Origin of the sequence: Stappia sp. BW2 (genome assembly GCF_008107695.1) — a bacterium.
GTDB lineage: Bacteria > Pseudomonadota > Alphaproteobacteria > Rhizobiales > Stappiaceae > Roseibium.
This window is the reverse complement of sequence record NZ_VIRG01000036.1, coordinates 460354-515327: the sequence shown is the minus strand read 5'-3', so window position 1 is coordinate 515327 and position 54974 is coordinate 460354. Positions and strand designations below refer to the sequence as shown.

General features: G+C 58.4%; 59 protein-coding genes and 2 pseudogenes. 34 read left to right on the top strand and 27 right to left on the bottom strand.

Translation table 11 applies throughout. The features are described from left to right. Nucleotides 1-606 precede the first annotated feature (606 nt). On the bottom strand, nt 607-1275 hold the full coding sequence (locus FMN63_RS02645) for an FMN-dependent NADH-azoreductase (protein ID WP_148582372.1): 669 nt from the start codon (nt 1273-1275) through the stop codon (nt 607-609). A gap of 115 nt (nt 1276-1390) precedes the next feature. On the opposite strand from FMN63_RS02645, the gene FMN63_RS02640 reads away from it, so the two are divergent. Then, a complete protein-coding gene (locus FMN63_RS02640; RefSeq protein WP_209000894.1) occupies nt 1391-2290 on the top strand; it encodes a LysR family transcriptional regulator in 900 nt (299 codons plus the stop codon). A gap of 182 nt (nt 2291-2472) precedes the next feature. On the opposite strand, the gene FMN63_RS02635 is transcribed toward FMN63_RS02640, so the two are convergent. Further along, nucleotides 2473-3672: an aminotransferase class V-fold PLP-dependent enzyme gene (locus FMN63_RS02635; RefSeq protein WP_148582371.1), complete on the bottom strand. Its 1200-nt coding sequence runs from the start codon at nt 3670-3672 to the stop codon at nt 2473-2475. 253 nt (nt 3673-3925) lie between these two features. On the opposite strand from FMN63_RS02635, the gene FMN63_RS02630 reads away from it, so the two are divergent. The 3 genes from FMN63_RS02630 to FMN63_RS02620 all read left to right on the top strand — a co-directional run bounded on the left by FMN63_RS02630 (nt 3926) and on the right by FMN63_RS02620 (nt 6686). Then, nucleotides 3926-4378: an Lrp/AsnC family transcriptional regulator gene (locus tag FMN63_RS02630; protein WP_148582370.1), complete on the top strand. Its 453-nt coding sequence runs from the start codon at nt 3926-3928 to the stop codon at nt 4376-4378. A gap of 598 nt (nt 4379-4976) precedes the next feature. Then, a complete protein-coding gene (locus FMN63_RS02625; protein WP_148582369.1) occupies nt 4977-5543 on the top strand; it encodes an OsmC family protein in 567 nt (188 codons plus the stop codon). A gap of 111 nt (nt 5544-5654) precedes the next feature. Continuing rightward, nucleotides 5655-6686: an NAD(P)H-dependent flavin oxidoreductase gene (locus tag FMN63_RS02620; RefSeq protein WP_162529965.1), complete on the top strand. Its 1032-nt coding sequence runs from the start codon at nt 5655-5657 to the stop codon at nt 6684-6686. Between the two features lie 74 nt (nt 6687-6760). Here FMN63_RS02620 and FMN63_RS02615 read toward each other — a convergent pair whose 3' ends face one another. Next, nucleotides 6761-7462 carry a winged helix-turn-helix transcriptional regulator gene (locus tag FMN63_RS02615; RefSeq protein ID WP_148582367.1) on the bottom strand — a complete coding sequence of 234 codons (702 nt, stop codon included), beginning with the start codon at nt 7460-7462 and terminating at the stop codon, nt 6761-6763. Between the two features lie 144 nt (nt 7463-7606). Between FMN63_RS02615 and FMN63_RS02610 the strand changes: the two genes are divergently transcribed. The 3 genes from FMN63_RS02610 to FMN63_RS02600 are packed head-to-tail and all read left to right on the top strand — an operon-like array spanning nt 7607 to nt 9946. Beyond that, the gene (locus FMN63_RS02610; protein WP_148582366.1) at nt 7607-8167 is read left to right on the top strand and encodes a carboxymuconolactone decarboxylase family protein; all 561 of its coding nucleotides are present in this window, start codon (nt 7607-7609) and stop codon (nt 8165-8167) included. Beyond that, nucleotides 8164-9399, top strand: a complete 1236-nt coding sequence (locus FMN63_RS02605) for an NAD(P)-binding domain-containing protein (protein WP_148582365.1) — start codon at nt 8164-8166, stop codon at nt 9397-9399. Before FMN63_RS02610 ends, FMN63_RS02605 begins: the two co-directional genes overlap by 4 nt. A gap of 16 nt (nt 9400-9415) precedes the next feature. After that, entirely contained in the window at nt 9416-9946 is a 531-nt protein-coding gene (locus FMN63_RS02600) for a GFA family protein (RefSeq protein WP_148582364.1), read from the top strand. Nucleotides 9947-10099: 153 nt separating this feature from the next. On the opposite strand, the gene FMN63_RS02590 is transcribed toward FMN63_RS02600, so the two are convergent. Continuing rightward, nucleotides 10100-10714 (bottom strand): GNAT family N-acetyltransferase, encoded by a 615-nt coding sequence (locus FMN63_RS02590; protein ID WP_353619103.1) that lies wholly within the window; start codon nt 10712-10714, stop codon nt 10100-10102. A gap of 484 nt (nt 10715-11198) precedes the next feature. On the opposite strand from FMN63_RS02590, the gene FMN63_RS02585 reads away from it, so the two are divergent. The 3 genes and pseudogenes from FMN63_RS02585 to FMN63_RS02575 all read left to right on the top strand — a co-directional run bounded on the left by FMN63_RS02585 (nt 11199) and on the right by FMN63_RS02575 (nt 16337). Continuing rightward, nucleotides 11199-12773 carry a P-loop ATPase, Sll1717 family gene (locus FMN63_RS02585; RefSeq protein ID WP_148582363.1) on the top strand — a complete coding sequence of 525 codons (1575 nt, stop codon included), beginning with the start codon at nt 11199-11201 and terminating at the stop codon, nt 12771-12773. A gap of 431 nt (nt 12774-13204) precedes the next feature. Next, nucleotides 13205-14611 (top strand): aldehyde dehydrogenase family protein, encoded by a 1407-nt coding sequence (locus FMN63_RS02580; protein ID WP_148582362.1) that lies wholly within the window; start codon nt 13205-13207, stop codon nt 14609-14611. Nucleotides 14612-14660: 49 nt separating this feature from the next. After that, a pseudogene (locus FMN63_RS02575) lies at nt 14661-16337 on the top strand (GMC family oxidoreductase). Nucleotides 16338-16542: 205 nt separating this feature from the next. On the opposite strand, the gene FMN63_RS02570 reads toward FMN63_RS02575, so the two are convergent. From FMN63_RS02570 to FMN63_RS02560, 3 genes are all read right to left on the bottom strand, one after another. Beyond that, nucleotides 16543-17499: a helix-turn-helix domain-containing protein gene (locus FMN63_RS02570; RefSeq protein WP_148582361.1), complete on the bottom strand. Its 957-nt coding sequence runs from the start codon at nt 17497-17499 to the stop codon at nt 16543-16545. Between the two features lie 248 nt (nt 17500-17747). Further along, nucleotides 17748-18059 carry an EthD family reductase gene (locus FMN63_RS02565; protein ID WP_148582360.1) on the bottom strand — a complete coding sequence of 104 codons (312 nt, stop codon included), beginning with the start codon at nt 18057-18059 and terminating at the stop codon, nt 17748-17750. 216 nt (nt 18060-18275) lie between these two features. After that, nucleotides 18276-19166 carry a LysR family transcriptional regulator gene (locus tag FMN63_RS02560; RefSeq protein ID WP_148582359.1) on the bottom strand — a complete coding sequence of 297 codons (891 nt, stop codon included), beginning with the start codon at nt 19164-19166 and terminating at the stop codon, nt 18276-18278. Nucleotides 19167-19274: 108 nt separating this feature from the next. Between FMN63_RS02560 and FMN63_RS02555 the strand changes: the two genes are divergently transcribed. The 7 genes from FMN63_RS02555 (at nt 19275) to FMN63_RS02525 (ending at nt 25455) form a co-directional block, all read left to right on the top strand. Then, nucleotides 19275-20099 (top strand): hypothetical protein, encoded by an 825-nt coding sequence (locus FMN63_RS02555; RefSeq protein WP_148582358.1) that lies wholly within the window; start codon nt 19275-19277, stop codon nt 20097-20099. 39 nt (nt 20100-20138) lie between these two features. Next, nucleotides 20139-20723 carry a YceI family protein gene (locus FMN63_RS02550; protein ID WP_148582357.1) on the top strand — a complete coding sequence of 195 codons (585 nt, stop codon included), beginning with the start codon at nt 20139-20141 and terminating at the stop codon, nt 20721-20723. Nucleotides 20724-20770: 47 nt separating this feature from the next. Next, nucleotides 20771-21376, top strand: a complete 606-nt coding sequence (locus FMN63_RS02545; RefSeq protein WP_148582356.1) for an FMN-dependent NADH-azoreductase — start codon at nt 20771-20773, stop codon at nt 21374-21376. Between the two features lie 193 nt (nt 21377-21569). After that, entirely contained in the window at nt 21570-22226 is a 657-nt protein-coding gene (locus tag FMN63_RS02540; protein ID WP_162529963.1) for a DJ-1/PfpI family protein, read from the top strand. 33 nt (nt 22227-22259) lie between these two features. Further along, nucleotides 22260-22589, top strand: a complete 330-nt coding sequence (locus tag FMN63_RS02535; protein ID WP_148582354.1) for a hypothetical protein — start codon at nt 22260-22262, stop codon at nt 22587-22589. A gap of 148 nt (nt 22590-22737) precedes the next feature. After that, on the top strand, nt 22738-23079 hold the full coding sequence (locus FMN63_RS29980; RefSeq protein ID WP_148582353.1) for a DOPA 4,5-dioxygenase family protein: 342 nt from the start codon (nt 22738-22740) through the stop codon (nt 23077-23079). Between the two features lie 741 nt (nt 23080-23820). Continuing rightward, on the top strand, nt 23821-25455 hold the full coding sequence (locus FMN63_RS02525; protein ID WP_148582352.1) for a flavin-containing monooxygenase: 1635 nt from the start codon (nt 23821-23823) through the stop codon (nt 25453-25455). 71 nt (nt 25456-25526) lie between these two features. On the opposite strand, the gene FMN63_RS02520 is transcribed toward FMN63_RS02525, so the two are convergent. From FMN63_RS02520 to FMN63_RS02510, 3 genes are all read right to left on the bottom strand, one after another. Then, nucleotides 25527-26411 (bottom strand): helix-turn-helix domain-containing protein, encoded by an 885-nt coding sequence (locus tag FMN63_RS02520; RefSeq protein ID WP_148582351.1) that lies wholly within the window; start codon nt 26409-26411, stop codon nt 25527-25529. Between the two features lie 71 nt (nt 26412-26482). Continuing rightward, on the bottom strand, nt 26483-27682 hold the full coding sequence (gene acmB / locus FMN63_RS02515; protein ID WP_148582350.1) for a methyl acetate hydrolase AcmB: 1200 nt from the start codon (nt 27680-27682) through the stop codon (nt 26483-26485). Between the two features lie 95 nt (nt 27683-27777). Continuing rightward, complete coding sequence (locus FMN63_RS02510) at nt 27778-28677, bottom strand: AraC family transcriptional regulator (protein ID WP_286192528.1); 900 nt, start codon at nt 28675-28677, stop codon at nt 27778-27780. Nucleotides 28678-29236: 559 nt separating this feature from the next. On the opposite strand from FMN63_RS02510, the gene FMN63_RS29705 reads away from it, so the two are divergent. The 7 genes and pseudogenes from FMN63_RS29705 (at nt 29237) to FMN63_RS02480 (ending at nt 34381) form a co-directional block, all read left to right on the top strand. Continuing rightward, on the top strand, nt 29237-29422 hold the full coding sequence (locus tag FMN63_RS29705; protein ID WP_209000891.1) for a hypothetical protein: 186 nt from the start codon (nt 29237-29239) through the stop codon (nt 29420-29422). A gap of 12 nt (nt 29423-29434) precedes the next feature. Continuing rightward, nucleotides 29435-30196: pseudogene (locus FMN63_RS02505) on the top strand (tripartite tricarboxylate transporter substrate binding protein); the annotation flags it as partial. After that, a complete protein-coding gene (locus tag FMN63_RS02500) occupies nt 30197-30661 on the top strand; it encodes a tripartite tricarboxylate transporter TctB family protein (RefSeq protein ID WP_148582348.1) in 465 nt (154 codons plus the stop codon). 36 nt (nt 30662-30697) lie between these two features. After that, nucleotides 30698-31498, top strand: coding sequence for a tripartite tricarboxylate transporter permease (locus FMN63_RS02495; protein WP_209000889.1), 801 nt, complete (start codon nt 30698-30700; stop codon nt 31496-31498). A 109-nt stretch (nt 31499-31607) separates the two neighbouring features. Beyond that, complete coding sequence (locus tag FMN63_RS02490; RefSeq protein WP_148582347.1) at nt 31608-32084, top strand: tripartite tricarboxylate transporter TctB family protein; 477 nt, start codon at nt 31608-31610, stop codon at nt 32082-32084. A 6-nt stretch (nt 32085-32090) separates the two neighbouring features. Further along, the gene (locus FMN63_RS02485; RefSeq protein WP_148582346.1) at nt 32091-33599 is read left to right on the top strand and encodes a tripartite tricarboxylate transporter permease; all 1509 of its coding nucleotides are present in this window, start codon (nt 32091-32093) and stop codon (nt 33597-33599) included. Beyond that, nucleotides 33596-34381: a GntR family transcriptional regulator gene (locus tag FMN63_RS02480; RefSeq protein WP_148582345.1), complete on the top strand. Its 786-nt coding sequence runs from the start codon at nt 33596-33598 to the stop codon at nt 34379-34381. Before FMN63_RS02485 ends, FMN63_RS02480 begins: the two co-directional genes overlap by 4 nt. Before the next feature lie 206 nt (nt 34382-34587). Here FMN63_RS02480 and FMN63_RS02475 read toward each other — a convergent pair whose 3' ends face one another. Beyond that, entirely contained in the window at nt 34588-35262 is a 675-nt protein-coding gene (locus tag FMN63_RS02475; RefSeq protein WP_148582344.1) for a type 1 glutamine amidotransferase domain-containing protein, read from the bottom strand. Between the two features lie 28 nt (nt 35263-35290). Next, complete coding sequence (curA, locus tag FMN63_RS02470; RefSeq protein ID WP_148582343.1) at nt 35291-36322, bottom strand: NADPH-dependent curcumin/dihydrocurcumin reductase; 1032 nt, start codon at nt 36320-36322, stop codon at nt 35291-35293. Between the two features lie 162 nt (nt 36323-36484). Here curA and FMN63_RS29340 point away from each other — a divergent pair, with 162 nt between their 5' ends. The 4 genes from FMN63_RS29340 (at nt 36485) to FMN63_RS02455 (ending at nt 39243) form a co-directional block, all read left to right on the top strand. Further along, a complete protein-coding gene (locus tag FMN63_RS29340; protein WP_153297088.1) occupies nt 36485-36661 on the top strand; it encodes a hypothetical protein in 177 nt (58 codons plus the stop codon). A 46-nt stretch (nt 36662-36707) separates the two neighbouring features. Then, nucleotides 36708-37160: a GNAT family N-acetyltransferase gene (locus FMN63_RS02465; protein WP_148582342.1), complete on the top strand. Its 453-nt coding sequence runs from the start codon at nt 36708-36710 to the stop codon at nt 37158-37160. Nucleotides 37161-37567: 407 nt separating this feature from the next. Further along, complete coding sequence (locus tag FMN63_RS02460) at nt 37568-38035, top strand: hypothetical protein (protein WP_148582341.1); 468 nt, start codon at nt 37568-37570, stop codon at nt 38033-38035. Beyond that, complete coding sequence (locus tag FMN63_RS02455; RefSeq protein WP_148582340.1) at nt 38032-39243, top strand: HlyD family secretion protein; 1212 nt, start codon at nt 38032-38034, stop codon at nt 39241-39243. The genes FMN63_RS02460 and FMN63_RS02455 overlap by 4 nt, the downstream gene beginning before the upstream one ends. Nucleotides 39244-39533: 290 nt before the next feature. Here FMN63_RS02455 and FMN63_RS02450 read toward each other — a convergent pair whose 3' ends face one another. Next, nucleotides 39534-39830 (bottom strand): AzlD domain-containing protein, encoded by a 297-nt coding sequence (locus tag FMN63_RS02450; RefSeq protein ID WP_148582339.1) that lies wholly within the window; start codon nt 39828-39830, stop codon nt 39534-39536. Beyond that, nucleotides 39827-40519, bottom strand: coding sequence for an AzlC family ABC transporter permease (locus FMN63_RS02445; protein WP_209000888.1), 693 nt, complete (start codon nt 40517-40519; stop codon nt 39827-39829). The genes FMN63_RS02450 and FMN63_RS02445 overlap by 4 nt, the downstream gene beginning before the upstream one ends. Before the next feature lie 103 nt (nt 40520-40622). Between FMN63_RS02445 and FMN63_RS02440 the strand changes: the two genes are divergently transcribed. Then, nucleotides 40623-41075: an Lrp/AsnC family transcriptional regulator gene (locus FMN63_RS02440; RefSeq protein ID WP_148582338.1), complete on the top strand. Its 453-nt coding sequence runs from the start codon at nt 40623-40625 to the stop codon at nt 41073-41075. A 29-nt stretch (nt 41076-41104) separates the two neighbouring features. On the opposite strand, the gene FMN63_RS02435 is transcribed toward FMN63_RS02440, so the two are convergent. Continuing rightward, nucleotides 41105-42067, bottom strand: a complete 963-nt coding sequence (locus FMN63_RS02435) for an NmrA/HSCARG family protein (protein WP_148582411.1) — start codon at nt 42065-42067, stop codon at nt 41105-41107. Between the two features lie 153 nt (nt 42068-42220). On the opposite strand from FMN63_RS02435, the gene FMN63_RS02430 reads away from it, so the two are divergent. Beyond that, entirely contained in the window at nt 42221-43135 is a 915-nt protein-coding gene (locus FMN63_RS02430; protein WP_148582337.1) for a LysR family transcriptional regulator, read from the top strand. Between the two features lie 119 nt (nt 43136-43254). Here FMN63_RS02430 and FMN63_RS02425 read toward each other — a convergent pair whose 3' ends face one another. The 8 genes from FMN63_RS02425 to FMN63_RS02390 form a co-directional block, all read right to left on the bottom strand. Further along, complete coding sequence (locus FMN63_RS02425; protein WP_209000887.1) at nt 43255-43680, bottom strand: hypothetical protein; 426 nt, start codon at nt 43678-43680, stop codon at nt 43255-43257. A 553-nt stretch (nt 43681-44233) separates the two neighbouring features. Further along, nucleotides 44234-45268, bottom strand: a complete 1035-nt coding sequence (hflC, locus tag FMN63_RS02420) for a protease modulator HflC (RefSeq protein WP_148582336.1) — start codon at nt 45266-45268, stop codon at nt 44234-44236. Then, nucleotides 45265-46332 (bottom strand): FtsH protease activity modulator HflK, encoded by a 1068-nt coding sequence (gene hflK / locus FMN63_RS02415; RefSeq protein ID WP_148582335.1) that lies wholly within the window; start codon nt 46330-46332, stop codon nt 45265-45267. Before hflK ends, hflC begins: the two co-directional genes overlap by 4 nt. Nucleotides 46333-46351: 19 nt before the next feature. Next, nucleotides 46352-46666 (bottom strand): hypothetical protein, encoded by a 315-nt coding sequence (locus FMN63_RS02410; protein ID WP_148582334.1) that lies wholly within the window; start codon nt 46664-46666, stop codon nt 46352-46354. A 38-nt stretch (nt 46667-46704) separates the two neighbouring features. Beyond that, nucleotides 46705-47058, bottom strand: a complete 354-nt coding sequence (locus FMN63_RS02405; RefSeq protein ID WP_148582333.1) for a hypothetical protein — start codon at nt 47056-47058, stop codon at nt 46705-46707. Continuing rightward, entirely contained in the window at nt 47055-47357 is a 303-nt protein-coding gene (locus FMN63_RS02400) for a hypothetical protein (RefSeq protein ID WP_209000886.1), read from the bottom strand. The genes FMN63_RS02405 and FMN63_RS02400 overlap by 4 nt, the downstream gene beginning before the upstream one ends. A 153-nt stretch (nt 47358-47510) precedes the next feature. Further along, the gene (locus FMN63_RS02395; RefSeq protein WP_205513797.1) at nt 47511-47657 is read right to left on the bottom strand and encodes a hypothetical protein; all 147 of its coding nucleotides are present in this window, start codon (nt 47655-47657) and stop codon (nt 47511-47513) included. A 33-nt stretch (nt 47658-47690) separates the two neighbouring features. Beyond that, a complete protein-coding gene (locus FMN63_RS02390; RefSeq protein WP_286192519.1) occupies nt 47691-48425 on the bottom strand; it encodes a Crp/Fnr family transcriptional regulator in 735 nt (244 codons plus the stop codon). Nucleotides 48426-48738: 313 nt separating this feature from the next. Here FMN63_RS02390 and FMN63_RS02385 point away from each other — a divergent pair, with 313 nt between their 5' ends. Together FMN63_RS02385 and FMN63_RS02380 are read left to right on the top strand one after the other, a co-directional pair. Next, nucleotides 48739-48987: a hypothetical protein gene (locus tag FMN63_RS02385; RefSeq protein WP_148582332.1), complete on the top strand. Its 249-nt coding sequence runs from the start codon at nt 48739-48741 to the stop codon at nt 48985-48987. 192 nt (nt 48988-49179) lie between these two features. Continuing rightward, entirely contained in the window at nt 49180-49668 is a 489-nt protein-coding gene (locus FMN63_RS02380) for a nucleoside deaminase (protein WP_148582331.1), read from the top strand. An 80-nt stretch (nt 49669-49748) separates the two neighbouring features. Here the strand turns inward: FMN63_RS02380 and FMN63_RS02375 are convergent, their stop codons facing one another. From FMN63_RS02375 to FMN63_RS02365, 3 genes are read right to left on the bottom strand one after another with little or no spacing between them, the layout of a single operon-like run. Then, the gene (locus tag FMN63_RS02375; RefSeq protein ID WP_148582330.1) at nt 49749-50720 is read right to left on the bottom strand and encodes a Bug family tripartite tricarboxylate transporter substrate binding protein; all 972 of its coding nucleotides are present in this window, start codon (nt 50718-50720) and stop codon (nt 49749-49751) included. After that, nucleotides 50710-52248: a tripartite tricarboxylate transporter permease gene (locus tag FMN63_RS02370; RefSeq protein WP_148582329.1), complete on the bottom strand. Its 1539-nt coding sequence runs from the start codon at nt 52246-52248 to the stop codon at nt 50710-50712. The genes FMN63_RS02375 and FMN63_RS02370 overlap by 11 nt, the downstream gene beginning before the upstream one ends. Before the next feature lies 1 nt (nt 52249). Then, complete coding sequence (locus tag FMN63_RS02365) at nt 52250-52756, bottom strand: tripartite tricarboxylate transporter TctB family protein (protein ID WP_148582328.1); 507 nt, start codon at nt 52754-52756, stop codon at nt 52250-52252. Between the two features lie 128 nt (nt 52757-52884). Here FMN63_RS02365 and FMN63_RS02360 point away from each other — a divergent pair, with 128 nt between their 5' ends. Further along, nucleotides 52885-53265, top strand: coding sequence for a hydroxyisourate hydrolase (locus FMN63_RS02360; RefSeq protein WP_148582327.1), 381 nt, complete (start codon nt 52885-52887; stop codon nt 53263-53265). A gap of 37 nt (nt 53266-53302) precedes the next feature. Here FMN63_RS02360 and uraD read toward each other — a convergent pair whose 3' ends face one another. Continuing rightward, nucleotides 53303-53911 carry a 2-oxo-4-hydroxy-4-carboxy-5-ureidoimidazoline decarboxylase gene (uraD, locus tag FMN63_RS02355; RefSeq protein ID WP_148582326.1) on the bottom strand — a complete coding sequence of 203 codons (609 nt, stop codon included), beginning with the start codon at nt 53909-53911 and terminating at the stop codon, nt 53303-53305. Between the two features lie 104 nt (nt 53912-54015). Here uraD and FMN63_RS02350 point away from each other — a divergent pair, with 104 nt between their 5' ends. Beyond that, on the top strand, nt 54016-54969 hold the full coding sequence (locus tag FMN63_RS02350) for a LysR family transcriptional regulator (RefSeq protein ID WP_148582325.1): 954 nt from the start codon (nt 54016-54018) through the stop codon (nt 54967-54969). Nucleotides 54970-54974 lie beyond the last annotated feature (5 nt).

Below are 54974 nucleotides of genomic sequence, written 5' to 3'. Positions count from 1 at the left end.
AGCTTTTCGGCCGACTCCTGCGGCCCGGATTTCTGTCTCATCTTCGCTCCCTTGGCGGGCTACGATGTGCCAGAAATCCTCCTTAGGCAATTTCGCCGATATGTCTCATGGTTGCTGACGGGGAACAAGCGTCCTTGTGCTCGCTGGTGCCGGGGCAAACATTGACGCACATGACAACTGGGGACGCACTTCTTTAATACTTGCAGCGTCATTAGGTCGTTATGAAGAAACTGTCTTGGCACTTCTTGATCTTGGTGTTGACGCGAACGCACGAAGCGACGATGGCGTGAATGCTATCGAAGTTGCTCGGAATTCCAGGAACTATCGCGATGACGAAGTGATGATGAGTGATGCCGTACTCAAGCGTCTCGAAAACGCTACACACCTTGATCCTTAGCTGCCCGTCAATCAGGAGCAACCAGGGATCTTCAGCAGTCATTCGTGTATCGCGCAGCGGCCGACGCATGGTCGCCCCATGCGCTACGTTACTTCCGGCCCTTTGAAGCTCGATATCAACTCCGTAATGGCGTCAAGCTGCCTGCAAAACGAATTGGTGGCGCGGATTTCAGTGCGCGCCACCTAGTGCTGTCGTCTCATAAGTCTGTTTCAAGCCGCCTGCGCAGCAGCTCCGGCCAATTCGGCGGCCAAGTCGCTGGTGCGGGCCTCTGCCATTTCAACCGAAGCCCGGTGACGATCGTCTTTAAACTCTTGGTATTCGATGGCGATAGTATCGATATGTCCCGGCGCGACGCCGAAGTAATGCGCACAAGCCGCCAGACCAAGGTCAAGCGCGTTGAGGTGAGCCCTTACACCCCCCTGAGCAAAACCAAATTCACCGCGCGCTGACAGCACCACCAGCCGTTTTCCTGACAGGATCGGCTCGATCGGCGCATCGCCGCGTGCAAGATCAAAGGAAAAGGTCTTTCCGATCCGTGCAACCTGGTCAATCCAGCCTTTTAATGCGGTAGGCATCCCGTAATTGTACATCGGCGCTCCCATGACGAGGATATCCGCCGCTTCCACTTCCTCGATCAGTTCGTCGGACAGGGCTAGGCGCTCGTTCATCCACGGCTCACGCTCGTCGGGCGGGGTAAAGGCGGCATGAATGAAATTTTGATCAATTGCGGGAATGGGGTTCAACCCGACATCCCGGGTGATCACCTGCGTTTCCGGTGCGTTGGCCAGAAATGTACTCGTGAATATCCCGGTCAGGTGTCGTGTCAGAGAGCGTTCTTCAAGCTGGGCGCTTGCATCAATTCGCAGCAGAGTAGGCATTGGCAATCTCCTGAGGTTTTGCACTACACATTTTGCCTACCAAGCGGTTTATTCTCTGGCGAAGGCGAATTTTTCAGGGCATGGATGAATGAGATTCACCTAGGCGCAACACCGAATGGAAAGGATAGAGATGCGGCGCTTGCCTCCACTTCACGCGCTACGCGCCTTTGAAGCCGCCGCCCGGCATCTGCATTTCGCCCGTGCCGCGGCAGAGCTTCACCTAACGCCGACCGCGATCAGCCACCAGATCCGCCAACTTGAAGAGATCTTGGAAGTGAAGCTCTTTCACCGCTATCCTCGACCAATCCGCCTTACGGCGGAAGGCGAGGCATTATACCCGGTGCTGTGCGAGAGTTTCGACCGTATGGCTCAGGCCATCTCAGGTCTTTCCCAGTTGGATCAAGGCCGCCCGTTGACGGTTTCCGTAACTGTGGCATTCGCCAGCTTCTGGCTCATGAGGCGCCTGCCCGCATTGCACAGTCAGACCGGGTTGAATCTGAAAATCGAGGCCGACAACCGACCGGTGGACCTGTCTGCCAGCGATGTCGACTTCGCGGTTCGCTATGCAGGTCAAGCGGGCACAGAAGATCAGTGGTTGCCGCTATTTAAAGACAGCCTGATTCCGCTCTGCGCGCCGGACGTGCTGCGTCGGCATCAGGTCAACGAAGACGCCGATATTCTTCGCCTGCCGCTGATCGAATACCGCTGGAATTGCGGCGCGGAAGCGCCACCCAACTGGCAACGCTGGTCGCACGCAGCCCGGCTTACAGGCGAAGGGCCGGAGGTCACTCAGTATTTCTCCGAAGAAATCAATGCTATCGACGCGGCGCTTGCAGGTCAGGGTGCGGTACTGGCTTCCAGCGTATTGGCCGCCTCCGCTGTCGCAGCCGGGCACCTGGTACGCCTGTCTGAAGCGAAATTGCCCGGCAGAACTTTTTGGGCTGTGAGCCTCAGCGATCATCCGCGTTTTCCTGAAGTGGAGCGCTTCGCTTCATGGGCACGGTCTTGCGAGTAAAATTTCTGCTACATCAATTTCCAATGACTAGCCAAACTGAAAAAGTGTTTCCTACGCCTTTCAGTTTGACCAAGGTAGGGGTCTGAACGGCAGCCTTACCAAACCTTTTGGACAATCACTAAAGGAGCACGCAGATCGGATTTTGCCATTGCTGCTGGCTCGTAATTCACTGCCTCAACCAATTAGTGGATAGCCCAAATTGCCTCGACAAACCGTTCGATTTCATCCTCGTTATTGAAATAGTGCACCGATGCCCTCAGGAGCGAGGGCAATCTACGTAGTTCTAAGTCGAGGCGCGCGTAGGCAAGACAGGACACCGACACGTTGATGCCCTGATCTCCCAGAATTTCTGCCATGCGCGCCGGATCGACCCCTTCTTTCCGAAAGGAGACGATGCCGCATTTCTTTGCGCCAAGATCATGAATGCTCACACCGTCAACCTGTCTGAGCGCCTCACGCAGCATTTCGGCCAGCCTCGCCACCCGCGCTTCGATGGCCGGCAACCCAATCCGTCGCGCGTAGCGCACCGCGGTCATCAGGCCGACCCGCCCTGCAATATAGCTTTCCCAGTTCTCGAACCGGCGGGCACCTTTGGCTAGCTCGTAGCTGTCAGGCCCCGTCCAATGCGCCGAATGCAGGTCGATAAACGGTGGATCAATCTGGGCGAGAACCGCGCGCCGGACATAGAGAAAACCTGTCCCGCGCGGTCCGCGTAGATATTTCCTACCCGTCCCAGCAAGGATGTCACAGCCGATCTTCTCAACGTCCACATCAATCTGACCGACTGATTGGCACGCGTCGAGCATGTAGAGAAGACCATGCTTGCGCGTAATCGCGCCCACAGCCTCGGCCGGGTTCACCAGCCCGCCTTGCGTCGGTACGTGGGTAATCGCCACCAGTCGGGTCCTCGGCCCAATTAGCTTCTCAAGGCCGGCCACATCAATCTGGCCCGTGCTATCCGACGGCGCGAGGTCGATGTGAAGGCCTTTCCGCTTTGCTTGTTGCAGAAAGGCCAGATAGTTTGAGGCGTATTCCGACCCATGGGTGATGATCCGGTCGCCCGATTTCAGATCCAGCCCGTAGAACGCCATGTCCCAAGCCCGGGTCGCGTTTTCGACATATGCTATTTCGTCAGAATGCGCATTCAGAAGCCCGGCGAATTCAGTATAGAACGCGGCGAGGTCATCGCCGGCCCGACCTTCGGCCTCGTAACCGCCGACATGATATTCGTTTTGCAGCACCGTCTGCAGCGCACGGAATACCTCGCTTGGCATCAGCGATGCACCGGCGTTGTTGAAGTGAAGGACATCTTCGCAGGACGGCACGTCAGCCCGCACCTGATCGATATCGATCCGCGTTATATGGGGTGCAGTTTCGTTCATTTTTTTCTCTCGAGACTTTCTGATATCTTCAAGTAGATCAAATTGTTTCATGCGGAGCGGCAGGAGCGCCTTAGCGCGGGTTTCTGGTTTCTGGTTTGGTCAACATCACAATCTCCCTTGTTGTGAAGGTCTTAGTGCTATTAGATTTACTAACGGCCGGGTCGTGAATTGCCCGCGCCAAACAAGAAAATCTCGCGATTTCTGGTGGGTCGTGCGAGAATCTCGCAAATCTACTCAAGGAGGTTGAATCGCATTGGAGAGCCTCGACAGCTTCGACCACCGCATTCTCGCACTGCTCAAAGTCAACAGCCGTCGAACCGGAGAACAACTTTCGGAAGAGGTTGGCCTGTCACCGGCTGCCTGTTTGCGTCGGGTGCAACGACTACGAAAGGTTGGTGCCATTGAACGCGAAGTCGCGGTCATTTCGCCCAAGCTCGAAGATCGCGGACTGGTGATCGTCGTTCTCGTGACTATTGATGGCCATAGCCCGCGTTTGATGGACGAGTTTTGTCAAAGGCTTCGTCAGGAATCCGTTGTCAATCGCCTTCTTTGGGTTACGGGCGACGACGACATCGTGCTGGTTCTGCACTGTGCATCAATGGAAGAGTTTGACGAGTTTGCGCAGACTTACATCAATCACGAGCCGGTTACAGGCTACAAGACACTGGTATCGATGCGCGAATACCAGACTTGGGACGCTGGATGAGACCGTTCTCCACGGCTCGTGGCGTGCTGAGCTAGAACATGGGAAAAGAGCACCTGAACTGAAGTCGACAACTCCCTGGTGCAACGCAAGGTCGCCATGTGCCGGGCATTGCATCGACCACGACGCTGAAGCCGATGGGCAGATTGACCGACAATCGGCTTTTGGCGACGCCTCAGCCGCCACGCTGCGTTTGAAGGTTAGCCGTACGTCATTTTGAACATCAATCCGACTTGCGGCGTCCGACAAATTGGGCTCGAAGCCGACTTGCGGCGCCACAGCATCCCGATCCTGACCTTGGCTGGTGCCTGGTCGACAAAAACGTCCCAAAGCTGCCGTTGCTCCAACTCAATGTTGCTACGGTGCGGCTCGTCGAAGGAGACGTTCGTGGCGACGGCCAAGCCAGGACACGCGGCAAAGTCGGCAGAGCGGACTATCCAGCCGTTCACTCGGGTAGGCCGCATAACCGCGTCCATTTAACTACCATTTATGTAGTGAGTTGCTTTCGAGCGTGAAGTATCTCGCGGTCCGTCAAGTCACTAGAAGTCACCTCATGGCGCGGAAATCAATCAGCGCAGGATGTGTTAATGAGGAAATTACAATGACGACACGGACTCACAACGGAACCGTATCAAACGGCGTCAATACTGAAGCTCTGATCGGGGCGCGGGGCGCTTTTGCCGAGATGCCCGAAGCCGCATCTTTTACGTTTCGGAGCATCTGCGACTGGGTTGCCGGTTCCGAAAGCCGGAACACGATCAACGGTTACTTCGGGCTGGGCCAGGACCACGCCCGCAAACAGACCTTCACCATCAGTTCGGATCATCCGGAGGTTTTCGCTGCCCCCGACACGGCCCCGACACCTCCCGAAATTGTCCTGTCGGCTCTCGCAAGCTGCCTGACCGGCGGCGTCGCTGCAGTCGCACAACACCGGGGCATTCAGTTGCGCAAGGTGCGAGCCCGCGTCGAAGGTGACATGGACATGCGCGGAATTCTGGGCATGGACCCGGAAATTCGCAATGGCTTCAGCGCGGTACGTGTCACATTTGAAATCGAGGCGGATGCCAGCGATGACGATATTCGTGCCTTGATCGCCCAATCACAAAAAAGGTCGGCGGTTTTCGATCTGATAACCAACCCGACCAACGTACATGTGACGGTGGCCTGACTCCGGGCACAAAAGGACAACGAGCGTCGCGCGCATTGCATCGACCACCTTCATTGGTGCCGGCCATGCCGGGCTCGCGGTACAATGCGTACGGCAAAATTGGAGAGTGTCATGTTGCCCAGACGGCCCGGCGAACGATTCATCACAGCCTTTACAAAGCTTGTCGGCGTGGAGCACCCAATCGCCCTGGCCCCCATGGGGGGTGTGGTTGAAAGTGATCTGGCAGCAGCCGTCGGCAATGCGGGCGGCTATCCAATCATGCCGCTATCATGGAGCGGACAGGACATCATCGAGACCGAACTGCAAAGCCTGCGCGCAAAGACGAATGCCCCCTTCGCCGTCAATCTTTGCCTTGACATGCCACAAGACGCGCGGCTGGAGCACTCCCTTTCCTACAAGCCGAATGCCGTGCACTTCTTCTGGGGTGACGCGGCCCCATACGTGACCCGGGTGCATGCACATGGCGCGCTGGTGATCCAGACCGTTTCGGATTCTGAAGAGGCAAAGCGGGCTGTCGCAGCCGGAGTGGATGTGCTGGTTGCACAAGGCTGGGAAGCTGGCGGGCATGTGCGCAGTACCATCGCGACAATGTCGCTGCTTCCTGCCGTGGCAGACGTTGCGGGGTCCGTACCCGTGTTGGCCGCAGGCGGCATATCGGACGGGCGCGGGCTGGCGGCAGCCTTGTGTCTTGGGGCAAGTGGCGCCGTGATGGGGACGCGGTTTCTGGCAACCCCGGAAAGTGCGGCTCACAAGGATTACATCGCGCGCCTCATTGCGGCCGATCACGGCGATACGCTGGTTGAAACGGACCTTTACAATGTCGGCTGGCCAAACGCACAGCACCGCGTTTTGCGCAATGCACTGGCGGCCCGTTGGCTGGCAGAGGGGCGCCCGGACAACACATCAAGACATCGCGCGGGCGAGACCGTCGCACAGCGCGGCGAGGCGAGGATCCGTACATATCAATCCACGACCCCACACCGCGAGATGACGGGAGAAATTGAGGCCATGTCCATGTGGGCAGGTCAAAGCGTGGGCTTGGTGAATACGATCGAGCCCGCCGGTGCTATCGTTGAGCGCGTGACGGACGAGGCACGAACGATCCTCAGATCAACCTCTTTGGATTCCGCATCTGGGGTGTAGCCGTTTCCATCTCCTGCGGATATCCCGGATTGGTCCTCCTCAAACCATTTCGTCTTCATTTAAGGGTCGACACCCTAGCTTCCCGCAAGGATTTCCTCGGCATTGGGCAGGCTGGCGAAAATACAATCCGACAGCCAGTGCGAGATGTTGCGCGTCAGGGCAACCGGCCCGATGATCTCCATCGCACCTGATGCTTTGGCGGCTTTGTAACTTGTACGCCCCAACCAGGCATCCGCCATCGCGCGAACCCTGGTTTTGACAAAGACATCGACATCCAACCCCGGGTCGGTCGTGCAGACATCCACGTTTTCACCGTCCGCCGTGATCCACCATTTCGGCTGCTCGGGGAAATCCGTAAACTGAAACAGCACGACAGTTTTACCGCCGGGCAGGTTTTCCGTTACAACGCTGCGCTGAAGGTAAAGCATCAGCAGTTCAACGTCGTAGTCGGCATCGCTCATGAAGGCCTTGGACCATTCCATGCCCCAGCTGCCAAGCGCCAGCAAAATCGGCTGAAGCTGTTTGCAACTGGATGTCGGTATATATTCGTGACCTCTTCCGCCCTGTATCCGGCGCTTGTAGACAAGGTCATACTGTTCCAGCGTGGCCAATCTGCGGGTCAGCAGCGTTGGCGAAATGGCTCCCAACCCCCGTTGAAGCTCCGAGAACCGGGTGCTGCCCATCAACAGTTCCCGGATGATCAGCAACGTCCATTTTTCACCGAGAATTTCGGTTGATTTGGCGATGGGGCACCACTGGCCATAGCTGTGGGACATAGAGCCAACTCCAGAATGTGTAGCGACCTACATCAATTCCTATAGTGAGTTGCTCCAACCTGTAAAGCATCCGGCAAAAGAAATGCCGGGTATCTCTGCTCGCACGATGTGGCCCATTGGCGGGCCCTGAAGCGGAGAAACCCCATGACTTTACCAATCCACACCATTGAAACAGCGGCTCCCCAAGCCCGTCCAATCTTCGATGCAATTGCCCAGGCGCGCGGCTTTGTGCCCAATGTCTACGCCGTCTACGGCGCGCAACCCGAGGCGATGACAGGCTTTGCCGGGCTCACTGGCGCTTTTGGGGCCAGCAGCCTGACGCCCGCCGAACGCGAGGTGGTCCAACTGGCGGTCAGCGTTGCCAATCAGTGTCGGTATTGCGTTGCCGGCCACACGGCCTTTGCCGCCGAGGCGGGGCTGGAAGAGGTCCATGTTCAAGCGATGCGGAATGGCCAGGACCCCGATGATGATCGGCTTGGCGCTCTGGCACGGTTCGCCCGGAAACTGGCAACGGATCGCGGACGTAACGCACTCGCAGAACATGCAGCGTTTCTTGCGGCAGGCTATGCCCCCGAACAGGCACTGGAGGTCATCATTGGCGTGGCGAACAAGACCCTCAGCAATATGACGGCCAACCTCCTGAACTTGCCGCTGGATGCCGAATTCGCTCCCTTTGCCTGGTCTCCATTGGAGGATGCGGCATGAAACATATACCCACACTTATCATTGGCGCCGGGCAGGCCGGCCTTGCCATGAGCCACTGTCTGAGCGAGCGGTCAGAGCCGCATGTCGTGCTTGAACGCGGCGAGGTTGGCAATTCTTGGGCGCAGGAGCGGTGGGATAATCTCACCATGCAATCACCCAACTGGCAAAGCCGCCTGCCGGGCTATTGCTACACCGGCCCAGATCCGCATGGGTATATGACCATGCCAGAGGTTCTGGCCTACCTGAAGTCCTACGCCGCGCATTCCGCCGCGCCGGTCGAGTCTGGGGTTACGGTCACCTCCGTCACACGGGGCAATGATCAGTTTGTCGTGACGACGGACAAGGGCGCCTGGCACGCGGCAAATGTGGTCATCGCAACCGGGGCCTGCAATCGTCCTGCTGTTCCGGTGTTTGCCAAGGAGGTCTCCCGTGACATCACGCAGATATCGCCCCTGTCCTATCGCAACCCTTCGGAGTTGCCCGCAGGCGGTGTCCTCGTCGTTGGGGCATCTGCGACAGGTGTGCAGCTTGCCGCGGAGATCCGTGCATCCGGCCGCCCGGTCATCCTTGCGACGGGCAACCACATCCGCATGCCGCGGCACTACCTTGGCCATGACATCACCTGGCTGATGGAGCAATCCGGGCTCTTCTCAACCACTCTTGACGACATTGATGACATCACGCGTGCCCGCTCACTGCCGTCGCTGCAGCTCGTTGGTGATCGCTCGCGGCGGTTCCTCGACCTCAACGCGTTGCAAGGCATGGGGGTCGAGGTCGTCGGTCGGCTGGTTGGCTGCCAAAAGGAGACACTCCAGTTTTCAGGCGCACTGGCGAATGCGATAGCGCTCTCTGACCTCAAGATGAACCGGGCATTGTCGGTGATAGACGTCTGGGCACAGCAGAGCGGTCTGACCTTTGCGGAGGCGCCATGTCGCTTTGCACCAACATTGGTGCCGGACATGCCACGCCTCACCCTGCCTCTTGCACGTGGCACGATCTCCACCATCGTCTGGGCTTCGGGCTTTCGGCCCGACATGTCGTGGTTGCACTTGCCGCACTTTGACGGAAAGGGACGGCTTCAGCACCGGGGTGGCATCGTGGCGCCCGGTCTCTACGTGCTGGGGCTGCCGTTCCTGCGCACCCGAAAATCCACCTTCCTTGGCGGTGTTGGTGACGATGCCCGCGCTCTCGCAAAGCATATTTGCGAAACCCGAGGCCAAATGGCCGCCTGATCTGATGGAGGTTTCCATGACACCACAACGCAATTCAAGGATCGATGCAGGCGCCACCCGGCAGATATCGCTGCCCTGTGAAGGCGGATGCACCTGTGGAAGCGTCCGCTATCGCCTTCTGGCCACACCGCTCATCATCCATGGGTGCCATTGCAGCTTGTGCCAGCGGCAGACAGGCAGCGCATTTGCGATCAACGCACTTGTGGAGGCCGAAAACGTGGAGGTTCTGTCAGGCGATATAGATATGCTCAAGGTCATGACGCCGAGCGGGATGGGGCAGACAATCGCCCGCTGCGCCAAATGCCATGTTGCCGTCTGGAGTTATTATCACAAGCATGAGCTGAATGAACGGATCCGATTTCTCAGGGTCGGGACCCTGGATGATCCCACGCCATTTCCGCCAGACGTCCATATTTTCACATCGACCAAACTGCCCTGGCTGTCCCTGCCCAAAGGTGTCCCGGCAGTTGCCAGGTTTTACAAGGTGAACGAAACATTCTCGCGTGACAGCCTCGCACGGAGAGCGAAGCTTTTGGAAGCTGGATGAACCATTTGCCCTGATCAATGCCAAAGCCTGTCAGGGCAATCCGTGTTCGACTCGAACCGGCCGGCGCCGTCCATGACCGGGCCCTTTTCAATATGGCAGTGGATAGGAAACTGCGCGGCTGCGATCACGCTGACGCAGCCGACTCGGGGAGGTTTAACGGTGTTTCCATTCATGCTGCAGAATGGCGTACTGCATGGTGTTTTCGTAGATGGGATTTCCGGCGCTGTCGTTTTGGAACGTCACATATTCCAGGAATAGGCCTTCCATTCGCATGCCCAGTTTTTCGCAGAGCCGGCGCGACGGGGCGTTGTGGTCCTCAACATACGCATAGATGCGCCTTGTACCTTGATGAGTGAACAACTCGGAACACAAGGCCTGTGCCGCTTCGAACGCATAACCCTTGCCGCTGAACAGTGGATTGAAATTCCAGCCCACAGAAACCGTGTCAGCTTGTTGAGGTTTTTCCGGATCATCTGGCCCAGCAGCATCTGAATGGAAGAACAGGTCGCCTATGAGCTGACCTGTTTCCTGCAGGCAGACGGCGGCACAGCCATCGTCGCCAGCGCGTCTCCGGACCTCACTTTCGGCTGCCGCCAGATCGGCGAGTTTTAGCGAGAAGAAGCAACTTGCGGTGGGCTCGCGCAGATAGGCGAACAAGGCCTCCGCATCACCTTCACGGAAAGTCCTGATAGCCAGACGCTCAGTTTGGATCGTTTTCAACTGCTCAATTTCCTGCATTCCAGACTGATCGAAAACCAGCGGCGTCATCTCACGTTTCTCTGACACGCTCGTCGCGCGACCGCTTTATGGCACATTTGCATAACCTTCAAGCGCCCCTGATGGCGTCGGAAGCGGGCGCAGCGACAGGCTCGCGCACGATAGCGCTCTTTCATCGTGGCGCCCCAAACCCAAAATGTCGGGACGCGGCCCGGTACTGCCAATCACGTCAAGTGCAGCGGATAACTGGTCGCAGCCCAAAGCGGACCTTGACGCCTTGCGCACTCATCAGACTCTCGATGCTCAAAGCCACTCGTCGGGTTATGCGCGGCGCACTCGCACAGCGAACCTCAAGCGGCAATAAGGGCAAGTTCTGTGAAATTTTTGGCGAGTACGGAGCCTTGGGACAATCGATACCTTTCGAGACAACCGGAGACCTAAGGGCATCAGCGGAGGTTGCATAATCGGAGAGCGAATATCAAAGTGCGAGCAACATATTTAGAATAGAAATCAGGATTGAACGTGGGGCAGCAAAATGCATATCGGGGACTTAAGGATAGGCATGGTCGATGGAAAAGAGGAGTTCTTTCTCGATGGTGTCGACGATCCAAATTTCCACAGTATCTTCCTAATCCCTGAGAACGTTAGGATCAAAGACTTCGTTGACAGGGCAGTTTACTTCATATCTGGCTTTCGCGGGACAGGTAAAACATCTCTGCTGAGATACACTTTGGCGGAAATTCAACCCGATAGCCGCTTTCGAGCTGTCTCCCTATTCAAGTCTGATATTCCAGAAGAGAAGAGAATAAGGCTGTCCAAGCACGCGGGCGCAATCATCGCGGAACACGACTCAATTAAAATGGGAATTGCGCAAGACTTCAAGTCAGCTTGGACATGGTTTCTCCTAGATCAGATTGGTCAGATAGTTCTAAAAGCCCCTGAGTGCTCCATCAGTGGTAAGTCGAAAGACGACTTCCTAAGGATTCTTGGTTTGAATGGAGAAGCAACATTCAAGAAGGTCTTAGGATTCTTGCCAAAGCTGAGTGGTGCCAATGTTACAATTGGCGCTGACTTAGATTTTTTCAAAGGCAAAGTTGACTTAGATTTTGAAAACGAGCGCTCCACAAAAGCGACTGCGAGCTTCTCAGAGGTAGTTGATGCAGCGATAGCGTGCCTTTCTCAAATAGAATTTAAGCAAAAGATAGCTATCGGCATTGATGAACTGGAGGTGTTCTTCATAGCTGCAGAGCAGTACAAAAGGGACCTCTGTATGGTCAGGGATCTCATATTCGCAGTGGACCGATTGAATCGTATCTTCCGCGCCACAAATCAAAATATATACGTCATCGCTTCGATCAGACGGGAGGTCGTTGACGCAATCGGGCCTCTCGGACAAGAAGTCACAAGAGTAGTGCATGATCGAGGCGTAAGTATATCTTGGCACCACGCACAGCGATCTCTGAGCCATCCACTAATTGATCTCATTCGAAAAAAGATTGGCGCAGCAATTGGGCCCGAATATAAAGGCGACGCTATTTCAGATTTCTTTGACAGCAAGATTGACGGAGAGGATCTAGATGCGTTCCTTCTGGACAGGTCCTTCTACCGCCCTAGGGATCTGATGTGGCGCCTGACATTCGCACAGAAAGCTTTCCCTTCGAAGACAAAGTTTGATACTCACGCACTTAAAGATACTGAGAACGACTACTCCAGTCAATTATGGTCGGAAATTGAGTATGAGCTGAGCGCATCCCTTTCTACGGAAGAGGTATCCGCGATAACTTCTATCTTTTCTGGAATTAAGAGGCTTTTTTTCTTGGATGATCTTGTGGCAGTCGGCAAGCAGAAGGCAACTTATTCCAAGAATGTAGAGAGTTTCCTAAACTCCCACTCTCTCGGAGATGTCTGCAACATGTTGTACACACATGGGGCGTTGGGAAACGATTTCAGAACAGGATCGACAGGGAACGTATCAAGGAATAGATGGATCTTTAGAGGTGACAACGTGCTGCTCGTCGATCAAAGAATGACCCTCAACCCCTCCATCCGAAAGGCTCTATCTGCAATTGATCAGAGGAAGAGAGGAAGTGCGGGCGGAAAGAAGCGATAATATAGACCTGATAAGAATGCGAATGCTGCAATTCAGGTAGCCTAGCGCCCAACCTTGGATCCACTAACATAGCGCTGTCCCGACCACCGAGGGGCGGCATTTGATCCGGCTGCTATCCACGCTGTCCGGTTCATCTTGGCTGCGGGTGAGCGGCCGCAAATTGTGCATCACTGCCTTTCGTCCAAGGCGCAGCGAATGATAGCTACCCGCCCTTCCCAGACCTTGGTGAGCTCCGCAACGAACGCCCATTTTCCGCCCATTTCCGTTGAAAAACTCGGGTTGCATGGAACAGAACAGCGTCCGTGCCTTCGCCTGGCGCGATTCCCCATAACAGCTGGCACAGCCTGCCAAGACGCCATCGTCAGTCTCCCGGTACTCTCGAAACGAAAAAGGACGGCGCAGATCCAAGCGCCCGGAGGGAGGAGACTGAGATGCTCGACAGGACACTTACGATCAACGGCGCGCAGGCTGCCACGGATTCAACATTCGAAGTGCGCAATCCAAGCACCGGAGAGATTGTGGGACACGCCCCGAATGCGACCGAGGCGACCCTCGACAAGGCCGTCGCCGCAGCGAAGGACGCATTTCCGGCCTGGGCCGCGACGTCTGACGAGACGCGTCAGGACATCTGCCGCCGGATTGTCCAGGTTCTTGCCGAAAACAGCGAAGAGCTGGCCGAACTGATCACACGTGAACAAGGCAAACCTTTGAACGGGGCCGGCTCCCGCTGGGAGGTTGGTGGTGCCCAGGCCTGGGCCGCCCATACGGCGGAACTTTCACTGCCGGTTGAGGTGCTGCAGGACGACGAGAACGGCTTTCTCACGCTGCACCGCCGGCCGCTTGGCGTCGTCGGCTCGATCACCCCGTGGAACTTCCCGCTGATGATCGCGGTTTGGCACGTGCTGCCGGCACTGCGGACCGGCAACACCGTTGTCATCAAGCCATCGCCCAATACCCCTCTCGCGACCCTGCGCATGGTGGAACTCGTCAGCGCGCTGCTGCCGCCGGGGGTGCTGAATATCGTCACGGGGGATGACAAGGCGGTCAACCTCGGCGCGCTGATGTCGGCCCACCCGGATATTCGCAAGATCGTCTTCACCGGCTCCTGCGCCACCGGACAGCGCGTGATGAAGAGCGCCGCGGAAACCATGAAGCGCCTCACGCTGGAATTGGGCGGCAATGATGCCGGGATCGTTCTGCCGGATGCGGACCCCGAGGCCATCGCCGAAGACCTGTTCTGGGGCGCCTTCATCAACAACGGGCAGACCTGTGCCGCGATGAAGCGCCTTTACGTGCACGAAAGCATTCATGACGCGGTCTGCGATGCGCTTGTGGCCTATGCCCGGAACATCCCGGTTGGCGACGGGATGGATGAGGCAAGCATTCTTGGACCGGTTCAGAACCAGGCGCAGTTCGACAAGCTGAAGCGCCTCGTGGACGACGCCAAGACGAAGGGGCGGGTCCTGCTGGGTGGTATGCCTGGCGAGGGGCTTTTCTTTCCGCCCACTCTTATTGCAGGGCTGTCCAACGGAGATGCACTGGTCGACGAGGAACAGTTCGGCCCTGCCCTGCCTATTATCAGCTACTCCGACGTCGAAGATGCAATCGCTGCCGCCAACGCTCTGGAAACAGGCCTCGGTGGCTCAATCTGGAGCAGCGACAAGAAAGCAGCTCGCGCGTTGGCGTCGCGGATGGAATGCGGCTCGGTGTGGATCAACAAGCACGGTGCGATCCAGCCCAATGCCCCGTTCGGCGGCGTAAAGCAATCGGGACTCGGTGTGGAGTTCGGCGAAATGGGTCTTGCCGAATACACCGACATCCAGGTCGTTTTTTCCTGATCCGACAGCACACCGGGGCCGCGCAGGGAGGCGCGGCCCCATTCAATTCATGTTCCAAGGGAGGAGCCTCATGACCGACACAAAGAACACCCATCTCACCCGTCGATCGTTTATCGGCCGTACAGCGGTCGCTTCGGGCGTCCTCAGCCTCGGCGGCGGTCTGCTGGGAGCGAGCGTGAACCCTGTCGATGCGCAGGAGCAGAGCTATGACTACGTGATCTGCGGTGCGGGCTCAGCCGGCTGTGTGCTGGCGAACCGCCTCAGCGAAGACGGGGCCCGCGTGCTGCTGATCGAGGCCGGCGGGCCGGACAGCACCGAGATGATCTCGACCCCGATGCGGCTCATCGAGCTGTGGGGCACAAAGTATGACTGGGGATACCAGACAGTCCCGCAGGAACACGCTGCCAACCGGCAGCTATTCTGGCCGCGCGGCAAGACGCTGGGGGGCTCTTCGTCTCTCAACGGCATGATCTATGTGCGCGGCAACGCGTCCGACTATGACGCCTGGGCGAGCGATTTCGGATGCGAGGGCTGGGACTACGAGTCCGTGCTTCCCTACTTCAAGAAATCCGAAGACTTCTCACGCGGCGCCAACAAATACCACGGTGAAGGCGGACCGCTCCATGTGACCGCCGACTACGAGCCGCACCCGCTTACGCGTGCCATGGTCGAGGCCGCGCAGGAGGCCGGCTATCCTTTCAACGAGGATACGAACGGCGCGCAACAGAACGGTGTGGCCTATGTCGATCTGAACACGAAGGACGGTGAACGTGCGTCAACCGCCGTGGCTTTCCTGCGCCCGGCGCTGGAGCGCGAAAACCTGACGCTGATCACTGATGCACGCGTGCTCAACGTGGAGTTTGAAGGGGACCGGGCCACCGGCGTGACATACCTTCAGGAAAACGAGACGCGGCGGGTCTCGGCCAACCGCGAAGTGATCGTCTCGGGCGGTGCGATCGAGAGCCCGCGCATTCTCATGATGTCCGGCATTGGACCTCGTGATCACCTTGAAGAGCTGGGCATCAAGGTCCGCGAGGATCTTCCGGGGGTGGGCAAGAACCTGAACGACCACACGCTGTGTCCGGTCATCTTCGAGGGCAAAAAGGAAATTCCTGCTCCTAGCGACATGGCGATCACGGTGCTGCATGCGCATGTCTTCATCCGCTCCGATGACGCCCTCCCGGGGCCTGACATGCAGCCGCTGTTTTTCCACGTTCCCTATTATACCCCAGAGATGGAACAGCCGACGGGCAATGCCTTCACGCTGAATGCCTCTGGCGTGCAGCCTGCGTCCCATGGCGAAATCCGGCTCTCGGGAAGCTCTATCGACGATCAGCTGCATATCAATCCGAAGGTGCTTTCGGATATGCACGACGTAGACATTCTGGTGAAGTCGATCCGTCAGATGCGCGAGATCGCGGCGCAGCCTGCGCTCGCCGAATGGAAGGGCCGCGAGATCTATCCGGGTGAAGAACTTCAAAGCGACGAGGAACTTGCCGAATATGCGCGCTCGGCGGTGATGTCCTATCACCACCAGAACGGAACCTGCGCCATGGGCACTTGAGAGTTGGCAGTGCTCAACCCGGACCTTCGGGTTCGCGGGATCAAAGGCCTGCGTGTTGTCGACGCCTCCGTGTTTCCAAAGGTCATGGCAGGAAATACCAACGCGCCTGTCATCATGGTGGCCGAAAAGGCCGCTGACATGATCAAGGCTTCCCACGGCTGACGCTCAAGCGTCGAACGTGGCCTCCCGGCGCCGCTCGCCCTGCCCGATGGGCGGGCGGTGTTCCAGGGTGTGAACTCATGAATGAAGATGGCTTCACCGCATGTCGTCAGAATGCTTGACCGGGCATAAAGCCCGCTCCGCGCACCCTTCCTAACGCGGTTTCGCTATTCTCATGCCATTTCGCCTTCATTTATGCGTCCGCAACCTAGGCGGTGGATCCGGCCTTCTTGCGAATGGCCCCTGGTGCGTCGCCGTAGCGCGTCCGGAAGCTTTTATGGAAATGCGAGAGGTCGTTGAAGCCCGAAGCGAAGGCGATATCGGCGACTGTCCGCTGCGGGTCGGAGGACAGCTGGCGATGCGCCCAGGCGAGCCGCACCTCCTGAATTGCCCTTGAGGGGGTTTCGTTGACCTTCGAAAAGATCCGCTGCACAGACCGGCGGGACATGCCCAGGTCGCGGCAGAGACTTTCCAGACAGTAGTTTGGGTCGCGCGCTTTCAGCTCGATCAGGTCGCGGGCCTGCCGCAGGCGCGCCATCTCCTCGGTCTCCAAGCTCGGCGTCTGCGTCTCACGGCACCTCAGATAGGTTCCGAGCAGCTCCACCAGCGTATCCGACAGACGTCCGGCCGTATCCGCCCCCGCCGAGAGCAGCTTCACCAGCACCGCCTCAAGCGCCACGTTCAGTGGATCTGATCGATCGATTGCCACCCCGCCAATGCAGGTCTGTCCCAATCGGCGCACAGTTTCCTCTCGTGGCAGATGGACCGAAATCTTGCGTGTTGTCTCATCGGCATACCGGAATTGAGAGGGGAACGCGGAATCGACCAGATGGAAAGAGCCCGGCTGCATAAGGCTCTCCGTGTCGCCTTGCCGGATGACGCTGTGCCCGCTTTGCTGATAGATGAGAAACAGGTTGCGCGCCGGATCATTGCGGATCATCCGCTCATCCCGCCAGACCGAGCTGACCCGGGTGGCCACAACCGCGGCGTTGAACTGTCCGAAAATCCGAGAGTCTATGGCGCCGGTGATATGATCGCTCTTGGCATGGGGCAAGATTTCGAAATTGCCACACACTTCCACCAGCCGATCGCGCGCGCACTCGATCGACACCGGGGTAGCGGCACTGAAGCCGCCCGGATCTGACATGACTTCCTGTTGAGACACACAAGCCTCCTCCACGGAGCACGCTAACCGATCCCCGCGGATACGCGCAATGCCATTATGCACTGAAGGCAGGGTCTCAACACGGGCCCGCCGGCCCCAAAATCAAACGGCGATCCGGCGGTCGCGCCAGGCTGACGAAGGTAAAACTTTTCGCGGCCATGCCCGCGACGATGTCATCTCAACTCGGTTCAGGTCAGAACCGTCGCCCCCGTCGTGAAGCGCGACGGGGCATGATGAACTCGGCGGGATCAGGCTTTTTCGTGAACAGTCTCCACGGGGAAATGGAAGACCTGGGCACCTTTCGGCGAATAGTTCGGGACGTCACCGGCCACCTCGTGGCCCGCGTCCGAAGTCACTGCGGCCTCGAAGGCCTGCGCATCGTCGAAATAGGCCTGAAAGATGCAGAACACCTGTGCCGGGCCCATCGCTTCGGGAAAGGCATGGTGCATGCTGCGCAGGCCCGGCAGACGTCTTACCAGAGGCAGGTGTTTGTCTTCGTAGTAACTCTTGAAAGCCTCGATGTCGTCGGGTTGCGGATAGATGACTGTCAGGCAATGCATTGATTTTTCTCCTTACTTGGCCACGATCAGTGTGTTGCGACCGATCCAATGGCGCATTCTCTCTCGGGCGAACTCAAGTGCTCCCACTGCGCCTTGAGGGCATTGAAATTCTGGGGGCCTCGTCGCAGAGCGCCCAACCAAAACAAGTTGGCGATGCCTTTCACAGGGTCACATTCTTGACCTGCAACCAGACGGCATCAATGATCGTGCGCCCACCTATTTCAGATGCTTGAACCGGTCTGCCATAAAATCGATGAAGCGTCGGACCCTTGCTGAAAGATGGCGGGTGGGTGGGTAAACCGCATTGATGGCCAGCTTGGTCGCCATGTAGTCTGGCAACAGCGGTATCAATCTCCCCGACTTGATATCATCATCCACCATATATTGCAGTGACAACAAGAGGCCCTGCCCTTTCAAAGCCAAGGTCCGCGCACCGCTTGCGCTGTTGACCTTGAGACGCCCTTCAACCTGGTAGGTCACTGGCTGCCCATCTACCAGAAATGTCCATTTGTTTTGGGATTTGAAGTTCGTATCGATGATGCAGGCGTGATTTTCAAGATCATTGGGATTATTCAGATCGGGCGCGTTCGCGATGTATTCAGGGCTGGCGCAAAGGACAACGGGAACCATCCCGATCTGCCGGGCCAGCAAAGAGGAATCCTCCAAGTTTCCGATCCGAATGGCCAGGTCAATCCCTTCATCCAGAAGATTGACATAGCGATCCGTCAAATCGAGCGTTGCCGAGATTTCCGTATGTTCGGCGGAGAAGTCTGCCAGAGCCTCCACCAGATATTTTCCGCCAAAGCAATGGGGCGCGGTCAAACGTAGCTGCCCGCGCGGCGAGCAATGCTCCTGACGCACATCGGCTTTGAGCTCCTCGAAGTCCTCCACCAGCCGCGCGCACCGGTCATAGAATGCAACCCCGGTTTCGGTCATGTTCACCCGCCTTGTGGACCGGTGAAACAGTTGCGCGCCCAATTCGCATTCAAGCGCGCGGATGTATTTGCTTGCCAGCTGAGGCGTCATGTCCAGCCGTTCGGCAGCCGCCGTGAACGAGCCGGTGTCGGCCACCTTCAGAAAGGTTTTCAGAAGATCGATACGGTCCATGATTTACACCATAATGGCGATAATCATTCAATGAAAGCCATCTTAATCAACGAAAGCGAAATCTTTAAGTCTAGCCCAGAAGGAAATTCATAGAAATCGGGCAGACTGATGGATGTAGCTGACATAATTATCGCGTTTGTCGCTCCAATCGCTCTTGGGTCTGGCCTTGGGTTCGTCGAGCAACGTGCTTTCGCTGCACCCAGGGCATCGGCAGTCACGATGGGTCTTGCCATTGCGGCCATCTACCTCCTGCACGAAGGCTTCCCGCCATTTCCTGCGATTACATCCAAACACAAGGTTGCCTATGCGCTCGCGGCAATTCCGGTGCTCGGGCTCATTGCTTTCAATCAGGTCTCATATCGCCGCGCCGCCCTTCTGGCCGTTGTTGCAGCGGTCACGTTTTTATGGCTAGTCCTGCGCCCCTTGACTGCGGGTCGGCTTGACTGGACCTGGCTTCTGCCTTTGGGAACAATTGCTGTCTGGACGCCAATGCTGGCGAAAGCACCAGATCTGTCCCGATCCCCCTTTACCTGGCCCGTCGCACACCTGGCGATGAGCGTGACGGCAAGCGTCCTTGCCTTGTTGGGTGGCTTTCTTGGATTGGGGCAGGTGTTGCTGTCGTTGTCTGCGCTCCTGGCCGGATATGCCCTGGCGATGTTTGTTGCCACGCTGAAAAACGGGTCGCCGAACCAGGGCCATCCGATGATGACCTGGGTCGTTCAGGGTGGGTTGCTGATCCTGCTTGTCCAGCTGTCGACCTTTGCGACCAATCTCAGCACAGCAGCTTATCTGCTCCTTCTTGCGATGGCGGGACTGCCGCTCGCGGACGCGAAACTCTCTCGCTTGCCCATGCTTGTTCAACCCTTTGCTTTTGCAGCGCTCGCAATGTTGGCGGGGATCCCCGCCATCCTGCTGGCGCTGCGAAATTTCTGACCCCTTTAACCACCCAACCACCTCTTGAAAGGATCAACTATGTCTGTCTTCTCACGTAAGGCCATTGCAGCTGCTCTGTTCATCACGACGTCTCCTGTGGCGCATGCTGCCGACCACTACACTGTCCATGAAGATCACACCTGGGTCACCTTCAGCGTCAATCACGCCGGATGGGCCAACGCGCGCGGCATTTTTCGAAATGTTTCGGGTGACATCTCATTTGACAAGGACGACGTCACCAACAGTTCTGTCTCCGTTGTGATTAAGTCCGAAAGCCTCGACACCAACTCTGAACAACGCGACCGCGACATGGGCGGTGCCGATTTTCTGAATATTGTCGAGTTCCCTGAAATTACCTTCGACAGCACCCGGATCGAGCAGACGGGCGAACGGACGGCGATTGTCTATGGCGACCTGACCATGATCGGAGTGAGCCGCGAAGTCGCGCTGGACGTGGTTTGGAACAATGAAATGCCACTGCCCTGGGACGCTTCGACAATCAAAACTGGCTTTTCAGCGACTGCGACCATCGATGGCACCGATTTCGGAATGAACCAGTTGAAGGCGTTTGGCCTTGGTCCGATCGTTGATGTCGAGATCGATCTGGAAGCTCTGCGCCAGTGACGCGCTGCATGTGTGAGCGGGCACAAATCAAAGGGAACTAAGCCAGAATGTCGAAACTCCTGCACATTTCCGCCTCGCCGCGCGGTGACAAGTCAAAGTCACGCGCGCTTGCCCTGGCCCATATTGAAAAGCGGGTCGCGGCCGACCCCACCTTGAAGATCGACACGCTCGATCTTTGGGACGAGCCGTTGCCGCAATTTGATGGTGATTGGGCCGCAGCCAAGATGACCCTCTTTGGCGAGGGAGAGATGACCGATGATCAAAGGGCAAACTGGTCCCATTTGACCGAAATCACCAACCGGTTCATTGAAGCAGATCACTATGTGTTCAATGTGCCCATGTGGAACAGCGGTATTCCCTATCGCTTGAAGCAATATATCGACATCATCACGCAGCCTGGAATGCTCTACGGTTTTGCACCGGCAACAGGGTATAGCGGCCTTCTAATGGGCAAGACGGCGACAGTGATTGTCTCCAGCGCGGTTTGGGAGCCCGGTATTGATCCGCGCTTTGGCCAGGATTTTCATGCACGTTATCTGGAATGGTGGCTGCACAAAATCGGCGTGAAAGAGGCTCGGTTCATCCGCTTCCAGCCTTCCATGGTGACTGCTGACCCAGAGGCGCAGTTCAGCGCCGCAATGGCGCAGCTTTAGCCGTTCAAACACGAACTCGGATGCGCCGGCGCTTCCGTCCGGCGCATCTCCTTCCTCTTTCCCCATCAAGGACTAAGGGCTTCTCATGACGCGAGAAAACTGCCTTCCAAACCCAGCACTTCTTTCACAACGATTGCGCACGGCGTCATTCCTCCCTGACCCCGTCAGAGTTGTGTTTCAATGCCTCACGATCTTGATTGCGTTGCTCGTCGGGGCGCAGCCCTCCCTGGCCGAGGATGACACCCCGCAGCGGATCGGAGTGATGTTGTTTGACGGCGTTCTGACCAGCGATGTGGTTGCCCCGCTCGAGGTCTTTGGTGTTGCCATCGAAAACGAGATCATCGCAGGCTATGAGATTGTCACCATCGCGCCAGAGGCCGGCCTGGTCACGACCCATGAAGGGCTGACCCTGCAGGCGGATTACGGGATTGCAGATGCACCTGATCTGGATGTGATCATCGTCGGAAGCCGCTATGACATGGACCCCATTCTTGAGGATCAGGACTTCATGGCATTTGTCACGGAACAGGCGACGCAGGCAGACTGGATTGCAAGCAACTGTTCCGGGGTTTATGTCCTGGCCGCGACGGGTCTGTTGAACGGTGTCAATGTCACCACTTATCCCGGAGGTGAGGTCTGGTTGAAGCTGAACCATCCCTGGGTCAAGGTCGACATCGGCGCCACCGTTGTGGTGGACAGCAACGTTGTGACCAGCAACGGATCCTTGGTCAGTTACGCAGCTGCCATTGAGCTTCTCAAAAACCTCGTGGGGCCAGAGCAATCTCAGGAAGTTGCGGATACCCTTTACTTCACGCGTTTGCTTGAGAGACATGGCCGCCCAAACGGCTGACGGCTTCCATGCGGCACGGTCAACGATGACACCATGACGAAAACCCTGCATCTGGCCCATCACTATTCCTCATCGGCGCGACAGGTTTGCAAAGTGGCGACAGATCCGGATTATCTCGAAATCGTCACCTCGGGTCTCCTGACTTTTTGTCACTTTCCATCAGGCGCAATTCACCAGGGGCAGCAGCTCAAGGTTCAGGTCTCGCTGCTTGGAAAGATGCCGTATCAGCGCCAAGAGATGACAGTCATCGACTGTGATGAGGACAACATGACCTCCCGCTCCAATGAAATTGGAGCGGAAAGTCAAATACTGGCAACATTCCCCGGCTGTGATTGCGCAACATGCTGGCGGCTACCGTCTTAAAGAACATATCGAGATAACCGCCGGCATCATGGCACCGATTTAGACTGCATGGGCCTGCTTAATGTACCGCAAGCGGCACGGTTCCCGGCTTGAGATCCTGACAAGCGATGCTGCCCAAGCGCACGCTTAAACAAGAAAGGACATTGGAATGTCTGTGACGCAATCTACGATCACAGGGTTTCACGCCCATGTTTACTTCGAACCGTCCTCCGCTGAGGCAGCACACAGCTTATGCAGGCGAGCCGCAGAGCTGTTTGGCGTCGATATGGGGCGTGCGCACTCGCGACCTGTGGGCCCGCACTCAATGCCATCCTGCCAACTGGATTGCAGCCCTGAACAATTCGGGAAGCTCTTGCCCTGGTTGATGGAAAATCGAGGTGACCTGATTGTCTTCTGTCACGGGAAAAGCGACGATCATCTCCTTGATCACACCCGCAACGCATTCTGGCTTGGCGAAGCACAACCCTTGAACTTGACAATGTTCAACTAAAGCAGCCGTTCGAAACATGCGCAGCATCGGTCCTCTTGAGCCCGAAGAGGATCTGCTACGGCGCAGCAGGTCCGCTGTATCCAATCGACTTCACTGGCCTCGCTCCGGCCCTTTGCCGACATCCACATGGCTGGATGATACCGGGATGCATCTGCGAAGCCGCTATTCGTTGCATTCGCGAAGGCCGTTGCCGCAAGACGGCGGCTGATTGGACAAAGCTGCCGTTGCCAAGCCTCACCTTGCGGACTTTACTGACCTCCAACGATTTGTGGCCTTCCGCACAAGATAGAAACGGTAGATTTTGCTGAACTCAGATACGCCGGAATAGCCCCGTGAGAGACCAGAACCTTCTGGGAGAGTGAGCGCGATTTGGATCTCACTACTGACGCATACGGACTGTTTTTCTCAATGGGCCTGCGGCTACCTAGCGGGCACACAACAGGTCAAAAGAAGCACTCGTCGTCCTCTCCCCTGCTGCATCTGGTCGTAAATTTCGTGGTCCGACAAAGCTTTCCTGATCCATCCAGTGCCGGAACCAAACGCCTGGACGGCTGGCTGCAGGGCCTTCTTGAAACCCTTCGCTGGTTTTAAAGGCCCGGTATCCTCGTTCGTTTCGTTCAAAGCGCGAAGACGAAACGTTCAATACGTGCCGGCCCTCTCACGTCTAGCCTCGATCCTCCGCAGCGGTCCCGCGGTAAAGGAGGCCGCACCGGCTGCGATGAAACTTGATGGGAGAGAGAGATGAAGCGCAAGATTGATGCCCTTGTAATCGGTGCCGGCGTGGCGGGGTTGTACCAGCTTCACCAGCTGCGCGAGATGGGTATGGCGGTGCACGGGGTTGAGGCGGGCTCCGACGTGGGCGGGACGTGGTACTGGAACCGCTATCCTGGCGCCAAGTTCGACAGCGAGAGCTACATCTACCAGTACCTGTTCGACGAAAAGCTCTACAAGGACTGGACATGGTCCGAACGTTTTCCGACACAGCCGGAGATCGAGCGCTGGTTGCACTACGTGACCGACCGGTTGGATCTTCGCAAGGATATTACCTTCTCGTCCAAGGTGACGAAGGCGGTCTACGGCGAGGACACGGGGCGCTGGACGGTAGAGACGGATACCGGCGATACCTATGACACGCAGTTCCTGATCGGTTGCACCGGGATGCTGTCCGCGCCGTTGACGGATCGCTTTCCCGGGCAGGACAGTTTCAAGGGCCAGATCGTTCACACCGGGCGCTACCCGAAGGCCGGGCTCGATCTTGACGGCAAGCGCGTGGGCGTCATCGGCATCGGTGCGACCGGCATCCAGGTGATCCAGACCATCGCGCCTGTCGTGGGATCGATGACCGTCTTCGTGCGTACGCCGCAATATGTGCTGCCGATGAAGAACCCCAAATACGGGCCGGCCGATGCGGCCGCCTACAAGGCGCGATGGGACGAACTGACCTCGAACCTGCCGAGGACCTTCACCGGCTTCGAGTACGACTTCGAGCACACCTGGGCCGATTGCACGCCCGAAGAGCGCCGCGCGATCCTCGAAGAGACACACGCTGACGGTTCGCTGAAACTCTGGCTGGCGTCCTTCGGCGAAATGTTCTTCGACGAGGCGGTCAATGAGGAGATCAGCGAGTTCGTGCGGGAGAAGATGAAAGCCCGGCTGAAGGACCCGAAGCTGATCGATATCCTCGTGCCAAAGAAGGGCGATTATGGCTTCGGAACCCACCGCGTGCCGCTGGAGTCGAACTACCTTGAGGTCTACCTGCAGGACAACGTCCAGGCTGTCCCCGTGAAGGAAAATCCGATTGCCGAGATCGTCCCAGAGGGCGTGAAACTGAAGGACGGGACGATCTACCCGCTCGACGTGATCATCATGGCAGTCGGCTTCGACGCGGGCTCTGGCGCCCTGTCTCGGATCGACATTCACGGGCGTGACGGCATGACGCTGAAGGACGAGTGGGACAAGGACATCCGCACCACCCTGGGTATGCAGAAGTACGGCTTTCCCAACTTTTTCATGACGGGTGCACCGCTCGCACCCTCCGCTGCACTCTGCAACATGACCACCTGCCTGCAACAGCAGACCGAGTGGATCACGGAGTGCATCAGGGCCATACGCGCCAACGGGGCCTCGGTGATGGAACCCACCGCAGAAGCTGAGGACGCCTGGGTGAGGCATCACGACGAGACGGCGAATGCCACACTGATCGCGAAGACGAACAGTTGGTACAACGGCGCGAACGTGGCGGGCAAACCGCGCCGTGTCCTGTCCTACACGGGCGGCGTCGGGACGTACCGGGCGAAGTGCCAGGAGATCGCCGACAAGGGCTACGAGGGGTTTGCCATGACAAAGGTGCCCATGGTGACAGAACCGGCAGAGTGATCCTGGTTGCGGCGGGTCTTGCCCTGGGACCCGCCGTGCCTTGACCATTGCGTCCGGCGCCGACCGGTGGCCTATTGAGCCTGCCGCCGAAAGACGGCGGGCGTCTTGCCGATGGCAACACGGAACATCCGCGTCAGATGGGCCTGGTCGGAGAAGCCGCAATCGAGTGCGACGGTCTTTATCGGTGCATCCGTGGATGCAAGAAGGCGCTGTGCCCGCGCCATGCGCTGTGCGGTGACAAAGGCATAGGGCGGTTTGCCGAAGCTGCTGCGGAACTGGCGGGCGAACAGGCAGGGTGTCAGACCCAGCGCATCCGCCATGGACTTCAGGTCAAGCCCGCTGGCGAGATGGGTATCGATGAACTCTACGATCTGGCGTTGTTGTGTTGCGGTCAGCGCACCATCCGTACCTGTGACCGGCCTTCGGATATCGGCATAGCGCCGCAGCAGATGAACGACCAGCGCCCGTGACACGCTGTCGACATAGAGCGCTCCGCCGAGGCCCTTTGTCTCGGCCTCTCGCGCGATCTGCTCCATGGCCAGCGTCATGACAGGGTCTTCCGTGCGCAGCACATCGGCGAGAGACACCTCCGTGACAGCGCAGTCCAGCACCTCGCTTGCCACTTCTGCCACCAGCGCGCCGGACAGGTAGACATGAGTGACATCGATGGGCTCTATCCAGTTCCAGTTCACACGCTGTGCCCGGGTCAAAAGCGAAGCAGCGCCGGGTCCGAGTGTCTCGCGGGTCCAGCGTCCTTCATAGCGGCGCTGCATCGGCGTAACCCCGTTGCGATAGCCAACGAGCAAGAAGTCCTTCATGCTCGGCACGATCACGTCCTGACCTTCGTAATGGTAAGACCGACAGGCCACGTTCTTCCAGCCGAGCCCGTCGCTGGCCAGCAAGACCCGGCCCGGCACCCAGTCGGGCAGTTCCTGGTAATTGATGAACTCGCTCATTACGCATCCTCCTCCCAAAGACATGCGAAAACGAAATCGGGGGCGGTTGTGCCGCCCCCGTGCAGAGTAGATCAGCTGTTGCGGATCGCGTCGTAGACCGCAGTCTCGAAATCGAGGTAGCCGGTAAAGGAGGTCGGGTCGCCGAAGGGAAGGATCTGTGTCGCCCAGTAACCTCCCACGCCGGAGGCACGGTCGATCCAGTAGAAGCTGTTCGCCAGCCCGGCCCAGCCGATGGCGCCCGCAGGCCGGCCGGTGGGGGCTTCCTCGGTATTGACCATGAAGGTATAGGACCAGTCCTTGCCGAGGCCCGGGAAGAACTCCGCGTCGTTCGAAAGCGACGGGATCACACCCGGCAGCATCACCACCTTCTGCGGCGGGGTAAGACCGCCCTTCACCGCCCATTCGACGGTCTCGGGCTTCAGTACCCTGCCTGTGGGACCGTTGCCGTCGTTCAGCCACATGCGGATGAACTTCATGTACTCGGGGATCGTGCCGTAGAGACCGTGACCACCCATGTCGACCTCGGGGTTGTCCGGCAGGGCGAAATCATCCATCGGCGTCAGCGACCCATCTTCGCTGCGCGCGTGTATCGTGGCTGTACGGGCCTTCATCGCGTCGGAGCGCGTAAAGGCGATCTCGTCCATGGCAAGCTGGTCGAAGACCCGCTCCCGCATGACCTCGCCCAGCCGCTTGCCCCGGATACCCTCGACCACCTGCCCGACCCAGTCGATGTTGGTGCCATATTCCCATTTCTCGCCCGGGTCGAAAAGCAGTGGGGTCTCGATGGCAGCGCGGGTGCCGGTGACGACCGACGGCTGGCCGTGCTCCTCGGCCATGCGCTTGTAAAGCTCGTTGAAGAAGTCGTAGCCGAAACCGCCCGTGTGCAGCAGCAACTGCCGGGTCGTGACGTCGGATTTCGGCGCGCGCAAGCGCGGCTGGCCGTTGGCGTCGAAGCCCTCCAGCACTTGCAGGTCGCCGAGGGCGGGCGCGTAGTCCTTTGCGGGCGCGTCAAGATCCAGCAGTTCTTCCTCCACGCATTGCAGCGCGCAGGTTCCCGTGATGGCCTTGGTGGTGGAAAAGATGGCAAAAACCGTATCCTCTGTCATCTCCTCATCGCCCAGCCGACGTTCTCCCGCCGCGCCGCTGTAGATGTCGTTCTCCCTGTTCGTGACCATTGCAACGACGCCCGGAACGCGTGCCGGTCCCGTGGTAACTCCGCGCAAGACCTTGTCCAGTGCCGATACGAGGTTTTCGGTGTGAATGTCCTTCATGATGTCCTCCCTTGAACAGTGCATCCGAGAATGCCTGTCCAATGAGGGCCGGGCTGTCACCCAGCGGCAGGACCTGTCCGAATTCGGAAGCCGATTTACCTGCGCGCGCCCCGCGCCCGCGTCTGCGAGGGCATTTCGCCAAACCGTTCGCGATAGCGCCCGGCCAGCGCGCCGAAATTGCTGAACCCCCAGGTGCTGGCAATCGCGGTTACAGTTTCTTCCTCTGGTCGCGTCTCCAGGTCCCTGCGGAAGCCTTCCAGCCGTCGCGCCGCAAGGAAGGCACGCGGCGACAGGCCGCGGAACCGGCTGAACCCACCCGAAAGCGTCCGCGCCGAGACGCCCACACGCCGGGCGACATCGCCGATGGAGGGGGCTTCGCGGGCTTCGGCTTCCATGATTTCCTCTGCCCGGCGGACATATCCAGGTGCTGCACAGCGCGCGCCATTTTGCAGGGAAAATCCCGCCGCCCCGGCCCACTGCCGGAGCAATTCGACGCAGAGCATCTCTTCGATGTGACGCGCCATGGCAGCATCGCTTGCACCGCTGCCGGCCTGAACCAACGTCCGCGCTGCGTAGTCCAGTAACGACAACCAGGTTGAGCCCGGTCCACCGAACTTGACCCGCCGCGTCCATAACCCGTCATCCGGTACGAAACCGAACCAGCGTTCTGCCGTCTCGGCGATGACTTGATGCGGGATGGTCAGGTTCAGTTGCATATGGTCTGGATTGCCTTCCAGCCAGTATTCCGTTCGCGAACAATCCACCACGAAACTGTCCCCGGCGCCGGCGGCGACCGATCCGCCATCCGTCTGGTGGTCAAGCGCCCCTTGCAACGTGTTCAGCACGAGAATGTTTCCGGCCTGCGGATCGAACTGGTCGAGATGGATTCCCGTGCCGTAGGAAAAACGCGTCATGGTCAGGCGCCCTGCACGGGCACTTATCATTGTGGCGTCCGGGCGTGAAAACCTCACCAGTGGCCGCACCCTGTAAGGCATGTAGACCGATTGGCAGAAGGCCTCCACCTCGTCCCAATCTGCGGACCGCGTGGCGGATCCGTGGCGGATCAACCGACCTCCGGCATCCCGCAAGAGGGCGTCGTGCAACAAAATCCCGCTCCTCCTCGCGATTTTGATCTTAGGAAATGCTAGCACAGTTCTCAGGCGCCAGCACTTGCTTTGTCTCGCGCTTTAAATGCACGTCAGTTCGAACGTAGGATGCGAAACGCCGTTGACCTTCAGATAAAGGCGCGTTCTTTCCGGAGGGAAAATTCAAGGCACTTTGCGACACGCGCGGTACATATCCGCTCTCTTTGATGCAGTTTTTCTAATCTTAATGTGAAAAATTACGCGCTTTTGTTAAGCGCAACTCCGCATATGATGCGGCCCTGGAGGCTGACACTTCTTTAGGCTGATGAAGCTCGTGACCGAATTCGGCGTATCGACTACGCCAACGGGATTGCGTTACGAAGTGTCGAAATTAAGAAATTCTGATCGCTTCAGTTTTCCTGCGTTCATGATTTGACGCCGGTGAGAGCGGTCACTTGTGGAGGAAAACATGAAAATCACACGCCGTTTCGGCCTTGCGCTTGCCGCAACCATGCTGCTCTCGCCCTTTGCCGCGCATGCGGCGGATGACTATCCGAGCCGTGCCATCAAGATCGTCATTCCTTACGGAGCCGGTGGAACGACCGACACTTCGGCCCGTCAGCTGGCATCACAGGCAGAAAAGTTGCTGGGTTAGCCGGTTGTTGTCGAAAATATGCCGGGTGGCAGCGGCACGAATGCCATGCGTGCGGTTGCTGCGGCGGATCCCGACGGCTACACGCTCATCGCAGCAACGTCGTCGCCTTCCTTCGTCACGCCTGCCCTGCGCCCGGTTGGCTATGACACATTGACGGATTTCGCTCCGGTTCTGAACTATTCCGGCCCTTATCACGGCGTGCTCGTGAAAGCGGATTCCCCATACAAGAGTTTTGAAGACCTGATCGAAGCTTCCAAGTCCGGCTCGGCCTTGACCTATGGCACCGCGGGCGCCATGGGCGGAGCGCATCTGGCGTTCGCATCTGTTGCCAACCAGTCCGGCGGGGCCCTTCAGCACGTACCTTTCGACGGTGCTTCTGCCGCAACGGCCGCCGTCTTGGGAGGCCATGTCGACGTCGCGCTTGTTCCGGCTTATCGCGATTTGGTGAAAGACGATCAGCTTCGCCTTCTGGCGGTTCTGGACGGAACGCGCGACCCGGAATTTCCTGACGCGCCAGCGCTGAAGGACCTTGGCTACAACGCCGAATTTCCCTCGATCGTGGGCATCCTCGCGCCGGCTGGAACCGATCCGGCAATTCTTGCGAAGCTGGAAGAAACCTTCACGGAAGTAGCCAGTTCCGATGAGTTCAAGTCATTCATGACCAAGCTCAGTCAGCCGGTTCGCATCATGTCTGGCGAAGACCTGAAGAAAACGATTGCCGAGAATTTCACGGCCTATCAGGAAATCGCCAAGGAAATGGGGCAATCCAACTAAATGACTGCTCGCTCGGTGGTAAAGCGCTTTCAGCCGGGCATGCCAGCGCTGACCAGTATTCTCCTGCTGGTCGGCGCGCTTGCCGGACTGTACGTGGCGGACACTCAGATTCAGGTGTTCGGCTTCGGAAACCAATGGCCGGATGCCCGCACGGTTCCCATGGCGGTTCTCGGTCTCTTGGCGGTGGCCGCCGCGTTGCGGCTCGTGCTGAACCTGAATTCGGCGGAAATGCCGGTTGGTCCGGCACGCAGTCAGGTGCGGGTCGCGATAGTGGTGCTTTCGTCGGCCGCGGCACTGTGGTCGATGACGTATTTCGGCTTTCTGCCAGGTGCTGTCTTCGTTGCATTTGTCTCCACGCTGGCACTGGGGGAACGTCGGCCTGTTTTCGTGATCGGCCTTCCTTTGGTTGTGGCCTTCGCGGTCTATTACGGCGGGCGCTACGGGTTGAATGTCCCGCTGCCCTGACGGCTTTCGTGTCAGATCCAGGTAAGGATTTCCAAATTGCTTTGGGACGCATTTCTGCAATTGCTGGATCTGTGGATCCTCGCGGCGGCACTGACCGGCATCATAATCGGGGCCATTCCGGGGCTGGGGCCCACCATGGCCATTGCGCTGCTCATCCCGGTCACATTCGCCATGCAGCCCATTCCGGCGCTCATTCTGTTGCTGGGCGTTTATCAGGGAGCCATCTTCGGCGGATCGATCTCTGCTGTTCTCCTCAATGTGCCGGGCACGCCTTCTTCGGCGGCAACCGCGCTTGACGGGTTTCCCATGGCACAACGCGGCGAGGGAGGGCGTGCCTTGCGGCTGGCGCTCTTTGCCAGCGTATTCGGCAATATCTTCAGTTGTCTGATTCTGATGGCGCTGGCCGAACCGCTGGCACGGCTGGCCCTTGATTTCGGGCCGGCTGAAATGGCCGTGCTCATGCTGTTTGCCCTCCTGGTGATCGTGCTTCTGGGCGGAGGTTCCAAACTGGATTCGCTGATCATGGTTCTGGTCGGTGTGTCCGCCGGCTTTGTCGGTCTCGACCCGATCGGCGGAACACCGCGCTTCACCTTCAATTCCTTTGCCATGGAATCCGGGTTTCAGCTCATTCCGGTATTGATCGGACTGTTTGCCATGTCCGAGGTCCTGTTGCAGGTGTTTAACCGCATAGCGGACGTGAACACTGACGAAACACCGGCGTTGCGATGCCTACCGGGGCCACGATCTGGGCTCCTGCTGGTCTTCCGGAGGACATTCTCAAGACCTTGGTCGATGCTTCTGAGAAGGCAGTCGAATCCGAGGCCTATACCGATTTGATGACCAACAAGCTGGGCTTCCCGAAAGCCAGCGTCACCGGAGAAACCTTGGTCAAAGAGATTGCTGCGGTAAACAAAGGTCTTCAGAAGGTTTACGAGAAAACCTCGCAATGAGCGGGTCCGCTCAAAATCTGCGAGACGCCTCCGGGCGTCTCGATTTTCTGATCGGACTGGTCGCCGTGTTGGCAGCAATCTTTGCCATTGTCTGGCTGATACCCACGCAAGTCGAAATACCTGCCGTAACCGATCAATTGTCGCCGAGGCTCTTTCCAACCTTGTCGGCGGGTATGGTGGGACTGTTCGGCCTTGCCTTGATGTTCCGCTCGCGGCGCTGGATCCTTGAGCCTGGTGGTCACGAAGGCTTTCGGTTTGTTGTCGAGGCGCTCGCCTGGGTGGCTTGGGCCACGGTCGTAATGCTGCTGCTTTCCTACGCCGGCTTCGTCATCACGGGTGCTGTTTCCTGCTTTGCCGGTATCTTGTTGGCCGGCCAAAGACGCCATCTTCTCTGGTGCGCCCTCGGCTCGATCCTGCTGCCTTTGGCCGTTCAGCAACTGGCCTGGTACGCCTTCTATATTCAGCTTCCCTGAGTGGATATGATGCAAGACATAGTTCTTCATGCCTTTGCGGCGGCGATCCAGCCGATGAACTTGATTTTCATTGCGTTCGGTATCTTTCTGGGCATCGTCATTGGCGCGCTCCCGGGTCTTGGCAGCGTCACCGCCATGGCGGTCCTGATACCGCTCACCTTTTACATGTCTCCGCTGACAGCCATTGCCTTCCTCGTCGGCGTGAACAAGGGAGGCACCTCGGGCGGGGCTGTTCCGGCGATTTTGCTGAATTCCCCCGGCACGCCCGAATCCGCGGCCACCGCCTGGGACGGCTACCCCATGGCCCGGCGGGGAGAGGCATTCCGGGCCCTGAAATTCGCTCTCTTTTCCTCTGTGACAGGGGATACGATTTCCGATCTCCTGCTCATCGTTCTGGTCGTCCCCTTTGCAGCCTTTGCGCTGCAATTCGGTCCGGTTGAATATACGGCAGTCCTGTTGTTTTCCTTTGCCCTGATTGCCGGAATAGCCGGCGATTCACCGCTGAAAAGCGGTATGGCCATTTTCATCGGCATCTTTCTTGCCACCATCGGGCTCGATCCGGTTTCCTCAACACCGCGTTTCACCTTTGGCCGCATTGAACTTTATGACGGTCTGTCGCTTGCCGCGCTGGCCATCGGGGCATTGGCTCTGTCTTCGGTTGTGATGCAGATCTCGGATCTGGCAACCAAACGCGTGGTAGACGATTTTGCCGCGAACCAGGCTGTAGACAAGCGAGACCGCAAACTCCCGGCGCGCGAATTCTTTTCCTACTGGCGGACCCTGACAAGAGGCGCGCTCATCGGCTCGCTTGTAGGCATGCTGCCAGGGCTCGGAGTGACCCTCGCCTCCTTCATGTCCTATGCTGCAGCCAAGCGTTCATCAAAGAACAGGGATACGTTCGGTCAGGGCGAGCCGGAGGGGATTATTGCCACGGAGAGCGCGAACAGCGCCGTGGTCGGGTCGAACCTTATTCCAACGATCGCCCTCGGCATCCCCGGAAACATCGCAGCGGCTCTGCTGATCGGGGCCTTGATGATGCACGGGGTCGTGCCCGGTCCCTTCATGCTGCAAATGCATGGAGAGCTGATCTATGGGCTTTTCGCCTCGATGATTGTCGCCAACCTGCTTCACCTGTTGATCGGGCGGGCGGGACTGTCGCTTTGGATTCAATTCGCCCGCGTGCCGCGGCGGATCATTCTTCCGCTGGTTCTGATGCTTTGTATTTTCGGAATATATCTGCCGTCCCAATCCCTGTGGGATGTGGGCGTGATGCTTGCCTTTGCAGGCATGGGCATTTTGTTTACACGCGTCGGCATTTCCGTGGTCTGCACGGTGATCGGCTTTCTGCTCGGCGAGATGTTCGAGACGTCCCTGCGCCAGTCGCTGCTGCTTTATCAAGTGGATGGGCTATCGATTCTGGCAAGTCCGGTAGCTGGTATCTTCCTGTTGCTTACGATTATGATCGTAGCGCGGGCCATTTGGCGAGGCAGCAGGAAGAAAGCATCGACAGCATGAGCAATACGGGGATACGGGAACTGGAGACCGCGTCGCTGGATCTATGTGACCTGCTGCAGCAAAAGCTTGCCGAGGAGCATAGCCGTAACCCGCGTGAAACCAAGCGCAGCGCATTGCGGCTGGCATTGATTTCCGCAATCCGCGACGGTGTCGTGAGGCCTGGTGACCGGCTTCCGCCAGAAGCGGAAATCGCCCAGCGTCTGTCGCTTGCTCCTGGCACGGTGCAGAGCGCGCTTGGCCAGTTGCAGGACCTTGGCCTGATCGTGCGCCGGCGTGGCGACGGAACGCGGGTGGCGGATGGCGAACCTATCGGCCCCAACGTCTGGCACTTCCGCTTTCGTGTCGCGGCAACCGGCAAGCATTTTCGCGTTACCTCCACTCGGGTGGAAGTGCTGCGAACCAATGAAACCGGGGTTTGGTCGGAGCACCTGGGAGAAGGCCCCTATACGGTCATCCGGCGCAGGATGTCGGGCGACGGCATCAACGTGGGTGCCGAGATGTATTTGCCTGCGGGATTGATCAATATCGACAACATCGAACTGAGCGAGCTGGAAGGCGTCAACGTGCGCACCCACCTGGAGGCGTTGCTAGGCAAACGCGCTCAGCGGCTTAGAACCACTGTCGCGACAATGCAGCTGTCCCTGCGCGATGCAGCCATGTTCGATCTGGTGCCTGATACACCGGTTTTCTTCATCCAGGCCCGCACCAGGCTAAGCGACGAGAAGCCGTTATATCACCAGAACATTTATGCCCCTTCCGACCTTCTGGCGCTCGAATTCTGACGTGGCCTCTCATCTCCCAGCGAACCTGGACACACCCGATCCACGGGAAAGCCTAACTTCTCCAGCCGGGCGCAGCTTGGATTCAGAACTCAGGTAAAAGCCCGTCTTGCCGGTGACAGCGGCAACAAGGATATTCCTTCGGCACTCCCGTTCATTCTGATTTCAGATGAACGGGGCGACCGCTACAGCCACCCCGTTCAGTCAGGTCACAGCAGGGCGAGCAGCTTGTGAGCGGCCTCTCCTGATGACGCGGGGTTCTGCCCGGTTACCAGCTTGCCGTCGGTGACCACGAAGGAGGCCCAATCGTCGCCCTTCCGGTAATCGCCACCGTTCGATTTCAGCATGTCCTCAACCAGGAACGGCACGACGTTGGTCAGGCCGACACCCTCTTCCTCGGTGTTGGTGAAACCGGTCACCGTCTTGCCCGACACCAGCGGCTTGCCGTCCGCGCCCTTGGCGTGCTTGAACACGGCCGGCGCGTGGCAGACAGCACCGACGGCACGGTCGCTTGAAGCGAATGCTGCGATCAGAGCGATGCTGTCCTTGTCTTCGGCAAGGTCCCACAAGGGTCCATGTCCGCCGGGAAAGAAGATCGCATCATAGCCCTCGGCCGAGACGGTCGAGAGGACCTTGGTGTTGGCGAGATCCTTCTGCGCGGCTTCGTCTGCCTTGAACCGTCTGGTGGCGTCGGTCTGGGCATCGTCGCTGTCGCTGGACGGGTCCAGGGGCGGCTGTCCGCCCTTCGGCGAAGCCAGGGTGATGTCGGCCCCGGCATCCTTGAAGACGTAGTAGGGCGCGGCGAATTCTTCGAGCCAGAACCCCGTCTTGTTGCCAGTGTCACCCAGTTGATCGTGCGATGTTAGCACCATGAGAATTTTCATCGGATCATTCCTTTGATTTTCAGAAAGCTTATGCGCTCAGCTTGATGACGCGTTTGCCGAAAGCCTCGCCGTTCAGCAGGCCAATGAACGCTTCGGGTGCCTTTTCCAGCCCGGCGATCATTTCTTCGCGGTATTTGATCTTTCCCTGCCTGACCCAGTCGCCCACCTGCCTGGCGAACTCGGGGTAGAGGTGACCGAAGTCATCGAAGACGATAAAGCCGCGCATGGTCATCCGCTTGCGCAGGATCGTGCCCAGAAGCAGGTTCATCCGGTCGGGGCCGTCCGGCAGCGAGGTCGCGTTATATTGCGAGATCAGCCCGCACACCGGGATCCGTGCAGAGGTGTTGAGCAGGGGCAAGACCGCATCGAAAACCGCGCCGCCGACGTTTTCGAAATAGATATCGATGCCATCGGGGACAGCAGTTTCAAGCGCCTTGGGGAAACCGTCGGCCTTGTAGTCGATGCACTCGTCGAAGCCGAGGGTATCCACGACATGGCGGCACTTCTCAGGACCGCCTGCGATGCCGACGACGCGCAAGCCCAGGATCTTGCCAATCTGTCCAACCGTTGCGCCCACCGGACCACTGGCCCCGGCGACGACGAGGGTTTCGCCCTCTTTGGGCTGCCCGATCCGGGTCAGACCCGACCAGGCCGTCAGCCCCGGCATGCCGAGAACGCCAAGCGCCCAGGAGGGATTTTCCGGCGACTTGCCCATGTTGATCACGCCGGAGCCATCGGACAGGGCGTAGTCCTGCCAGCCGCCGAAGGCCACGACCCAGTCGTCCTTGTCGAAGCCGGCCACGTCCGATGACACGACCTGTGCCACGGTGCCGCCCACCATCACCGCGCCAATCTCGACGGGTGCGGCATAGGAGGGCGCATCACTCATCCGGCCGCGCATGTAGGGATCGAGCGACAGATATTCGTTGCGCAAGAGCATCTGACCAGGACCCGGGCTCGGCACCTCTGCAGTTTCCAGCCGCAAGGTGTTGCCGTCGGGAGCGCCCTTTGGACGTTCGACCAGTACGTACCTGCGGTTTTCGGTGTCGGTTTGAGTCATGAGGTATTCCAATTTGTTTCAATGTCGTCGTGCAGGTGGGGGTTTTCCGACACCATCGCAAGGGACGCGCCCCGCACATCATGAAAGCTGTTCAAAAGCGGTCAGGCACAGGCGCCACCCCAACAGGTCAACTCGTAACTACGGACTTGGATCCCGAAGAAAATGCAGAACGGGTGTTCGGCACAGACCATTCGACAGGGCTTCTCGTTAGGGAACTACGCGCACCGGCATGTGCTGCCTGAAGGCTACCGCGACGATCCATGCCAGCAGACCTTCGAACTCAATCTTCCAGCCTTCTGCGACGCCGCCAAAGTCCGCTTCAACACCCTTGAGTATTGAGTTACGAGTGTTGGCTCCCTGAAACGAACCCGATGGACCTAACGTTTTGACACCCCGAGATCTGGTCATACGCCCCGCTCAAGCGGCGGATGCCACCGCCCTGGCAGCCTGCATCGACGCGGCATATGCCCAATATTCTGATCGCATCTCCGATTTGCCCCCGGTTTCCGAGGGGTGTGCGGAAGACATTGCCGTCAATCAGGTCTGGGTTGCCGTGCACGGCGATGATGTTGTTGCTGGTCTCGTTCTTGTCGCCGGTGATGGATTTTTGAAACTGGCGAACCTCGCGGTCCGTCCCGACCACGCCGGTAAGGGTTTGGGGCGACGACTGATCGAGCTTTCAGTAAGCGAGGCCAAGCGGCAGGGATATGGCGAAATGCGTCTAAACACACACGTCGATATGCCTGACAATGTCCGATTATATCAGCACCTGGGGTGGGTTGAGGTGTCCCGAAGCAACAACACCGTCTCCATGAAAAAGTCTCTACCGGATAACTGACCCCTGGAACCGGCATGCTGATGGCTACGGCGGCAACGCCGACGTTGAAAGCCCGTAACCCGCCATGTTCGCTTTCAGGAGGCTAACGACACCCGGCGAATGTCAGTTCTCTGCCTGCGCATGATTCTCATTCAGTTCCGAAGCACCGCGACTGACAGGGAACCCCGTTGACCGCTTAACCAGCTGACATGAAAGCGAAATTGAGCCGCGCGAGGGAAACACGTCAAACCGCCTGTCAATCAGGTCGATGCCTCACCCCAGAAAAGCGTGTGTCCTGACAAGACCGGGCGCTATCGGCGTGGCGTGTCTTCAATTGGGGCAACAATTTACAGTTTCAATCGGGCGTTGGTCCGGTCATTATGGTGTCTGCGACGCCGCGTCATGGGGCGTCCGACAGGGGGACATTCATGAGCACAACGGCAACGACAGGGCAGACGTTGGATCCGCCACCAGATTCCTGGGTCGCGCCCGGCACCAGCGACAGCTTTGCCACAGCGGGACTGATTACCCTGCTGTTTCTATTGTTTCTGGTGATCTACCTCTACGCCGTTTTCGACCGTTACGCGGAACACAGGGGATCTACGACCCCGCTGCGCACAACGATCCCGACCATGCTGGTGGTCGGCCTCGCCTATGACCTGGTGCCGCCCTTGCGGGACGTCAGCCTTCTGTTGCCGATGACACTGATCATTGCCGCCTTCGCTTATGACGTTGTTCTATGGCTGAAGCCGGAAGCGGATGAGGACGAACTCGCGCCGGTGGTGGAAACAGCTGCCGTCGATGACACACCACCTGCCAATGAGACAACTGCCCCGGACGAACAACCGGTCGCGGATCTTCAGGCGGTCGACGAGACAAAAGGAGCCAACGCATGATCGAGCTCCTTATTACCTGCTTTCCGCTGTTGCTGCGTATTGCCTATTTACGCTGGCGGGGCCGCGCCGTGACGCTCTACAACGTCCACCGTGCGCTGTTCGTCTGGATCGTGCTGTTCGTCGCGCTGATCTTCACGGTAGAATATTATCATCCCGACACAACCAACGCGCTGATCCCTTTTCGCGTCGTTCCGGTTGTCACCGAACGCGGCGGCACGGTCACCGAGGTGTCCGTCAAGGCCGGTGAGAACGTCAAGGTCGGCGATCTCCTCTTCACGGTGGACGACAGCAGTGAAAAGGCGGCAGTCGCCACCGCTCAGGCCACGGTGGGCGAAGTCAACAGCCAGATTGATGTCATCAAGGCGCAGATCAAGGAAGCAGGCGCTGATCTCGCCCGGACCAAAGCGGCTCTCGACAAGGCGAACCTGACCATGTCGGAACAGCAGGACCTGAAGGACAGGAAGTCGCCCGCTTACACGTTGAACAGGTATGAGAACGCAAAGGCCGCACAGGAACAGGCCGCCGCCAATGTGAATGCCGCCGACTCCAAGCTGGAGGCGCTGCAGGTACAACTCAGCCAGGTGTTGCCTGCACAGTTAAAGTCTGCAGAAGCCGCACTTGATCAAGCCAAGGTCACTCTCAGTGAGACCAAGGTCTATTCGTCTGTCTCCGGGCGGATCGAGCAGCTGACCTTGAACGTCGGCGCCCGCGCCGCGCAGTTCTCCGTCAACCCGGCGATGGTGATCGTTCCGGATCGCAACAAGAGCGATCCGATCGAGATTGTCGCCGGCTTCAGCCAGACCAACAGCGCGGTTCTGCATGTCGGCATGCCGGCGGAGGTTGCCTGCGAAAGCAACATCAACAACGGCATGAAGGACACGGTTCTGGCGGCGCGTATCGTCCGCATCCAGGACGCTATCGCGACCGGTCAGCTCGGTCCGACCGGCACCCTGATGCAGCCATCGGACCGGCGCGGCCCAGGCGATCTGGTCGTGCATGTCCGGCTTGAATACCCGGAACAGAATGCTCTGCTTGTCGATGGTACCAGATGCCTTGTCCAGGCCTATACGACCCGGATTTCCGGCTCGCTCCAGGGCACCTTCATGGGCGGCGTCATCCAGGCCTGGGCGCTGGAAAAGGCGCTGATCATGCGGATGAAAGTGTGGATGATGCTCTTCGCCGGAACGGGCCTGGTCGGCGGCGACTGAGTTTGGGGCGAAAGGCACGATCTGTGACGCGGTGATCGAACAGCTCTGATCGGCAGGCATTTCGATGCCTGTCGGCTGACAGAGACGTTCCGCCAATGGCAGCAAAGTTCATGCTGCTGATGATGGGAAACCTCAGCCGCGGAACCGCTTGGAGGACCGTCCCGCAAGCCGGTGAGCGAGTGTTTGGGAGGCGCATTGCGGAGCGTTCTGTTGTCTGACGGCCGGGGCAGATTAATTCAGGGCCTTGAAAGCGTCAGCGTGCTTGCCTGCGCAGGGAATGAAATACCCATTTACACCCCCAGCCATTTTAGACCGGCAAAGGCAACCACGCCCAACGCCATGGTCGCGATCACGTGGTTTGTCATGATTGCGATGCCAAGTGCCACACCGGCGGCAATCCAGGTTGGCAGTGGTTGTCCGGTCAGTGACGAGGCGACCAGACTGACGACGATCAATCCCGGCAGATCATCCAGGATCCAGGCCTGACGGGACGCCCGGATGCGCTCGCCTGCACTCAACCCCGCGACCCGGACCAGGAAAGCCGCCAGGGCCAACAGACTGGTTACGGCCCAAAGTGCTCCGCTCATCTGGTCGCCTCCTTCGCGCGGCGCACCAGGTAGATGGCCACCAACCCGCAAATCGCGCCCGCAACGATCCCGTAAGCCTTGGGTGCGCCAAGCGAGACAACCGCAATCGTTGCCCCTGCCGCCACAGACCAGGCAAGCGCCTGAGACCGTCCCCGCCAGAGCCCCCGCGCCATGGCGATGAAGGCCGCGGTGAAAGCAAAGCCCAGACCAAAGCGTTCGAGGTTCGGCAGGACAGCTCCGATCACCGCCCCGAGTGCCGTCGAAGTGGTCCAGACCGAGATCATCACCATTCCGGACCCCAGAAGGAATTTGGCTCCGACATCGGGCGACTTTGCGCGCTCGGCCATCGTCAGAGCCCAGTTCTCGTCCCCGGTCACGTGGATAGCAACCAGCTTCTTCCAAAGCGAAAGTCCGTTGAGCACTTCCGAGAGGGACGCGACGATGCCGACATAGCGGAGGTTCAAGGCAGCCCCGGCGAAGACCGCGCCCAGGACGGCACCCGTCGACGCAAACTGTTCCACGGCAACGATCTGCGAAGATCCGGCGTGGACGGAGGCGCTCATCAAGCCAACGCCCCACCACGGGAAACCAACCTGCGCAGCCAGAAGGCCAAACGCGAAACCGTAGACGGCAGCTCCAAGCGCCAGGGGCAATATGGCGAGGGCCCCAACTTTCATACCATGTGTCATGCCTCGCACCTTAGACGAGACCAATTGATGCACACGACACACGATATGGCTGATCAATGATACAAAAAGATCAGAAGACTGCGTGAACTAAAGGAAAGACATCATGGATGCCTCAGACAGAAAACTTCTCGATCAGCTCCAGAAAAACGCCAAAACCTCGATCCAGTCCCTTGCCGAGACGACCGGCCTCTCAACGGCCTCGGTCCAGCGCCGGGTGCGAGCGCTGAGGGAGACAGGAGCTATCCAGCGGGAGGTCGCGATACTCGATCCCGGGCAGGTCGGCCTCGGCATCACGGCCATCGTAGCTGTTGAACTGGAGCGCGACCGGCTCGACCAGATCGACGCCTTCAAGCGCAAAGCGCGTGAAGATCGCCAGGTCACCCACTTCTACTGTATTGCCGGAGAGGCCGATTTCATCCTCATCGTGATGGCCCGGGATATCGCCGACTACGAGGCCTTCACCCACCGTTTCTTCTTTGCCGACAAGAACGTCCGCAAGTTCCGGACATCTATCGTTGTCTCAACCGTGAAGGCGACGTCGGAAGTGCCGGTCTGAGGCCCTCGAGCGGGGCTGCCCGGCTGCAGCTACCGGGCATCAAGCGCGAAAGAACGTGCTTCTCCGCGCCATCTCGTTTTACGCAGAAATTGTTCCCAGTTGAGTGAATTTGTGTCTATGCGACGGCTCCATTCAAGATCACGTTCCTTGCTGAAGTAGCCATAGTCCACGGCATATTCCACCATCCCAAGCAACTCTTGCACATGCAGTTCATTGGCTGCGAATTCGGGAAAATATTGCAACAGACCGCCGCGCGTATAGGCATTGCGATATTCGGCCTTCAGCCCCGTAACACGCCGGAACGTCTGGATCATCTCTCGCGGGGAAATAACGTCGCCGACGATCGGCAATGTTCTGTGATTGTACGTTCCAGGATTTGAGAAAATTTCGAGGACGGCAGGACCGGTAGCGGTCAAGGGATCGACGAAAGGCGCTCGAAAGTCTTCGGGCAAATAGATTGGCAATACCAGCGTGCCGCCTTCCATGCGCGGCGTATAGTATTCAAGCAGGTTGGTGTAGAAAAAACTCAGAATAATGAAGGTGTGAGATATTGGCAGGCTGCGGATGTGATCCGCCACCCGCGCCTTGTCGGTAAAATGCGGGACGTATTTCCGCCCGCTCGAGCGCTTGTCGGCATTCTCAAGCGTGCTGAACACGACGTGTCCCACCCCGGCCTCGACCGCGGCATCGGCCAACTCAATGCCGAGTTGCGTCTCGTGCGTTTGTGGCGGAGCAATGGGAGGTGTCATGAGAAAAGCGCCGTCAGCGCCTTCAAATGCGGAAACGAACTGCCTTTTTTGACCTGGTTCGAGCGGAACCGTGACAATTTCGGCGCCCGACTTTGCCAGCGCCAAGGCCTCCGGCGTGTCGCTGCGGCGGGTTAAGGCGCGCACGCGGAAACGGTTGGAATTCAGCAGGCTGCTTGCCGCGCTACGGCCTTGTTTGCTGGTTGCGCCGGCAATCACAATTAGCGGTCTGTTTTCTGAAGTCATCTGGATTTTTTCCTGATTGTTGCCGGATATCGCAGCTGGTGCCACGCAAAAGGCCATGGGCTCACCGGCTCCTTGAAGGTCTCACGCGTTGAAAAATAATCAGGCCGAATTAATTGCGCCATAGCGGCTAAATGCATAATACTATTCCGTAATATGGATAGATCGAACATCAGCATCGATCGGATGCAAACATTCGTCCGACTTGCGGAACGGGGCAGTTTCTCCGCCGTTGCCCGCGAGGTTGGTGTGGGGCAGTCGACAGTCACTCGCCAGATCAAAGAGCTTGAAGAGGCCGTGGGAGTGCCGTTGCTGACGCGCACGACACGCCGTGTTGCATTGACGGATGAAGGGCAAGGTTTCTATGCGGCCTGCCTCAATGTTCTACGCCTGGTGGAGCAGGCGACCGATGAAGCTCGAAACGACCGGAGTGCTGCGGCAGGCAACATTCGAATTTCCTGTACGTCCGCCCTGGGAGTTTTGCATGTCAGCAGGCTGCTCTTTGCTTTTCAGGATCAATACTCTTCGATCGGGATCGACCTGAGCCTGACGGACGAGCGTATCAATCTGGTCAAGGAAGGGATTGATATAGCGATCCGTCTTGGGCCCCTGAGCGACAGTTCAATGAAGCTTCATGCACTGGGCATGTCCAAGCGTCTTCTGGTCGCCGCGCCTTCCTATCTGGCAACAGTCGCGCGACCTTTGAACATTCAAGATATCTCCGGATATCAAGCCATTCGCATGACAAACGTTGCCGGCAGCGAAACCCTGGAGCTGACCGGTCAAAATGGGGACCGCAGCAGGGTGGACCTCACGGGCTCGTTTCGCGTCGACAACGGGCTGGCCGCGCGCGAGGCTCTGGCCGCAGGCCGGGGCATTGCCCCCGCACATCAATGGCTGGTCGATGACCTGCTGAAAACAGGAGAACTGGAAATCCTCTTCCCGGAGTACGGATTGCAGCCGGTCCCCGTCAGTATGCTCATCGTTCCCGAACGACGCGGCATCTCCCGCGTTAGATTGCTTGCCGACTACCTGGCGGAACAAATACCAAATCTGCCAGGAATAGATTAGACCGTGGACAGCCGGTTTGCGGACACCAAGTTCATCTAAGCGGACAAGCATCCCTGCCGAATGTCTCCGACCGCTACGAGCTGACTGAGCTGGTCCAGGTTCGTGCGACGAGGGCCTGATTAGAAGTATTTGGTCAATCGAACCCACCAGGCCGCCAAGAACCGCGCCTTCAAAATCTGTGGCCGTGCCGCGCGCCGACTGGAATTGTCGGAATTGTTCTTCGTCATCTGGTCCAGCGCATTTCTTGCATTCATGCCCTGCATCAGATCGCCGCCAATTGTTGCCGGACCTCCGGTAAAGACGTGGTAGATCGTCCAGGAGCCGTCGACTTCGATCCGCTTCCCATACTCACTGTGCATGGAGTCCAAACTTGGTCTTCCGCCCTCGTCATCCCAAGTTGCGAGTGCCCGCACCGCGAAATCAAAGGGATCCGGCAACCGGTTTCGCATCACTTTCGGATGTGCGGCGGGAGGGGCACCATCAGGCACCGGCCAGCAACTGCCGAACGGAGCAACGTTGGCAACGGGAAGCTCACCAACCATCATGGGATTCGCCACCGACGAGCCAGCCATGCATGGTCCAAAGACTGGTGGCGGATCGGGGGAACGCTCCAGAAGACGTTCGGATTTCTTCACAATGTCCGTGCCTTTAACACTCTCTCCAATGAAGGAACATGCATGTCGGGTTAGACAGAGGCACGAAGTGGTTTTTGGTTTTGAGCGGAAGTTGCCCGGGGGTGAGGTCGACCTTCGCGACAGCAGCCAACTGGCGCTCGCCAGACAGAAAAATGACTGCTGATTAGAGGCTCTTCACCAGAGTGAGTGAGCGCCTCAATTGCGGTTTAACGGTGTCTCCGGATTGCGTCATTTGAATAAAAGAAAAAATACGCAAAACAATCCGATATCGTGTAGGCATTTCTCCCTAGTACATAGGGCAGACCTGCTCGATTTAATTCAAACCGAAGAAGAATACTCTCCTCGACATTCATTCTCTTGAGCGTTTTCGACTTTCACCAAGCGACCACAATTCATCGGTTTTTTGGGGCGCAGTCACTTTTCATTTCTCGCTAAGGGCGAAAAAACGCCCGGACAGATCGGTTCAACGGCGGACAGGACTCACGCGCCCCACTACCCCGGCGTCCAACTCCGGAAGGTCAGGCTCTTTTTTCCCGTCGTAAGCTTGCACGCCCTTCAGGAATTTGAAGAGATCGCTGTCCGTCGACAAGACGAGGGTCGTTCCGGAAGAAATCATGTCCTTGTAGGCCTGCATGGTTCTCGAGAACTCGTAGAACTCCGCAGCAAGAGGCGTGATGTTGTACGCCTGGGCGTATATGTCGGCGGCGGTGGCGTCGGCCACACCGCGGATTTCTTCCACCGCCCGGTAGGCTTCGGATTGAATCTTGTTCAGATCGCGCACCCGGTTGCCGCGGATACGTGCTGCCTCGCCGTTGCCTTCGGACAGAAAACGTTCGGCGATCTGACGCCGCTCGGAGACCATCCGGTCATAAATCTTCGGACGGACGCTTTCATTGTAATTGATGCGCTTGAACCGGATGTCGAGGAGTGCAATCCCGAAGACACGAACCTTTTCAGCCGCGGCTCCGAAAATTTCCTGCTCTACAAGTGCACGGCCTTTCTGGATCGGAACCAGTGAACCGATATCCTGGGCGCGTTCTTCGTCGGTCAGGAGAGAATCCCGCAAGGGGATGCGCCCCCTTGTCGTGCGGATAATTTCGATCAACTCGTGCTTGGCAACCGCGTTGCGTGTCTCGCTGCCAAGGATGTCATCGAGCCGCGATTGCGCACTGCGTTCGTCACGCAGACGAAGAAAATATTGCAAGGGATCGATAATCTTCCAACGGGCAAAGAGGTCGACCGAAATGTAAAGCTTGTCTTTTGTCGGCATATCGGAGGGATTGCCGTCCCACTCCAGAACCCGTCGGTCGATCCGGTTGACGTCCTGTATGAAGGGCAGTTTCAATTTCAGGCCCGACGTCGTCACCGGTTCGCCAACGGGCTTGCCGAACTGGGTGATGATCGCCTGTTCAACTTCGCTGACCGTGTAGACGGCGGTGGAAGCGGTCACAACCGCAACGGCGACAATGCCCGCAAGAAGTCCCCATACGATCTTCATGGCTGGCTTTCCCTTTGGCGGTCGAGATTGAGAAGCGGCAAGATGCTGCTGGTTGACCCGTCAACGATGATCTTCGACCCGATAGTAGGCATCACGTCCTGAAGGGTTTCGATATAGATTCGCCGCCGGGTGACATCCGGTGCTTTCAGATATTCCGTCAGCAGCGCGGTAAAGCGCGCGGCATCGCCCTCAGCCTCGTTGATCCGTTTCAGCCGATAGCCGTCGGCTTCGCGGATACGCTGGTCCTTTTCGCCTTCCGCCAGCGGGATGACCTTGTTGTATTCCCGGCGGGCTTCGTTGATCAGACGCTCCTTTTCCTGCTGGGCCTGATTGACTTCATTGAACGACGATTGAACGGGCTCGGGCGGGTTGATGTTCTTGAGCTGCACCTGGTCGATGCTGATGCCCATGGCGTATTTGGTCGCCAGTGTCTGCATCTTCAGCAGCGCTTCGCTTTCGATTTCCTGTCTGCCGATCGTGATGACTTCGTCGACTGTGCGGTCGCCAACCACTTCGCGCATGACGGATTCAGAGACGTATCGAAGCGTTGCGGCCGGTTCGCGCACCTCAAACAGAAACTTGACCGGATCGGAGATCCGGTACTGAACCACCCACTCGACAAGGGCCGCATTCAGATCGCCCGTGACCATTTCGGTCTCGCGCCGTCCGTCTGCGGGACTCTGATAGGGATCAGAGCCACCTGGTGTTGTGAAGCCGAACTCCTGCTTCAGCTGTCGCTTGACCGGGACGATCGTCGCCGTGTCGATGCCCATGGGAAACTTGAAATGCAATCCCGGTGGTACTTCAGCGACGAACTTGCCAAATCGCTGGATCACGGCAACGGAGTCACTCGGCACGGTGTAATAGGACGACCACAAGCCGAGTGCGACGATGGCAAGCCCGCCGGCGACAAGAATTCCGCGAACGGACGGTGTACCGCCCGGAAACATTCCACCGAAATGCTGCCGCCCCTGACGTAGAAAGGCGTCCACGTCCAAAGACTGGCTCTTAGGGTCAGTCCCCCATGGGCCCGAGTTCTGCGGACCGTCTTTTTCGGAAGACATGACTTTTCCTCTCCGGAAACTAAAACTTGGGTGGATTGCTTTCGCGGCTTGTGTTCGAGAGCGTTTTCGCATCCGGATCGATTGGCGCGTTTTCAAAAAGATCCGTTTTCTGCTGCACATTGTCAGCAGAAACGAACTGCGGAGCGATGTTTCGTCTCGTCTCGGCTCCATGCGCCGGCATGCCTGGGCTTGCTGTCTGGATGGAGAACGTACTCTCCCGGCGATTTCGCCTTTGTCGGCAGAAGAAACCTTCGCATATGACGTCTTGCTTCACGTAATACGCGACGGTATCGGCAGCTTCCAAGTCGAACTCTAGGACTGTCTTTTCAGGCATGACTGACACCCCGCTCCTGTCTCCAGACAGGACTTCACTCAAGACAGGTCAGGCTCAAGTGCCGTGAGGCAGGCCTGGGCCAAATCCCGGTCCGCGCTGTCGGATCCTGGCATCGTCGCCCAGCCGGTTTCCATGAGTACGGTCCTGCGCTGGTAAGCTGAAGTTTCGCGAATTTCCGCCAGCTTTGCCGTGCGCTCATCATCGGAACGAGACTGGCCGACGCACACCGGCACCAGCGCTGCAATCACTTTGTCATGTGACGACGTGCTTGCCATCTTTGCCGCGGTTCCGCCGGTGACCCAGCCTCCCCACGAAAATCCCGCTATGCTGACGGCAATTGCGCCGATCACGACACCATACGCGGCAGGTTTCACCCATTCAGGAATATTCATTTCAAGTCCTCCGGCGGAAAGGGCGCCGCCTCGCTCTGCTGCTTGTCATCGTTGGCGGCCCGGTCTCGGCTGAGTTCCTCTTCCAGATCGTTTCCGGAGATCTCCCGCATCTCGGTCCTGCCGTTGCCGGCGACGATCAGATACGTTGCCGTCTTCCGGTAGGCGAGGAAGCTCAATCCCTGAAGAAGTTCTTCTTCGACAAGAATTTCATAGTCTCCGGCAGGTAGGACTTCCGATTGCCCTCTCAGAGAGAAAGGATGGAAGAACTTCACCGTCGATCTGGTCGACCGAGTGCTCATCGTAAAGTCCGCCATTTGTCTTGGGTATGCTCAAGTCAGGCTCCCTGGATGGCCTTGCTCGGCCAATTCTTGGGGCGCGACTATTTCAGATATCTTAGAGAGACTCGGACCGTCCTGTACTGATCAAGGTTAGTTTTCATCGGAAATCTTTGTTCAAACCTCGAAGTTTTTCAGAGTGTTTTCACCAAATGTCCGTGTCAGCGGAATATCGGATGCATCCCGCCCGCACCCGACCAGAAAACGAGCGATACGGCGTTCGTTGTTGCGCGGATAGAAGATCCACCATAGATCCCTACGCAATACCGGCTCCCCAAGAGAGACACTCGGTGTGGCCTACTTCAGCAATGGCCCGGTCTGGTCGAGATATTCGGGATCGAACAGTGCAAATTCGACCAGGCGGTCACGATCATCGAATGTCACCTTGCCATTTCGAAACGTCACAAGCCCGTTCTCGCGCAACTGCCGCAAGATACGGTTGACGTGCACGGCGCTCAGTCCCAGTGCGTCGGCGAGGTGATACTGTGTCAGCGGACAGTCGTAGCCCGTTTGGCTGCTCATGCCGACCAGCGCCAACCTGGAGCCAAGTTCGAGCAGAAAATGGGCCATACGGACGTCCGCATCACGGCGTCCCAGGTTTACGAGATGTTCGACGACCATCGCCTCGTCCCGCGATATCGCCCAGAGAATAGCGGTCGCCAGGCGGGTGCTCTGCGCGAAGGCCGCAAGCAGGTCATCTGAGGGAACTTCAACTGCCTGAATATCGGTGACCGGTTCGAAGCTATGATCCGAGGTGCGCAACAGAACGCTTCGCAATCCCAGGAAATCTCCCGGGATCTGAAAATCGATGATCTGCCGTGTCCCGTCCGGCTGAAGTTTGTAGGAACAGACCCAACCTTCGGAAAGGATATAGGCAGCTTGTTCCGACTGCCCCTGTTGTACGAGATCACGTCCTGCCACGAATGAGCGACGACGCTGATGCAGATGGTGCAACACTTCGAGTTCGTTCGGGGACAAGGCCACGAAGCTGGAAAGCTTGCGGGCAAGCGGACTTTTCTCGATAGAGTTCAAATCCTTTTCTCCCAGGCAACGAACCATTTCCAAAATGACTGGGCCAAGACTGCTTTCAATCAGTGCAGCATACTGATTTTCTGTCACCATGGTGAAGTTTATCGGACTGGCACCCAATACCAACCACAGCCGATGATCGCTCATCAGCTCGCTTGTCAGGTCATTCGGCCAGGATCGGTGCGCCGGTCGAGGCGCATCATCAACCATTAAGCACAACAACGTCCGCGGATCCCGACGGCTGAGCCTTTCGTTGCGCCTCGCAGCCGAAGTTGGGATATGCCTGGGCTTCTAGCCCGTGAAAGGGGTCATCAAGATGCCTGACCAAAGAGACTATTCAGGAATGGCGGCGCTCTCGATCTGTGAAGCCCTTTTGCTGGCAATGAACGATCACAAAATTCTTCCCGAACAAGAGATCCTGGGCGTCTTGCGCGATGCCGCTTCAACGCATGAAAACGCGACCGGTCCGCAAGACGACGTGGAAACTCACCGGGCCGTGTCAGACCTGATCAAACGGATCATCGCCGGAGGGAACTCGGTCAGGCGGCCACAATCCAACTCGTGATTGCGCGCAATCGGTATTGGTTCATGTCCTTCAAGGAGAACGCGATCCACATCGCAGCATGCGAAGGATTTCTCGGAAATCAGCTCTCCCCTTGTCGCATCAAACACAATACGAGCCCGTCTTCTCTCCAACGCCTCTGCGTGTCAAACTCGCGCAACGGCGCAGAAACTGCAGGTGCGAAAAGGTTGTGTGATGTTCGAAGAGCAATTCCTTCGCCGGGCGATTGAGCTCTCGGCAACGGCCCTGGAGACCCCGGAAACCGAGCCGTTCGCCGCGGTTGTCGTCCGGAACGGACAGATCGTTGGGCAAGGCATCAACCGGTCTCTGGAAAAGCGTGACCCAACATCGCATGGAGAGACGGAAGCGATCCGCGACGCCTGCCGGCACCTCGACACGGTCGATCTGCACGAGTGCGATCTGTATTCGAGCTGCGAACCGTGTGCGCTTTGTGTCGCCGCAATGCAGATCTCCGGAATTAGGCGATTGTACTATGCGGCGGGTCTTGCCGAGAGCAATGCGGCCCTCCAGCATTTGCCCTTGTCGGCACGTTTCACGGTAGACGTGGACACGCTCCGTGAACAGTGCGGAAAGACGGTCGAGGAACGGGCGATGCCGGCACGTCAGGCTCTTTCCGAGGACGCAATGAAGGTGCTGTTCGCCTGGGCCAAACAACATGCTTGACCACATGGCCGCTGCGGCCCTTGCCCCCGTTGCAGAACCGGGGCCGCCCCGCCGGAAAGCGGGACGGCGGAACTCTTACATCATTCCTTGATGCCGGCCGCTTCGATCAGCGGCGCCCAGACGCCGATGAGTTCGCCGACAAGGGCCTCGTAGTCTTCCGACGACATGGCCACGTGGGTGATGCCGAGATCGGTGAGTTTTGCCTGGACTTCCGGTTTGGCGAATACCGCAAGGACCGTTTCATGGATCTTGTCCCGGAGCGCAGGGTCGAGACCTGCAGGTGCGGACAGGCCGACCCAGTTCTCGATCACGATGTCATATCCCTGTTCCCGGAATGTCGGCACATCCGGAAGCTGCGGATTGCGCTCCGGCGACGCGATTGCGAGCGCGACGGCTTCGCCGTCTTCGATCATGTCACTGTTCTGAACAACCATATCGTAGAAAGAATCCAGGGCGCCGGCCCGGAAATCCTGGATCGCGGGCGCGCTGCCCTGATAGGGCACGTGGATGGATTCGACCGACAACGCCGCGTCCACGGCTTCGCCGAGGATGTGGGAGATCGAGCCTACGCCGCTCGACCCGTAGGTCATTGGTGTCTCCTTCACCTGGGCGACATACGCTTCAAGCGTCGTGATGCCCGACGATGGCTGCACGAAGAGCCCGGGCGCGGATGCGCCGATGTAGGCGACATGCGTGAAGTCTTCGATAGGATCGTAAGGCAGAGACTTGAAGCGCGTCGGCGAAATGGTGAATGGCGCGTTGTTCGACAAGATCAGCGTCGTGCCGTCAGCAGGCTGCTGGGCAACATAGTCCGCCGCCACGGTTCCGGCAGCGCCGGGGCGATTGTCGACGACCGCCTTTTGCCCGAAACCGGTATCGAGTTGCTGGGCAAGAAGACGAGCGACAAGGTCACTTGTTCCGCCAGGGGGAAAGGTCACGACGATGCGGACAGGTTCATCGCTCCAGGCGCCGGGCTCCGCCAGCACCGCCGTGGATGTCATGGCGGCGGCGACTGCCATCACCGCACCGGTAAATTGGGCCTTATAGTTCATTTGGCTGTTCCTTTCTGCTTGATCCGAGACGGGCCGCCAATGCGCGGCGGTGCGTTCGTGCCGTGGAGTAGAGTGCGAAAACGATAATCAGCGCAGTGATTGCCAGAAGCGTCGCGCTGATGGGACGCGTCACGAAAACCATGGGATCTCCGCGCGAGAGCAGCATCGTGCGGCGCAGGTGCTCTTCCATCATGGGGCCCAGAACGAACCCCAGAAGAAGCGGCGCCGGCTCGAACCGGAAGAGGCGCATCACGTATCCGACGACACCGATGACGAGTGTCAGCCAAATGTCGAAAACGTTGTTGTTGAGACTGTAGACCCCCATGCAGATCAGAACGATGATGGTGGGGTACATGTATTTGTACGGGATATTCAGAAGCCTCACCCATATGCCGATGAGCGGCACATTCAGGATGAGCAGCATGATGTTGCCGACCAGGAAACTCGCAACCAGCCCCCAGAACATGTCGGGCTGCTCCGTCAAGAGGCGCGGGCCCGGCGTGATGCCGTAGATCATGAGTGCTCCAATGACGATTGCCATCGGCGGGCTGCCCGGCACACCCAGCGTCAACGTCGGGATGAATGCAGTCTGGGTTGCCGAATTGTTAGCGGCCTCGGGAACGGCGACACCCGGCACAACGCCGGTTCCAAAGTCCTTGCGCTGCGGCGAGACCCGTTTTTCCACGGCATAGGCGAGGGCCGCCGCGATGGTCTGCCCGGTGCCTGGCAGGGCGCCGATGAAGGATCCGATGGCCCCGCCCCTCAGGATGGGAGCGAACAGCGATTTCCATTCCTTCTTCGACGGGTAAAAATCGGAATAATCCACGGTCTGGGTTGCCGTACCGCTGCGCGTGGCACGGATCGAGGCGATCACCTCGCCAACACCGAACAGTCCCATTGCGACGATGACGATATGGATGCCGTCACGGAGCTCGGGAACACCCATGGTGAACCGTGTGACCCCGGTGGTGAGATCGATCCCGATGGTGCCCAGCATCAACCCCGTGATGACCATCGCAATCCCCTTCAGGGCACCGCCGTTGCTGACAGCGGAGGCTGCAATCAGACCAAGCAGAATGACGGCGAAATAGTCTGCCGGAGCAAAGGACAAGGCGAGCTTTGCCAGGAACGGCGACAAGAGTGCGATGACGACCATGCCGATGATACCGCCGCCGAAGGAGGCCGTCGCCGTTGAGAACAGGGCAACACCCGCACGGCCCTTCTTGGCCAGCTGGTGCCCCTCGATTGCCGTGATGGAGGCCGCCGGCGTACCGGGAACGTTCAGCAGGATCGACGCCGTCGAACCGCCGTATTCGGCGCCGTAGAAGACACCGGCAATCATAACCAGCGCCGGCGTGGGATCGAGATAGAAGGTGATCGGCAGGATCATCGCAATCGCCGCCATGGAGCCGATCCCGGGCAATACGCCAATGAACGTACCGAGAAAGACCCCGATGAAGCAGTACATCAGGTTTTCGGGCTGCAGGACGACGAGCAGGCCTTGGCTGAAGTTTGCAAGAATATCCACGCTAGAACTCCAGGAAAGGCTTGATGGGCAGGTTCAGGAGCTCGATGAAGACACCCCAGCATCCCAGTGCGACGATGATCCCCAGCAGAGCCTTGCCCCGCAGGGAAAGGTTGCGGTCGGGAAGGCTGGCAACGACGACAGTTGCAAAGACCCCAGGCACCAGACCCAGCCGGTCCACGACGATCGCGAAGACTGCCAGCGATGCGGAGATGGCCAGCAGCCCGATCCAGTCCGGCCTTTCCGCAAGTCCATCGCCCTTTCGCTCGGCAATAACGATAGCCAGCGCGAGCACGGCTAATACGGCACCCGTTGCGAAGGGAAAGGCGCCGGTTCCAAGACGTGTCGGAACGCCAAGGCCCAGTTGCCATCCGCCCACCATAAAGATGACGCTGAGGACAAGCAGAAGCACGCCGCCAATTTCACCGCCCCAGCCGGTTGCCCCGGCCGGGCTGTCGGCGGCCAGTTCGCCCTGACCATTATCTTCGGGCTCATTGGAGTACTGGTTCATCCTTGCCTCGCTTCCACACAGGGATACCTGCGTTCGAAATGCCGCTCCGGTCGCCTTTGCATCGCAGGATCTGGCGTGACAGAGTTTGCCCGAAGACGTGGCACCGCGAGATCAGATGAGGCATCAGGATGACAGATGAAAAAACCGCAGCACAGGCCGGGGGCATCTCCATCCACGCGGTTGACGTTGCGCGCGGCATACCGGCGTCCGGCCTGACGGTCCGGTTGAGGCGCCTGTCGCCGGCCCCGGACATGGTCGCGGAAGGCGCTTGCGCGGCGACGGGTCATTTCATTCATCCTGTCGCGGAAGGAACAGGCGTCCTGCGCGGCACCTACGAGGTGGAGTTCGACGTCGGCGCGTATTTCAGGGCGGGCGGCGTTTCCATTCCCGACCCGTCTTTTCTGGACGTCGCGGTTTTTCGCTTCGGCATCGATGCCGTTCACGAACATTTCCATCTGCCGTTCAAATTCACCCCCTGGGGCTTTTCGCTCTTCAGAGGTGGAGCCTAGACGCGACAAAGGCCGCGACGTTCCGAAAAGATGGCGTTCAGACATTGCGCGCCTCGCTGGTCTTTGTCCGCAAACGGTCGGTCTCCACTGCGGAAGCCTGCGTTTCCGCCGGGTCTTCCCCTGACTGTAATCCGAAGGCTTGCGCGGCACGGTTCCCGATAACCGAAGCGATTTCCGCCAGCGTCGACACGTGCTCTTCCACCGGCGAAGCAGCCAGCCGGCGCTCATAGGTGTCGAACACCGCCTCCAGGTCGGACATGCGGTGCAGCGCCAGGATGAACGGGTGGCCGAAACGGGCCGCATAGGCCGCATTCATGCGTTTGAGGCGCGCCGCGTCTTCGGCGGCCAGTGCCGTCAGCCCGAGGCGGCCCTGTTCGTCCGTCGAGGCCTCGGTCATCGTGCCTTCGGTGGCCTCGCGGCCGGCAAGTTCCGGATGGGCGCGGAAGAGCTGGACCTGTTTGTCGAACCCTGACGACAGGATCGTTTCGACCAAGCGCCGGGCAACTTCCTGGTCGGAAGCGAAGGGGCGCTGATCGACCACGATTTCCGCCACCCAGGACGACCTTTCGACAATCCGCTCCAGCATCCGGAGCGCTGTCTCCCGTGGCGCGACGTTCAGTTCCTGAAGGCTTCCGGCCCTGGACATTCGGTTCGTTCTCCGTGGCTGTCCAAGTCAGGCTACTTGGCGTTTCCGTTGCAATCCATGATGGAATAGGCAACATTGCATTCTAAAAATTAGGATGATGCACGATGCACCTCCATCTTGTGCCCCGCAGCCTGCACTACATTGAGGCTGTTGCGGAACACGGGTCGATTCAGGCGGCGGCCCGCGCCATCGGCATTTCCGCCTCGGCAATCGACAGGCAGATCAAGCTGCTCGAGGACCGGATCGGTGTTCAGCTGTTCGACCGCCAGACGCGGGGCATGCAGCTATCCCCCGCGGGCGAAATGTTCGTCCTTCTGGCGCAGAGGTGGCGCGCCGACGAAACCCGCATCCAGTCCGATGTGAAGCGCATGCAGGGTGTCGATTTCGGCCACATCCGCCTTGCGACAATGGACAGCCAGGTGAATGGCGTCATACCGCGTTTTCTTGAAGCCATCGGCGAACGGTACCCGCGCGTGCGCGTCGATGTGGAAGTTGCGACCCCTGACGGTGCAGCAGAGCTTCTGGACGACGGTCAATGCGACCTGATCCTCGCCTTCAATCTTCGCCGGCTCCGGGACGTGCACGTCATCTGGACTGCCGACCTGCCGCTCTATTGCGTCGTTGCACCTGGACATGCACTGGCGGCACAGCGGTCCGTGAAGCTTGCGGACGTGCGCAAACAGGCTATCGTCGTTCAGAGCAGGGCCCTTTCGATCCGCCGTATGCTGGATGAGCAGCATGCCTGGGTCTTCGAGGACGGCCCTCCCCCCGTCGTCACCAATTCGCTTCAGCTTCTGAAGCAGCTCGTGATCGGGGGAAGCCATGTTGCCCTGACCTCCGAAATGGACGCTGCTCCTGAACTGATGAACGGCAGCATGGTCGCGCTTGAGGTCAAAGCAAGGGGAATTGCCGCTCAGTCAATCAGCGTTGCCGTCAGTGCACGCAGGACTCTTCCACGTATCGCGAACGAAGTCGCAAACTGTCTCGCGGAAGAGGCGTCGAGGACGCTTACAGCGGTCCGTGAGACTTGCGAACGTCCCACAACACTTTCCGAATGAGATCA

What these genes read in the sequence shown, in the direction of transcription:
- FMN63_RS02460 (WP_148582341.1), top strand. Translation starts at nt 37,568, where the DNA reads ATGAGCACAACGGCAACGACAGGGCAGACGTTGGATCCGCCACCAGAT.
- FMN63_RS02590 (WP_353619103.1), bottom strand. Translation starts at nt 10,714, where the DNA reads ATGACGCCGCTGGTTTTCGATCAGTCTGGAATGCAGGAAATTGAGCAG.
- FMN63_RS02510 (WP_286192528.1), bottom strand. Translation starts at nt 28,677, where the DNA reads ATGCCTTACAGGGTGCGGCCACTGGTGAGGTTTTCACGCCCGGACGCC.
- FMN63_RS02625 (WP_148582369.1), top strand. Translation starts at nt 4,977, where the DNA reads ATGACGACACGGACTCACAACGGAACCGTATCAAACGGCGTCAATACT.
- FMN63_RS02520 (WP_148582351.1), bottom strand. Translation starts at nt 26,411, where the DNA reads ATGAGCGAGTTCATCAATTACCAGGAACTGCCCGACTGGGTGCCGGGC.
- FMN63_RS02360 (WP_148582327.1), top strand. Translation starts at nt 52,885, where the DNA reads ATGACAGATGAAAAAACCGCAGCACAGGCCGGGGGCATCTCCATCCAC.
- FMN63_RS29340 (WP_153297088.1), top strand. Translation starts at nt 36,485, where the DNA reads ATGCAGAACGGGTGTTCGGCACAGACCATTCGACAGGGCTTCTCGTTA.
- hflC (WP_148582336.1), bottom strand. Translation starts at nt 45,268, where the DNA reads ATGAAGATCGTATGGGGACTTCTTGCGGGCATTGTCGCCGTTGCGGTT.
- FMN63_RS02350 (WP_148582325.1), top strand. Translation starts at nt 54,016, where the DNA reads ATGCACCTCCATCTTGTGCCCCGCAGCCTGCACTACATTGAGGCTGTT.
- acmB (WP_148582350.1), bottom strand. Translation starts at nt 27,682, where the DNA reads ATGAAGGACATTCACACCGAAAACCTCGTATCGGCACTGGACAAGGTC.
- FMN63_RS02605 (WP_148582365.1), top strand. Translation starts at nt 8,164, where the DNA reads ATGAAACATATACCCACACTTATCATTGGCGCCGGGCAGGCCGGCCTT.
- uraD (WP_148582326.1), bottom strand. Translation starts at nt 53,911, where the DNA reads ATGTCCAGGGCCGGAAGCCTTCAGGAACTGAACGTCGCGCCACGGGAG.
- FMN63_RS02440 (WP_148582338.1), top strand. Translation starts at nt 40,623, where the DNA reads ATGGATGCCTCAGACAGAAAACTTCTCGATCAGCTCCAGAAAAACGCC.
- FMN63_RS02430 (WP_148582337.1), top strand. Translation starts at nt 42,221, where the DNA reads ATGGATAGATCGAACATCAGCATCGATCGGATGCAAACATTCGTCCGA.
- FMN63_RS02555 (WP_148582358.1), top strand. Translation starts at nt 19,275, where the DNA reads ATGGATGTAGCTGACATAATTATCGCGTTTGTCGCTCCAATCGCTCTT.
- FMN63_RS02405 (WP_148582333.1), bottom strand. Translation starts at nt 47,058, where the DNA reads ATGAATATTCCTGAATGGGTGAAACCTGCCGCGTATGGTGTCGTGATC.
- FMN63_RS02620 (WP_162529965.1), top strand. Translation starts at nt 5,655, where the DNA reads ATGTTGCCCAGACGGCCCGGCGAACGATTCATCACAGCCTTTACAAAG.
- FMN63_RS02365 (WP_148582328.1), bottom strand. Translation starts at nt 52,756, where the DNA reads ATGAACCAGTACTCCAATGAGCCCGAAGATAATGGTCAGGGCGAACTG.
- FMN63_RS02500 (WP_148582348.1), top strand. Translation starts at nt 30,197, where the DNA reads ATGACTGCTCGCTCGGTGGTAAAGCGCTTTCAGCCGGGCATGCCAGCG.
- FMN63_RS02545 (WP_148582356.1), top strand. Translation starts at nt 20,771, where the DNA reads ATGTCGAAACTCCTGCACATTTCCGCCTCGCCGCGCGGTGACAAGTCA.
- FMN63_RS02600 (WP_148582364.1), top strand. Translation starts at nt 9,416, where the DNA reads ATGACACCACAACGCAATTCAAGGATCGATGCAGGCGCCACCCGGCAG.
- FMN63_RS02550 (WP_148582357.1), top strand. Translation starts at nt 20,139, where the DNA reads ATGTCTGTCTTCTCACGTAAGGCCATTGCAGCTGCTCTGTTCATCACG.
- hflK (WP_148582335.1), bottom strand. Translation starts at nt 46,332, where the DNA reads ATGTCTTCCGAAAAAGACGGTCCGCAGAACTCGGGCCCATGGGGGACT.
- FMN63_RS02480 (WP_148582345.1), top strand. Translation starts at nt 33,596, where the DNA reads ATGAGCAATACGGGGATACGGGAACTGGAGACCGCGTCGCTGGATCTA.
- FMN63_RS02385 (WP_148582332.1), top strand. Translation starts at nt 48,739, where the DNA reads ATGCCTGACCAAAGAGACTATTCAGGAATGGCGGCGCTCTCGATCTGT.
- FMN63_RS29705 (WP_209000891.1), top strand. Translation starts at nt 29,237, where the DNA reads ATGAAAATCACACGCCGTTTCGGCCTTGCGCTTGCCGCAACCATGCTG.
- FMN63_RS29980 (WP_148582353.1), top strand. Translation starts at nt 22,738, where the DNA reads ATGTCTGTGACGCAATCTACGATCACAGGGTTTCACGCCCATGTTTAC.
- FMN63_RS02640 (WP_209000894.1), top strand. Translation starts at nt 1,391, where the DNA reads ATGGAAAGGATAGAGATGCGGCGCTTGCCTCCACTTCACGCGCTACGC.
- FMN63_RS02375 (WP_148582330.1), bottom strand. Translation starts at nt 50,720, where the DNA reads ATGAACTATAAGGCCCAATTTACCGGTGCGGTGATGGCAGTCGCCGCC.
- FMN63_RS02535 (WP_148582354.1), top strand. Translation starts at nt 22,260, where the DNA reads ATGACGAAAACCCTGCATCTGGCCCATCACTATTCCTCATCGGCGCGA.
- FMN63_RS02580 (WP_148582362.1), top strand. Translation starts at nt 13,205, where the DNA reads ATGCTCGACAGGACACTTACGATCAACGGCGCGCAGGCTGCCACGGAT.
- FMN63_RS02610 (WP_148582366.1), top strand. Translation starts at nt 7,607, where the DNA reads ATGACTTTACCAATCCACACCATTGAAACAGCGGCTCCCCAAGCCCGT.
- FMN63_RS02565 (WP_148582360.1), bottom strand. Translation starts at nt 18,059, where the DNA reads ATGCATTGCCTGACAGTCATCTATCCGCAACCCGACGACATCGAGGCT.
- FMN63_RS02635 (WP_148582371.1), bottom strand. Translation starts at nt 3,672, where the DNA reads ATGAACGAAACTGCACCCCATATAACGCGGATCGATATCGATCAGGTG.
- FMN63_RS02380 (WP_148582331.1), top strand. Translation starts at nt 49,180, where the DNA reads ATGTTCGAAGAGCAATTCCTTCGCCGGGCGATTGAGCTCTCGGCAACG.
- FMN63_RS02485 (WP_148582346.1), top strand. Translation starts at nt 32,091, where the DNA reads ATGATGCAAGACATAGTTCTTCATGCCTTTGCGGCGGCGATCCAGCCG.
- FMN63_RS02615 (WP_148582367.1), bottom strand. Translation starts at nt 7,462, where the DNA reads ATGTCCCACAGCTATGGCCAGTGGTGCCCCATCGCCAAATCAACCGAA.
- curA (WP_148582343.1), bottom strand. Translation starts at nt 36,322, where the DNA reads ATGACTCAAACCGACACCGAAAACCGCAGGTACGTACTGGTCGAACGT.
- FMN63_RS02490 (WP_148582347.1), top strand. Translation starts at nt 31,608, where the DNA reads ATGAGCGGGTCCGCTCAAAATCTGCGAGACGCCTCCGGGCGTCTCGAT.
- FMN63_RS02435 (WP_148582411.1), bottom strand. Translation starts at nt 42,067, where the DNA reads ATGACTTCAGAAAACAGACCGCTAATTGTGATTGCCGGCGCAACCAGC.
- FMN63_RS02425 (WP_209000887.1), bottom strand. Translation starts at nt 43,680, where the DNA reads ATGATGGTTGGTGAGCTTCCCGTTGCCAACGTTGCTCCGTTCGGCAGT.
- FMN63_RS02525 (WP_148582352.1), top strand. Translation starts at nt 23,821, where the DNA reads ATGAAGCGCAAGATTGATGCCCTTGTAATCGGTGCCGGCGTGGCGGGG.
- FMN63_RS02450 (WP_148582339.1), bottom strand. Translation starts at nt 39,830, where the DNA reads ATGAGCGGAGCACTTTGGGCCGTAACCAGTCTGTTGGCCCTGGCGGCT.
- FMN63_RS02410 (WP_148582334.1), bottom strand. Translation starts at nt 46,666, where the DNA reads ATGCCTGAAAAGACAGTCCTAGAGTTCGACTTGGAAGCTGCCGATACC.
- FMN63_RS02445 (WP_209000888.1), bottom strand. Translation starts at nt 40,519, where the DNA reads ATGACACATGGTATGAAAGTTGGGGCCCTCGCCATATTGCCCCTGGCG.
- FMN63_RS02585 (WP_148582363.1), top strand. Translation starts at nt 11,199, where the DNA reads ATGCATATCGGGGACTTAAGGATAGGCATGGTCGATGGAAAAGAGGAG.
- FMN63_RS02400 (WP_209000886.1), bottom strand. Translation starts at nt 47,357, where the DNA reads ATGAGCACTCGGTCGACCAGATCGACGGTGAAGTTCTTCCATCCTTTC.
- FMN63_RS02475 (WP_148582344.1), bottom strand. Translation starts at nt 35,262, where the DNA reads ATGAAAATTCTCATGGTGCTAACATCGCACGATCAACTGGGTGACACT.
- FMN63_RS02455 (WP_148582340.1), top strand. Translation starts at nt 38,032, where the DNA reads ATGATCGAGCTCCTTATTACCTGCTTTCCGCTGTTGCTGCGTATTGCC.
- FMN63_RS02560 (WP_148582359.1), bottom strand. Translation starts at nt 19,166, where the DNA reads ATGGACCGTATCGATCTTCTGAAAACCTTTCTGAAGGTGGCCGACACC.
- FMN63_RS02645 (WP_148582372.1), bottom strand. Translation starts at nt 1,275, where the DNA reads ATGCCTACTCTGCTGCGAATTGATGCAAGCGCCCAGCTTGAAGAACGC.